The following is a 57,671-nucleotide window of genomic DNA, read 5'->3' as shown; positions in this document are numbered from 1 at the left end:
TCATTTTTGAAAGTGCCGCTTCAGCCTTAGGGGAACTATCTGAGGTTGCGCCTGATCTTATTTTAATGGATCTTTCGATGCCAGAGATGGACGGCTTTAGTATGATCCACGCCTTAGCGGCGCGTGATTTTCTGCTGCCTATTGCGGTGGTTTCGGCTTCTGAAGATATTTCACAGATCTCTGATGCGCTTGATGCAGGTGCGATGGGATTTATTCCTAAATCTTATCCACCTGACGCTCTTGTTCGTGCTATTGAATCTATTATTGATGGCCATATTCACGTTCCCGAGTCTATTGCACTGGGCATTAAGCAATATAAGGAATCTTTAGCGCAGTCACCCGAGTACTCCTTATCTCCGCGGCAGATGGATGTGCTTAAACTTCTTGCAAAGGGCTATCCCAATAAAAAAGTGGCCGATATTTTGAATATTTCAGAAGACACAGTGAAGTTTCATTTACGTGGTTTGTTTAAGATACTTGGGGTATCTAATCGCACAGAGTCCGTTACTCGCGCTAATGAGTTAGGTTTGCTATCACAAAGACGGGCATAACTTTCTGATTGCCATTCTTAGTTGTGCGCCTTTCACTGGTTTATGCAGTAATAAATAACCGTACTGCTGAGTGGAGTGGCAAGGGGTTAAGTTAATATCACCCGTAAGAATAATGGCTGGTAAAGTAGTTTGATATTGTTGGTTGAGCTTGTTGAGCAAAGTTGGCCCATTATATCCACCGGGTAAGTTGTAGTCGGTGATCACTAGTTGAACAGTATGTTCCATGGCGAGAGCCATCGCTTGGTTGCCATTAGCTGCTTGAAACACTTGGTAGCCCCAGCTCTCTAACATCACCGTCATGGCCTCTAAAACCATCTCATCGTCATCAACGAGCAATACTGCTTGGTTGGCTTGCTCTGTTTTTTCGCCTTCATCCCTTTGCAACAGAATCTGCTTACTGGCGTCACCTTTTGGCAACTCAAAGCTAAAAACACAGCAATGGTTAGGTGTTGAGGTGACGGTCAAATTGAGCGCTAACAAATTGCTTACTTTTTTAGCGAGGGCTAAGCCAAGGCCTAAGCCTTTGTTACGATTGCGTTCTGGGTTATCCAGCTGTTTAAATTCATCAAAAATATTGTCTATTTGATCGGCTGGTATACCTTGGCCTTGGTCCCAAACTTGTACTAGTCCCTTACCATTTTGTCGACGAATGCCAATTAGTACTTTGTCACTTCTGCTGTGTATCAGTGCATTTTTAACCAGTTGCTCCAATACTTTTCTTACTAATATAGGGTCGCTATAGGCGATAAAATGGGTATTAACGAGTGCTAGCTTAACTTGGTTTTTTTGGGCTAATGCTTGCAGCTCGTCAACCACGCTTTTTAATACACTTTGCAATTGAAAGTGAACCTTTTCAGAAGGCGTATTACCGGCATCTAATCGGGAAATATCAATCAGGGCTTCAAAATATTGGCTTAAAGAATCGATGGCAAGGCGAGATTTTTCGAGTAAGTTGATACTTGGAGTTGCTTTTAACTGTTGCGTTAATAGCTCGTTGTAAATATTTAAACTGTGTAGGGGTTGGCGTAAATCGTGGCTGGTCGCAGCAATAAAGCGTGATTTATCTTGGCTTACTTTAATTGCCAGTGACAAGGCGTTTTGTTGTTGCGCTTCATAAAGTAGCAATTGGCGTTGATCGCGGTGGCGGGTGCGCATTAAGTGATATGAGTAATAAACAAAAAATAGGCAGGTAACTAGTTCGGTAATGTGATGTTCCAGTCGTGTCTCAGGGATCATGTTGATAATAAAGATATACATCAACACGGCCAGCAAACTATGCCACAGAGAAATCCACAAACGACTGGGAAATACATAACAAGCTAGGAGGGGGTAGCTTATGAACAACACCGTATAAAAGGTTTCTGAAATACTAGGTAAGGGGTTGAGAAACCAACGATCATAAAAAATCGCAAAGAAAAAGCACAATATATAAAGTTGGAAGACGCCTACCAGCGCATTAAAGTGGCGTGGCTTACTGGCTTTAGTTGATTGCCAATAAATACTGCCTGCTAATCCCGCTAATAGTAAGCGTAAACTTAAAAATACAAAGTAGTGTGGTTCGAACTGATATTGAACATAATCGAGATAGCTAGCACAGACAATTAGGACACTAAAAATAATCAGAGGAACGCGTATGGTTTGGGCTTGGCTTGGCCACAGCTGTTGTTGCGCTTGGGCCTCTTTTGCTTCATCGGCAAAATAACCGCTAAAAGGACAAATGCGATCACGTTTATTCGGTTGCGGCGACATCAATAATTTGAGTTCTGAAATACTGGGAAGCGTTAGCATATCATAAGGCTACTAGTAAAAAAAAAGCCCGACATAGTCGGGCAATCGCCAATTAGCTCTCTCGTGTCAATGGCGTAAAAAACGGATTACACAACCGCTCTCACACTGTTGTGTAAATGTAGACCGTAAGCACGAGGTAGATAATGACAACTTTTTGATGTTAATGTAACTACCCATATGGGTAGTTTTACACAATTGTTAATTACTCTGCCGTTTTTAGTTTATTGGCGACTGCTCTTAAAGCCAATTCATAACCTTGAGTACCAAAGCCGCAAATCACGCCGGTAGCCTTATCACTTAAGTAAGAGTGGTGGCGGAAACTTTCCCGAGCGTGGACGTTAGATATATGCACTTCAAAGAAGGGAATGTTAACGCCTAGTAGCGCATCACGAAGTGCAACGCTGGTGTGGGTGAAAGCGGCAGGGTTGATAATAATATAGTCAACATGGCCCATAGCTTGGTGGATCTTTTCGATTAACTCGTATTCACGGTTTGATTGCAGGTGATCAAGATCCAGTTCGAACGTCTCAGCTAAGCGAGTGAGATCTTCAACTACATCGGCAAGGGTCTGCGCACCATAGATTTCTGGTTCACGCATGCCGAGTAAATTAAGGTTGGGGCCGTTTAATAATAGAACTTTGCAATTTTTTGACATTGATCCATTTCTCTTTACAAGATCTTTGCAGATATGTTGCCAAATTAAGCGGTAATTAGACAAAGATCAAGACATGTTTGAATTGATGAAACAAAACTTGAAAGCATCGGTTTTATGATGTTAAAGCTAGTTAAATCAGTTTATTACACTGCTTTCTATACTTTTTAGTTAAAAAAAAGCCGGCTAAAAAGCCGGCAAGCGAGTGTAGAATGGAATTTTTTCTTATGCTTTCAATAACCCTTTTATACTACCTTGGATTTTTCTTCAATCAGTTTATCAACCACAGAAGGATCCGCCAGTGTTGAAGTATCACCTAATGTACCGGTGTCGCCCGTTGCGATCTTACGTAGGATCCGGCGCATAATCTTGCCTGAACGGGTTTTTGGTAGCGCTTCTGCCCAATGTAAAACATCAGGTGTAGCGATTGGACCTATCTCTTTACGTACCCATTGCTTCACTTCAGCGTGTAGCTCAGGCGTTGGCTCTTCGCCTGCGTTTAGGGTGACATAGGCATAGATACCTTGACCTTTAATTTCGTGTGGTACACCCACTACGGCCGCTTCAGCTATCATTGGGTGCGCAACTAGTGCACTTTCAATTTCAGCGGTACCCATGCGGTGGCCAGACACGTTTAATACGTCATCAACGCGACCTGTGATCCAGTAGTAACCATCTTCATCACGGCGTGCGCCATCACCGGTAAAGTACATGCCTTTAAATGTTGAGAAGTAAGTTTGTTCAAAGCGTTCATGATCGCCATAAACGGTGCGCATTTGGCCCGGCCAGCTATCTAGCATTACCAAGTTACCTTCGGTTGCGCCATCTAAGATCAAGCCTTCATTATCTACTAGCGCAGGTTGCACGCCAAAGAACGGACGTGTGGCTGAGCCGGGTTTAAGTGCAGTGGCGCCAGGCAGTGGCGTGATTAAAATGCCACCCGTTTCTGTTTGCCACCAAGTATCCATAATTGGACAGCTTGCATTACCAATAGCACGGTAGTACCACTCCCATGCTTCAGGGTTGATTGGCTCACCCACAGAGCCCATCACACGTAGTGAAGTACGTTTAGTACCAGCGGTTGCTTCATCACCTTTCGCCATTAATGCGCGGATTGCAGTTGGCGCAGTGTAAAGAATAGTTACTTGATGTTTATCAACTACTTCACTCATACGAGCCGTTGAAGGGTAGTTAGGCACACCTTCAAATAAAATGGTGGTTGCGCCATTTGCCAATGGGCCGTAAACCAAATAAGTGTGGCCAGTGATCCAACCTACATCAGCTGTACACCAGTAAACATCACCAGGTTGGTAATCAAAAATGTATTTGAAGGTCATGGCCGCGTACACTAGGTAACCACCTGTAGTGTGCAGCACGCCCTTTGGTTGACCCGTTGAACCAGAAGTGTAAAGAATGAATAATGGGTCTTCCGCATTCATTGCTTCAGGCTCACATTCTAGCGATTGATTTTCAGTAATTTCATGCCACCACACATCGCGGCTATCATTCCAAGCAACATCACCGCCGGTACGTTTAAGTACAATCACTTTTTCAATGCAAGTAACAGCAGGGTTTGCGAGGGCTTCATCAACGTTTTTCTTCAACGGTACCGCACGGCCGCCACGTAGACCTTCATCAGAAGTAATGACTATCTTAGAGTTAGAGTCAACAATACGACCTGCTAATGCATCCGGTGAGAAACCACCAAATACAATAGAGTGAACCGCGCCGATGCGGGTACAAGCTAACATGGCAATAGCCGCTTCAGGCACCATTGGCATGTATAAGCACACCACGTCGCCTTTTTTCACGCCCTGCGCTTTTAATGCGTTAGCAAATTGACACACTTCTTGGTGCAATTCTTTGAAGGTTAATTTTTTGTCTTCGGCAGGGTTGTCACCTTCCCAAATGATAGCTACATCATCGCCACGAGTTGCTAAGTGACGGTCAATACAGTTGGCTGAAACGTTTAGTTCACCATCTTCAAACCATTTGATGTTGACATGGCCTGGGTCGTAAGAAGTATTTTTTACCTTGGTATAAGGGGTGATCCAATCAACAATGTTACCTTGTTCACGCCAGAAACCTTCTGGGTTAACAACCGATTGTTGGTACATCTTTTGGTAGCCCGCATCATCAATTAATGCATTCTTTGCGATGTTTTCTTGTACTGGATAAACCTTTATATCACTCATTATCACTCCTTGAAGGGAATCACTATCAGTTTTGCTATGCCACTGTTGCAGGCTGGCGCTAGCCTGAAATATATAATTAAACTCGAATAAAACATGAGTTTTAACAATTAGACCTTTGGCTAACACTATATAAAACTGAGACTTAATATTTTGGTGAACATCATAGACGGGTAAAGGTTAAAGTAATGTGAACCGCTTCACCTAAATATTAATTTTTGTAACATGTGGTGTATCTGACTAACCCGTGAATAATGGGGAGGTGGCGAAAAAATTATTTTTAGTTTTTGATATAAAAGTATTTTTTATTACTTCTTACATTAGTTTCGGGCGTTTACCTTGTTGTAACTGTAAATACATTAACGCGACGGTGATCGCATCCCCAAGGGCGCTGTGACGACCAATAATGGGAACACCTAGGGTGTCAGCTAAGGTTTCAAATTTGTGATCAAGCCATGCGTCTGGGTAATAAGTGTTTACCTTTTTATAGTACACATGGCATAGCTCGATGGGTTTATTCGGTAAATGAAAGCCGTAATACAGCTCGGTATAACGGTTAATTAAGGTGATATCAAATTTCACAAAGTAACCCAAAATGGGGCGGTTACCAATGAAGGTGAGTAATATTGGCAAAGCTTGCTCTAGGCTCATGGCGCCAGCTATATCTTGATTTCTTATGTGATGAACTGGAATTGAGTCTTGATTAATAGGTTTAGGAGGCTGGATTTTTAAACTCAGTTTTTGTGAGGTAAGCACTTGGTTACCACGAATTTTAACTGCACCTATGGTTAAAATGTCTGCGCTTTGTGGATCTAAACTGGTGGTTTCGCAATCAATTGAAACGACTTCATCTACGCTACATGGCGTAAATAACCCTGCAAATGGTCCCTTTGCTGCACGCATCTTATCAAATGGTCTTAGTAACCGTTGAAAAAGCATGGTTAATAATCTCGAATCATAAAGTGGTGGGCTAAAAAGCTTTTAAATTTTTTCACTACATGTAGACCGTGGCGTAATAGATCGCGTTCGTTGGGAGTAAGTTGAGTAATATCGAGTAAGTTCATACCTTGCTGGTGAGGTGTTAAATGTTGCTCTAATCGTAGCCAAAAAAACAGTTGCAGCGTTTCTTGCAGATCTTGTGACTGTTTTTGCTCTAACACCCGTAATTTGGCTAGCTCTCTAATGCGCGCCAAAGTATTGGTTGTAGCAATGCCTTGTTCAATCGCCAATGAGCGAATGCCATGAACAATAGTAAATATGCCGCCTTTTTTAATATCAAGCCCAGCATCATTAGATTTGATATGGCCAAAAAAATTCAAAGGTGAGCCAAACTGTAAGGCGATGCGGGCAAACTGTGACAGCATGACTTCTTTACCTTTACAGCCATCTATTATTTGTTGTTTTAACGGGGGCAAAAGCGTTTTATCACCTGCGACGGCATGGGCATCATTAATAATGGCTAATTGCATCAAGCTTTCGCTGTCACCCGATTGTCCGTGTAATAACCACTGTTCAATTTGCTCATGCCATTGATTGCTGGTTTTTACCCAAAACGGGTTGTTAACCATCACTTGACCGGGGCAGGGCGGATAACCAAAGCTAAGTAAGTGCTGACTAAACGCTGCTAATGTAGCTTGTTGCTCAGGCCAAATAAGATGTTCGCCTAAAATTAAACCGTTATCTTGGTCGGTTTTTAATATTTGTTCGCCACGTCCTTCACTGCCCATGACTATCAAACAAACTTGGTTTTGCACCGACTCTGGGACTAATAGTTCAAACAGCTTCTTCATTATCTGACCATTCATGGTGGCTAGTAGCTCCATAATGAACACAATTTTAATGCCATTGTTGGTGAGGTTTTCGACCAGATTATTTAAAGTTTGCGCGGCTTTTTTTAGCTCTTCAATATTCTTCGCACGTGCAATACGTAGCGCAATCACATGGGAGTGGGTGGAAAATAAACTCAGCACATGAGCCATTTCCATAATACCAACGATGCTGTCGCCGTTTTTAACCACTACCCGTTCTATTTGATGCTGGGTCATGGCCAACATGGCGTTAAACAAAAAGTCACCTTGCTCAATACTAATTAAACGGTAATTGGCGTAGTGGGCGACGGCGGAATCTAACGTTTGCTCGTCTAATACTGCCGCGCGCAACAAATCGGTACCAGTGAGCATGCCGTAAAGCCCGTCTTGCTCAACAATTAAGGTTTCCAACTTTTGTTCTAGCATCATTTTAGTGGCGGTTTTTAAGCTCACATCGCTGCCAATAACTATGGCAGGTTGCACGTTAGAGTCATCAATACGGGTCAGAATAAACTCAGCTAAGTTTTTATTACCTTCACGCGCTTCAAGTTGTGCATATTTTTGTGCTAAATCCCGTTGAAAATAATCGGCAAAGGCAGCGTTGCTGTTGAGCAAATCACGAAATACATCGCTTGGCAGAGTATGGCAAATGGTTTCTTCTATTGTTCGATAATCGTGTTTGCATGGGCTGCCAAATTGGCTGCGAATATCAAAGAAGTCGTTATTAGTGTAGTGAGCGAAAATGGATTGGTTTGCCTCGCTGAACTCTTCCACCAATCCTTTTAGCACTATGTAAAGCAAGCTAGCGGTTTCACCTTGCTTTATGAAGTGAGCTTGCTCGGGGAAATAGACAATATCCAAATGATCCAAAAATAGTTTTTGCTGGCTCTTGGTCAACAAATCAAATGGTGCATGAGTAAAGCTAAAGTGCTCCGCCACAATTAACTCCTCTAACGGTTTGAAATTGTTCAGCGCTTCTTTTGAGCTTAGCGAACTAGCAAAGATTAACTAGCCAGACTTTAGTCTGATCACACTATTAATAAAAATATCACTTAACTGCTTCTAAGTGATAAATCTATCGTTTAGTTGACTAAACTGTGATCTGAGTATCGAGGTTATTTTTTGTTCATGTTAAAATGCCAGCGGCTAAGAAGGGAATATGTTAAAAAAGGTGAACGTGGTTAGTTGCGGATTTAACCGCCTATTTACCCAAGGATTTACCTTAATAGAGTTAATGATAGCATTAGTGGTAATGGGGGTTATCCTCGGCATTGGTTTGCCTTCCTATCAAAGCTTAACGCAAGATCAAAACTTAAAAGGTATTGCAGAATCTACCTATAGCCGGTTAATGCATGCCAAGAGCGAAGCGCTAAAGCGTAATCAAAACATCTACCTTCATTTTTGCCAACAAGGTAACAAATGGAAAACGGGTTTAACTGACTTAGCGAGTTGCGATTGTTTTACGGCTAACTCCTGTACATTAGATGGCCTAGACACCAGTGCAGATTGGGTTGACGGTGAGAAGATCACTTTAGCAACAGTAGAACCAGTTACCTTTAGTGATAATAAAGTACAATTTTCATCCGTGCGTTTAACTGCAAATGGCGGTACAATTCGGCTAGAAAATGCGCAGCATAAACAATTAAATGTGATCACTAGCCTACGCGGCAGGGTCAGAATCTGCCAGGTAGGCGATGTAGGATTAGGTTACAAGGAATGTATCTAAAAAAACAACACGGCTTCTCACTTGTCGAATTAATGATATCCCTAGTACTAGGCACCTTAGTGATCGCCATGATCTCTAGCCTATACGTCAGTGGTGTGGTTAATAACATCAACAGTATCAAATACTCCCGTATGAAAACCGACCTTCAGGCAGTGATGCACCTGATGGAATCTGATATTCGCCGTGCGGGGTATAGAGGGGATACTATTTCCTATGCGCTAGGGACTGTTTCTGGTGCTAATAAGTTTATGTGGTTAGAGACATTTACGCCTGCACCGCCTATAGCGGGTGTGAGTTTTGCGGAAAAATCAGCCCAGATTTATACCCATGCTACGGGCGCGGGCGCTGATAATTGTATTTTATTTATGTATGACAAAGATAAGTCGGGGGGCGATCCTGCGTTAAATGAAGGCTTTGGCTTTCGTTTAAACAGCCAGAAAATTGAAATAGGCGCTCTCATTCCTAAAAGTAGTACTGATTGTTCTGGTGGTACGTGGCAAGCTATAACCGATGATAATTTCATTAAAGTCACCGAACTTAAATTTACCCCTGAAGTTGTTAGGCCTGATAAGTCTCGTGTGCGGTTCATTAAAGTTGAACTGAAAGCTGGGACTTCAATAGCGCAAAAAACGGCGACTGAAGAAATGTCTTCATTGATTCAAATTCGCAATATGGAAATGCTGAGATGATGAAGTTAAAGCACAGACAAAATAAACAAGCTGGTTTAGCCATGCTAACGGTAACTCTTTTATTATTGATTTCAGCCACGAGTTTTACTTTTTTCTCGGTAAAGTCTCGGCTGATGGAAGCCAAAATTAGCAGCAATGATTATCGCTATCGTGAAACCTTTGTTAACGCCGAAGCGGGTTTAGAGCATGCTATTAGTTTTTTAAGTAGTAAAGGATGGAAAACGTCAACCCCTGGTCTAGCGGGGACACTAAACGCATCGGGTAATAATGTATACAATCTAAGCAAGGTTGATGTTTATGATGTTGAAATTATTGAAGAGTGTGCTGATTGTGGTTTAGTAACGGTTAATTCAACAGGTAAGGGCGATAGTGGTTTACTAACTAGAACTATTTCTCGAATTGCTGTTTACCCTCCTGAAAGAAGAGCGATTGTTTCACCGTTGATTGCGGCGGGGGCAAGTTCCTTATATGGCTCTGTTAATATAAATGCAGCGCTTCCGGGAAAAGAAGCTGCGCCTTCAGCTGTTCAAGTCGGGGGAGCTGATTTTGGGACTGACGGAAGCTTGAATACGAACTTAAAAGATGTTGTAAAAAATCCAGCCTTACGTGGTGATAATCTTTATGCTTATTTAGGAGTTCCCGAGACAGATTGGAAGGAATTACGAGATAATTCAGAGATTACAGTTCATATAACAGGTTGTACTAATTTACCTCAAGCCATTTCAGACGCTGGCTCAACGAAAATAATTTGGGTTACTGGTGAATGTAATGTACCCACAGGTTTTGGCACTATTGGTACTGAAAGTAACCCTATAATGCTTGTTGTACAAGATGGAAATGTAAATGGTAATTTTAGCTTGAATGGATTGTTGTATGCTTTTAATTCTGATTCGACCAATCCATCAAGGAAATTAGCACGATTCGGTGCAGAGGTTACAGGTAATATCTATGGTGCATTTATTGTTGATTATAAATACGCTTTTCGTTATACCGCCTCCCTAGTTGTTAATTATAGACGAGACTTGCTTGATGGTTTACCCGATCCGGGTGAACTTTTAGGAAAAAAAGCATATTGGGTACCTGGTGGCTGGAGTGATATAGATGCGTAATAATTTAGGTTTTGGACTTTTAGAAGTACTTATTTCATTATTAGTGATTTCTATTGGTGTAACTGGGATCGTAGCTTTACAGAAAGAAATGCGCCATAAAAGTGCTGAAGCAGAAGAGTATTTAATTTCAGTAAGACTAGCTCAACAATCGTTTGAAGACGCTAAAGTGTTTCAGGACTCGACTTTCACGAATATTGTGTCTATGGGGAAGCTTAACAAACTAAAGGATGATACTTCACAGGCTATAGGTGGAATTACATTTACTCGTGCAGTTAGCCCAACCCCTGTTTCGCTTGTTACATCAGGTGGACTAACAACATCAACACAGTTAGTTAATCTTCAAGTAAAATATGATTGGACATCGCTAGATGGTGAACTGAAATCTCAAAAGCTTATTATGCCTATTAGTCCAGTAAGCCCTTTTAGTGTTGATAGTTACTTTAGCCTTTCTCAAAGCGGAACAGGTGTTGGTGGTGGAACAGGGTCAAATGGATTGAACCCTTCTAATAACCCTTATGATCCAGCACACACACCTCCCGCCTATGATCCTACGTTTAAATATTTTGAATATGATCAAATGACATATAATGGTAAAAAATACTCTTGTAAGACCATGTCAAAATGCAGGGATTCTATTAACCATGGACCAACGGCAAGTGCTCTGAACTTTGAAGATGCTTGGGCTGAGTGCACTGCGGGTTGTACTCATCCTCCTTCAGATCTAACCTCTCAAACTCCGTGAGAATTTTGGAATCGGTTTTAAATTTTGATCTAATGTTCAAACTGGTATCATAAGGCACTTATTCTCCAAGGAGTTCACTAAGTGCCTTTTTTATCTTCTCCCCTTTGGCTTGCCAGCTTTTTCTCCTTATTTTTCTTTGCTTGGGGTATTTTCCTGCCTTTTTGGGCGTTATGGCTGGAAGGTGAGGGGTTAACCGCAGGGCAAATCGGTTTAGTGCTGGGCTCGGGGCTATTTTTACGCTGTATTGCTAGCTTATTGATCGTGCCGCGGGTAAAAAAAGAAAGCCAGCTGCTACCCGTCATCCGCTATTTGTGTTTCCTTACATTAGCTTGTTTTGCACTATTTCTATTTCTACAAGGCTTTGTGTTACTGGCGCTGGGCACCTTACTCGCCAACTTTATTATCTCGCCGTTAATGCCATTGGGTGACGCCCTTGCATCAAAATGGGTTAGTCAAATTCGCCTTGATTATGGCAAGGTGCGCTTATGGGGCTCGGTGAGCTTTATCGTATCATCCAGTATTATGGGCGGGCTGATCACCCGTTTTGACCACAACATTATTCTCTATGCCATGTTGGCTAGTCTATTGGCATTAGTACTAATGAGCTTAATCAAGCCCGCTACCCTGCCTAAAGATACTCAAGTACAAAACACCGTTCGCACGCCGCTTTGGCAAGTGCTAAAAAAACCAAGTGTGATCCGTTTTATTATTATCACCAGCTGTATTCAAGGTAGTCACGCGGCGTATTATAGTTTTAGCTCTATCTATTGGAAAAGCGTGGGCTATAGCGAAACCAGTATCGGTTATCTATGGGGCTTTTCGGTATTGGCCGAGGTTTGCTTTATGGCTTTTGCCAGTAAATGGTTTGGCCAATGGCGTGCTAGCCAACTGTTTTTATTAGCGGCAGTGGGGGTTGCGGTGCGCTGGAGTTTACTGGCAAGTACCTCCGAAATTAGCGTTATTGTGATGGCGCAAGCCATGCACGCAATTACCTTTGCCGCTGCGCAAATTGCCGCCATTCGTTACATTTCAGAAGAAGCCTCTGCGGAATATGCCATTCAACTACAAGCCCTGTATGCCGCGATTGCTCTAGGTTTAACTACCGCGGTACTTACCTTAATGTCAGGCTATTTTTACCCGACTTGGCAAGCCAATATATTTTGGCTGATGGCGGTGCTGGCTTTACCTGTGTTTTACTTGGCACGGCAGCGCCAGATCTAACTCTGCGATGTTTTTGCTTGTGTTGATTTAACGCTTTAATAACAATAGCGAAAATGTCTTAATCTGGGTTTGCCATGGATCTTGGCTGGTTAGTCGCGCCGGTATCGGTTGTTTATCTTAGTGTATTGTTTTTGATTGCTTGGTTGGGCGATCGAATCAAAGCTAAGCGTTTAAAATGGCAGCCTTTGGTGTACAGCCTTTCTATTGGCGTGTACTGCACTTCCTGGTCATTTTTTGGCACCGTGGGGCAGGCCAGCACCGACTTTTGGTCGTTCATTCCCATCTATCTTGGCCCTATTCTCGTATTTACCCTTGGCTGGAAGTTACTTGGCCGGATCATCCTCATTTCCAAGCGTGAGCATATTACCTCCATTGCCGACTTTATTGCCGCGCGCTATGGTAAATCACAAAAGCTGGCGATGGTGATCACTCTTATCGCCATTATTGGTATTTTGCCTTACATCGCGCTGCAGCTGCGCGCCATTGTAATGGGGCTTGAGTTACTCGGCACCCCGACTGTGGCGGCGGTGCAAAATGCAGATAATGCAGGCTTGATGGCGCTGTTGGTGAGTCTTGCTCTTGCCATGTTCACTATCTTGTTTGGTACTCGTAAAATTGATATTACCGAACATCATCGCGGCATGATGATCGCCGTGGCGTTTGAATCCTTACTTAAGTTGATAGCCTTTGTTGCGGTGGGGGTGTTTGCTCTATACGTTTTTTATACTGCACCTGATGCTATCACCGCGCCCATTGCAGATAAATTCAGTGCCAGAGCGGGGGCGTTTAATTGGGCACAAGGGCTAGAGATGTTAGTGCTTACTTTGCTTTCGGCCTGTGCGATGATTTGTCTGCCGCGCCAATTTCATGTCACTGTGGTAGAGAATAATCAAGGCCAAGATTTGCACTGGGCGCGCTGGTTGTTTCCGTTTTACCTATTAGCCATGGGCGTGTTTGTATTGCCTCTGGCGATGGCTGGAGACTTATGGCTAGGCGAACACGTGAGTCCCGATCACTATGTGATCAGTTTGCCAATGGCTTTTGACCACTCTTATCTTGCCATTGCCGCTTACCTTGGTGGTATGTCAGCGGCCAGTGGCATGGTGATAGTTTCCACTATAGCTTTGTCTATTATGATCAGTAACGACATTGTCTTACCCTTGTTGCTACGCCGACAAAATTTTGAAAAGAACAGCTTTGTTGAGTTTAAAGATCTGCTGATCAAGGTTCGTCGCACCGCGATCATCATTATTTTATTGCTGGCGTGGGGCGCGCACTTACTGTTTAGTCAGCTCGAGTCGTTAGCGGCAATTGGCGTGTTGTCATTTGCCGCCATTGCCCTGTTTGCGCCAGCGTTAATTTTAGGGCTGTTTTGGCGCAGCGGTAATCGCAAGGGGGTTTACATAGGGTTAACCTTAGGGTTTGGTTTTTGGCTGTTAACCTTATGCCATGAACTAAATTGGTTACCCGGTGATATAAATAGCAACTCGTTGATTTGGTTAATCACGCCGCCACAGTTTGGTTTATTTACCGACCTCAGCCCAGCTTATTGGGGTATTTTACTCAGTATTGTGTCTAATTTACTGGGCTACTTAATTGGCTCAAGCTTAACCTCATCAGCCCTAAGTGAGCGTATGCAAGCATCAGGCTTTGTTGGCAATATAGATAAAGATCCGGTGGCATTTTACCAAGCGAAAGTGCGGGTAGAAGAGTTAGAAATGCTAGCTACACGGTTTTTAGGCCGTCGCCGCGTCAAGTTACATTACACCCGTTATTCACGCATTAATGATTTAGAGTTGAAGCCTGAGATGCAAGCGCCGGGGTCACTGATAGAGCTGACCGAGCGCCTATTGGCTGGGGTGTTTGGCGCATCTTCAGCGCGGTTGGTGTTGTCTTCTGCCTTGCAAGGCCGCGATATGCAGCTGGACGAATTGGCCACCATAGTGGATGAAGCCTCCGAGCTATTTCAATTTAACCGCGGCCTACTACAAGGGGCGATTGAGCACATCAACCAAGGGATTTCGGTGGTCGACAGCCAGTTACAATTAGTGGCATGGAATCGCCGTTATATTGAGTTATTTTCTTTTCCCAAAGAGCTGATCCAAGTGGGGCGGCCGATAGAAGATATTATGCGCTACAATGCTGAGCAAGGCTTATTAGGATTGGGTGATATTGAGTCACAGATCCAGCGGCGTCTTGAACATATGCGCAATGGTACGCCCCATGAATCATCGCGTACTCGGCTCGATGGGCGAGAAATTCAAATGCAGGGTAACCCGATGCCGGGCGGTGGCTTTGTCATGACCTTTTATGACATTACGCCCTTTCGTGAAGCCGAAAAAGCCCTTAAAGAAGCAAATGAAAACCTTGAAGCGCGAGTCGCAGAGCGCACCGAAGCCTTATCTCATTTAAATGCGCAATTAATGTATGCCACTGAACTTTCAGAAATGGCGAATCACTCTAAAACCCGTTTTTTAGCGGCGGTCAGCCACGACTTAATGCAGCCATTAAATGCAGCTAAGCTGTTTACCTCATCATTAAGAGAAATGGCGAACACGCCAGAAACATCCACTCTGGCTAAGCACATTGATGATTCACTGACCTCGGCAGAAGAATTAATTGGCGATTTACTGGATATGTCGCGTCTAGAAGCTGGTAAGTTGACGCCGAAACTTAAGCATTTTTATATTACCGACGTGCTCAATCAACTCGATGCTGAGTTTAGTGTGCTCGGTAAAGAATATGGGGTTAGCTTTCATACCTTACTCGCCAATATTCCGGTGTATTCCGACCCTAAGTTACTGCGCCGGATCTTACAGAACTTTCTTACTAATGCCTTTCGCTATAATCCAAAAGGCAAGGTGTTATTGGGTGTGCGCCGCACGAAGAGACATGTTGAAATTCAAGTTTGGGATAATGGGCCGGGCATTCCAGAGCATAAACTGGCTGACATTTTTGAAGAGTTTTTGCGTTTAGACCATTCTAAAACCGCGCAAGAGCAAGGCTTAGGTTTAGGGCTTGCCATTGCTAAAGGACTCGCCAAATTGTTAGGGCATCAGTTGTTAGTGCGATCTTGGCCCAATAAAGGCACGGTATTTAGTGTGTTGATTGAGCGCTCAGCACCGCAGCAAGTGCAGGTGGTTAACCCAGTGACTCAGCCAAGTGTTGGCGTGGCGGGCACACGAATTTTATGTATCGATAATGAAGTGGATATTCTCTCAGGCATGAGTGATTTGCTAAGCCGCTGGGGCTGTGAAGTGGTAGTGGCTGAAAGTCTTGATATTGCGATAGAAAAACTGTCAAAAGGCTGGTTGCCACAAATTATATTAAGTGACTACCATCTTGGTGGCGGCAAAACCGGTCTGCAAGCCCTGCACATGTTACGTTTGCAATATGGCGATATTCCCGGCGTGGTGATCAGCGCCGATCGCCAAGATGAGATGATGCAAAAAATCAAACAGCACGGTTACCATTATTTGAGCAAGCCAGTGAAACCGTTAAAACTCAAAGCTTTGATCCGTTCTTTATTGGATAATTAGAGTGAGCTAAACGCAAGGGAGGCTCACGGCTGAATACCGTGAGCGGTTTTCTTTACCTCACGAGACTGACGGCGCAGCCTTGTGCGGCAGTTACTTCATTGGCTAATACTTGCGCTGCAGCAGTTGCACTCTCTGGCCGTGCCGAATGGGCGCATAAGTAGTGTTTAAGATCTGGATATTGGCATAAATCGTAAGGACTACGCAGTGCCACCACCACTAAATTGTCAAAATCGCGACTGCATTGTTGCACTAGCTGCTGCGCAGCTTGTTGTTCAAAATCTTCTCCGGGAAGGGGGTGGTTCTCTGTAACCAGCACAATATAGCCTTGCTTTGCCTGCTCAGAAAGTTGTTCTAAGCTGGTTTCTTGCCAATTCAGCTGAGTGTGTTTCAGCGCGTTGATAAAGTGCGAGTATGCGGATTGTGCTTGATTGGGGCCAATCCCTCTTGGGTTGATTAAATTGCTGTAACTGGATGCTGGCGTTGCATTGATTACGTAGAGGGGTTGCTCTTGTCCATTGATGCCTCCTCGGATCCAAGTTACCCCCCCTTGCGCTGCTTGCTTGGCGACCAATGATCCTTGCGAAAAATCCGCTTCTTGATATAGCGCCATTGGCATTAGCTTCTCCAGTTTTAAGCGCACCACGCGGCGTAGTGCTTGTTCAATAATACTTTCTGCAAGCTCGCCAGACTCCACCGCTTCAACTAGGCCGTGGATCATTGCTAACTGTTTATCCAAGTAGGCATGGCTATGATCGTAATGCTCTTCAGATAGCATGATCATAGTGATCCCGGCTTGCATGGCCTTAATGGCCGCTTCGACCGGATGATAGTGATGAACAATGGCTCCCATATTCATACTGTCTGAAATGATAATGCCATCAAAGCCCATATCATGACGCAACACCTGCTGCAGTATGGAGGGTGACAACGTAGCTGGATGTTGAGCATCTAGCTTGGGATAAAGGATATGGCTGGTCATCACCACATCAACGCCTGCGTTGATCGCGGCTTGAAATGGAGCCAAATCGTTAGCTTTTAACTCGTCATATGACTTATTAACCTGTGGAATATCTCGGTGGGTATCACCTTGGGTGTCACCGTGGCCTGGAAAATGTTTGGCACAAGCAATAATGTTGCCTTGATGTAAGCCTCTTACGGCTCCAGCCGCATGGGCACTCACTTTATGAACTTGATCGCCAAACGAGCGAGTATCAATAATAGGAGAAGCTAAGTTAAAGTTCACATCACAGCACGGCCCCAATATGCAGTTAAAACCGGCATAGCGCATTTCGTCGCCAAATATATGATACATTTGCTCGGTGTTTTTTACCGAGTCGGCCACGCCAAGGGCTAAGTTACCTGGGCCTGTGCTTGATTCTCCCACCAGCACGCCCCAGGCACCTTCTTGGTCTACACCCAGTAACAGAGGCAGGCGCTGATGTTGATGTAATATTCCCTCTAGCCCTTTATTAAGCTGATGAGCTTCGGCAAACGTCGTCGCGTTGTCTTGACTTAAATAGCAGCCACCTAAGTTGTATTCGGCAATCATGTTTCTGGCTTGCTCTGCGTCTTTACCGGGAAACGCTAAGATAAAGAGCTGACCTATTTTTTCTTTTAACGACCATTGCTTGATGATGGCGCTGATTTGGCTATCGGCAATCATGATTTTCTCCTAAGTTAATATATTTAATTATTTTTTGCGTAATTGGCGTAGCTGACCCATGGTAAAAGTCACAGCGACAATGACGATGATGCCGCGTAATATCAGCTGTTGGTCTACATTCAGCCCCATTAAAATCAAGCCGTTATTAACCATGCCCATAATCAATGCGCCGATCACAGAGCCGACAACAGTGCCTTTACCACCGAATAAGCTAGTGCCGCCAATGATTACCGCTGCAATCACTAACATCAGGTCGTTTTCGCCCAAGGTGTAGCGTGCGCTGTAGAGGCGGCCTGAATATAAAATGCCTGCTAATGCCGCGAGAAAGCCATTAATCATCAATACATAAAGCTTTATGCGATTAATATTGATCCCAGAATACATGGCCGAGACTTTATTACCGCCCGTGGCTAAAACATGCTTACCAAAGGTGGTATTACGCAGTACAAATGCGCCAATCACAGTCACCACTAAAATCCATACAAATAAGATAGAAAAGGGGCCGATATCGCCAGAGCCAAAAATAAACGCATAAGTGTCGTTATCAATGGGAATCGACTGCAAAGACGTAGACCAACGTGCGATCCCCGTGATAATGCCTGTGGTGCCTAAGGTCACGAGAAAGGAGGGAATGCCAACCATAGTGACAAAAATACCATTGATAAAACCAATCATGGTGCCTACTAATAACGCCGCAGACACCGCAAGGAAAATACTGTCGGTTTCTTGCAATGTCAGCGCGGCCACTATTGCGGCCAGTGCTAAAGTGGCGCCGAAGGAAAGATCTATTTCGGCTGCGCTTAACACAAAGGTCATGCCCACCGCCATGATTGCGATGGTGGCGGTTTGGCGGGCGATATTCATTAAGTTAGTGGATGATAAAAAGCCTTTATCGTGGAGTGCTACCGAGAAAAAGACAAAAATACCAATAAAAACAAAGTAAATAATATAATCACGCCAGGCGATGTTGAACTTAGGTTGGCTGCTTGCCACCAGTGTTTTTTCATTCATGCTTAATATCCTTTTTATTTGTTCGGCTATTGCACTGCCGCCAGTAACTGCTCTTCGCTCATGGGCTGTTCACTAAATTGCCGCACAATACGTCCTTTATTAACCACATAAATGACATCGCAAAAACTACCAACTTCAGCGTACTCACTCGACACAAAAATAACCCCGTTACCTTGCGCGACATATTGATTTACAATTTTCATAATTTCGTATTTGGCATTGATATCAATACCAAAAGTGGGATCGTCCAGCAGTAACACTTTGGCATCAGTAGAAAGGCACTTACCAATCACCACTTTTTGTTGATTACCGCCGGATAAGAAACGAACCGATTGATCCATTCCCGTGGTTTTGACGCCTAACTTTTTAATCGTATCGTTAACAATAGACGCACCTTTGGATTTATTTAAAAACAATGAGTTAGATATCCTTTCAAACGAAGCCATTAACACGTTATCTGACACAGAAAAATCCAGCACGAGTCCTTGTGAGCGTCGTTCTTCGGGTACCATATTGATGCCCTTCTCGATGGCAGACCGAGGAGAAGCGATGGAGACTGGTTTTCCGTTAACGAAAATTTCACCGCCTGTCAGCGGCGTAAGCCCATATATGGCTTCCAGAATTTCGGTGCGCCCGCTACCGAGTAATCCGGCTAAACCTATTACTTGGCCAGGCATCACTTTAAGTGAAACATGGCTAAGCATCGCGGTGCTCACGTCGCGCAACTCCAACAAAGGGACTGACGCGGAGTTATCGGGCACAACTTGGCGAGCCCATGTCAGTTGAGTGTTTGCTTTTTGACCAAGCATCGCCTCAACTAATACATCAATGGACGTATCGGCTGTGGCTGTTTCGAGTACGGTATAACCATCACGCAGCACCGTTACTGCATCACAAATTCTCATGATGTCACTGAGATAGTGGGTGATATAAATAATGGCAATACCTTGTGACTTGAGTTTATTGACCACCTTAAACAGCTCGTTAATTTCATTGTTTGATAGCGAAGCCGTTGGCTCATCAAGCACGAGTATTTTGGCTTTCATGGCCAAGGCCTTAGCGATTTCAACAAATTGTTGTTCGCCAACACTGAGACTTTCGACCTTTTGCCTTGGGTCGATGTTTACGCCTAAAGCAGCCAAAAAAGGAGCGGCTTGGCGTTCACGCTCTCGATTTGAAATTAACGGTGTAGTCTGCTCGTTTTGGGTTAAAAAAATATTATCAGCAATACTTAAACTAGGGATCAGGCTGAGATCTTGGTATACCATCGCGATGCCTTTTGCTTGGGCTTCGCGAGGGCTAGAAAAATGACAAGGCTCGCCAAATAAGTGAACCGTGCCGCCATCGCGTTGATGATAACCGTTGAGCAGCTTGACTAAGGTTGACTTCCCCGCACCGTTTTGACCGACAAGCGCATGCACTTCGCCCGCTTTTAGGGTGAAATTAACCCCTTTTAATACCGGGTTGTTATCAAACCCTTTTTGTAAATTACGTGCTTCAATGACGTGCTGAGCCATATTACCTCCTTGCCTAATTGCAGCTCGTTTAATTATTAAGGGCTTTACTGACCGCTTTTGGTAGCTCTCTACGCAGCGCATGTTGCCAAGCTTGAGCTAAATTTTCGCGGGTAACGCCACTGGCGCTGACAGTCACAAACGGTGGTGTTGGCTCACCTAACTTAGCAAGGGCGCCCATATGAGCCAGAGTTTGGCCTAGGTCATAGGGTAAATCCGTCACAATGCCGGCAACATTACGCTGCTTCGCCATGTCTAAGGCATTCGCTGCGCCGAGATCCATGGTCACCACCTTGATATCACTGCGTCCTGCTGCGCGAGTGGCCGACACCACGCCTTCTGCAATGCTGTCCCATGGTGCATAAATGGCTTTAATGTCGTTAAACTGGGTGATTAATGCTGATGCGATCACCTCACCATCGTTGGCGTTTGCAATGCCTCGTTTCGCGACTATCTCAATATCAGGATAATTTTTGGCTAGGTGAGTCAGTACCGCTTGGTCTCTTTGGTTGGTGACGTAGTAGTTAGCCTCGTGGTAAATAAAGCCTATTTTTCCTTTCCCTCCTACGGATTTAGCAATCAGGTCGGCGGCAATTTTGCCCATTTGAAATAAGTCATCAGTGACGATGCCTGCGTAGTCTTTACCATGTACAAAGCCTTTTGGTAGATTACTGATCAGCACTAACTTGCTGCCTTGCTCTACCGCGGGTTTAAAGGCTGCGGCACCGGAAACAGGATCAACAACTAAAGCAATTAATATATCGGGCTTCATGGCCATAATCGTTTCAACATCGGTTCGCTGTTTGTTGGCATCAAACTCGGCATCGGTAACAGCGACGACTTCTATATTAAGTTGCCCAAAGCTATCTTTTGCGCCTGCAATTAATGCACTGGACCAGTCTGAGGTGCTATGCATCAAGATTGCAGCGGTATAAGCTTTCGTTTTTAGGCTCTCTTGTTGTTCAGTGGTTAGCTTGATATCGGTAAAGGGAGTGGCTGTTTCACCATTTGGCCCCAGCGTCGCACTCGATTCTGCTTGTGTAAATGCACTCAGTGTTAGCAATGCGGTTAAGCTTAAAGATTGGCAAATAGATCGTATTGTTTTCATCATGCATACCTTCTGTCTTAATAGTGAGGTGTATTTCTCTCGGTGCAAGAAACGCCCTGTTGTAAAATTTGTTTCACGTTAGCCATGGGTTGAGTATTTAATAGGTATTTATTCTAGGTGTTTTATAGGTGTTTTGTGCGATCGGGATCGCATCCCACCATTTTAACAAGGTGATAACAATCACAGTTTGACTTTTAAATGAGCAATATTTTGATGAGATAGTGGCGCTATGATGTAAAACCATCACGTTGTCATTTTACCTAAGTGCGAAGTTCACCACCGTTTGTAACGGGGGATAAAGTGATAAACAGGTAAAATATAGGTATTATACAGTCTGAGTGTTGGTTTATTGATAGCAAACACAGCGAGGAGATAAAGAGGTTAATGAGTCATCATCAACACCCGATAGTTACGGCGCAAATGTATCAGCAGTTATTGGCCAATAATGACATTTATTTTGTTGCTTTTGATCAAGCAGAGCAAATATTAGCGTCTAATTATCCGGTTTCTTCGCTACAGCTTAACTGCTTGGATGATTTGGTTTTTTTAATTGGTCACACCAACATTGAAGGGCTTCGTGCGTATATTTTAAATCCCACCAGTGCGTTATCCTTTACCGTGGCTAATTTAGTGTTTGAGGTAATAAGGCTGAGTGATCCGCAGGAGCCTGCTGTGTTTGCACTGCAAATTCAGTCACGCGATGCGTTAGCGGATGAGCCGAAACTTTCAGTGATTGAGCAGGATTATAAAATTATTAATGAACTGGCGAGTTCGTTGAGCATGCTAACGTCCGCTCCGCAAAGTCAAATGCCAGAGTCGCTGCAACAAGAGGTGCGTAATAAACACTTGCCTGAGGTAGAAAAGCGGTTGCAACAACTGCAAGATCCGATGCTGAGAATGTGCTTAGAAATTGTCAAATCGAGCATGACATCATTAATTAACGATGCGCCGAGTATGAACGCTCAGTTGCTGCAAGTGCTTACCCCATCAGAGTTGCAAGTGGCTGAGTTCATTCGTGGAGGTATGTCGAGTAAGGATATTGCTAGCACCTTGAATGTGGCGCGAAAAACAGTTGAAAACCATCGCAATAGTTTACGCAATAAACTCGGTATTACTAATCGTGGTGTTAATCTCAAGAACTATCTACTGGGATTGCAGCAAAAGTAATTGAGCTCGTTGATTCGTGCTTTTTGTCGGACTTGAGCTTGCTCAGGGAATTTGTGATATTCGCAGAGCAAGCTCTGCTCCTACGGGTCAAGAAATGTCATCTGTAGGAGCGATCTTTATATCGCGAAATTCCAACTGAAACTCCCCTAACTTGCCATATTGAAAATGGATAATTTTGTCGAATGGTAAGCTGATGACACCCGCATATGAGCCGGTGATCACTTGTTGGCCTTTGCTTAGGCCTATGCCTCGCTGCGATAAAAAATTCACCAGCCAATATAAACCGGCACGAGCGTGGCCATCTTGATGTTTACCCACTAGTACTTGATTGGGCTCACCTTGTACTGCAATAGTGAGTTCAAACTCGCTGTAACTTAGATCGGTGGCAGCTTTGATCTCAGGCCCTAACCATACTCCTTGATTTAATAAGCCATCGGCTAAGGCGTCAAAAAAGCTCGCTTGCTTAGGCGCCTCATAGCGACTTTGAATTAACTCAAGAGCTAGGCGAGTACTGCCAATTGCATCATCAATTTCGGTTTGGCTATAGGCGCCAGCGCGCGGCGGTAAATCGCTTTTGAGGGTAAAACATAACTCGGGTTCAATCAGCGCCTTGCCGTCTGTGCTTGCTAATGGGCAGATGGTTGTTTGGTGTTGTATTTCACTTTCAAACAAGGCGCCAATAATGGTTTTATCGCCATTGGGTTGCGCGCATTTCCAGCCAATTTGTGCCGTGCTCGCTAGTTGGCTGTAATGTTTGGCGCAGGCTTGTTGAATGGAAAATGCTTGATTAAAGTTGTTTGGCCGTTGCGCTTGAGGGAGAAAAGGGCCAACTTGCTGGTGAAAACGACGTGATGCGAGTACTTGAGCGGCTTGCTCAATATCTGGATTTAGCATAGAAGACCTTAAAAACGAGTGACAATAGTTGAGAAAATGCCGAGCCCTTGGGCAGGGCTCTGTGATTAATCAACTTCCATTTGTTGCAGTGCGATCACCGCCTGAGTGCGGTTGCTGACTTCTAATTTACGAAATATTGCAGTAACGTGAGCTTTTACTGTGGCTTCAGAAACACCGAGTTCGTAAGCAATTTGTTTATTCAGCAGGCCCTCATTAAGCATCACTAATACTCGATATTGCTGCGGGGTGAGTAATGCGAGTTTATCGGCAAAGTCAGATTGCTCAGGGTCGACATAGTTTAAGTCGATGCCTTCAGGTAACCAAGGATCCCCTGCTAAGGTTTGATTTAAGGCGCTGACCAGTTGCTTCATCGGTGACGATTTTGGAATAAATCCCATCGCACCTAATTTTATCGCCTTGCGGATCACAGCTTCATCTTCACTGGCTGATACCACCACTATGGGCAAATCAGGGTATAAACCTCGTAAATGGGTTAAGCCAGAAAAGCCATTAGCGCCAGGCATTTTTAAATCGAGTAACAGTAAATCGACGTCTTCGGTTTGTTCTAGTAAAGCCAATAAGCCATCAATGGTATCGGCTTCAAGTAAATTTGCGTTGTTCACCGCCATATGTACCGCTTGGTATAAAGCGTTTCTAAATAGGGGGTGATCATCGGCTATAACAATAGTGTAGGGCGTGTCCATGGGATCATATCCATGTTAATAGATGGGGCTAATTTTTTACCTCAAGCTAACACCAACATGACTTTCGGTCAATTGATGCCCCCTTAGTAAGACTTTAGTATAGATCCCAGCTCACACAAATGGGCGGATGTTATTGTGAAAATTCGATCCCCGTTGCCAGTGCAACGGGGTTTTCAGGATATCTTTTGAATCGGTTAAGACATTTGAATGCCAATGATGCTGCCCAAACCGACTAAAATAACACCTGAGAGTTTGTTAATACGTTGTTGGTTTTTTTGGAGCCAGGTATTAAGCCAGCCCGAATAGATAAAGCGGACTAGCAGTGCCCAAACCACAATGGCTTCAATGGCGATGGTTGCGGCAAAAAAGAGTTTATTGCTGGTGGAGGTTTCTGGCGACACAATTTGCGTAAAAGTGGCAACTAAGAACATTAACACTTTAGGGTTAAGCAAATTACAAAGTAGTCCCTCTAAGTAAGCATAACGTGCTTTGATCGGGCCCTTACAGGTAGACTCAAGGCTTTTTTTATTACTGCGCCATGCTTTTATGCCCAAATAAACTAGATAAGCCGCGCCGAGGTATTTCACCGTGGTAAACACCATGGGGGCTTGAGCTATCAGCATTGATACGCCAAAAATAGCCAATAACAAATGAGCACAAAATCCGGTCATGATGCCAAGAATACAACATAATGTGGTGCGTTTAGCGCCTGTGCTGCCATAGCGGATCACCATGATCATATCGGGACCTGGGCTTAACATCCCCAGTAAATTAATCACCAGTAACGTAAACAAGACTTCAGTCATAACGGTAAGAATCTAAACAAATATTAATATTTGTTTAGTGTAGTGCTGAATCGATTATTACTTTAGTGACTTTTAAGAATTTACAGTATTCCAAAATGGAATGTGTATTTAAAAGATTAAATCGGATCCAGCTCTTGGGCTTGGATCAGTTCCGCCAAACGCGTTCTAAACCAGCGATGGGCCGGATCTTGATGGTTGCGATGATGCCACTGTAAGGTGCAATCAAATTCGTCGATTTCGATGGGTAAGGGTTTAATGGTTACAGGGTGATCTTCTGACAAGCGCTTGGCGATATGCGACGGCAAAGTCAGTAATAAATTAGATTGCGCCACCATATTAACAGCCGATGGATAAGAGCTGACTCGTAACCGTACCTTTCGCGTCACGCCTTTGTCGGCAAGGGCTCGGTCGATAGCGGTGGTTTTGTCTGTGCCAACGGTGATCACGGCATGATGATAGTCAGCAAAATCTTGCAGTGACAAACTGGTTTTTGCGCTTAAAGGATGCTCTTGGCGCATGATACAAACAAAATAGTCACGATTGATTAAGCTGGCGTGCATGTCTTTGGCGTTGGGATCTTGGATCGTAGTACCTAAATCGACCTTACCTTCTTTTAACAGTTGATAGGTTTGCTTGTCCCAGTTTTGGACGTTGATACTAATATGTGGCGCCGCGCGATAAATGTCAGCCAGCGCCTTGGGAAGAATGTATTCACTGACATAATCCGTTGAGGCGATGGTGAACTCTTTGCGACATTCCATCGGGTCAAACTCTTGCGAGCTAAATAGCCCATCCATGGCTTGCACTAATTTGGCGACTTCAGGTGCCAGTTGCATGGCTTTATTGGTCGGGGTTAACTCAGGGCCCGCTTTAATTAACAGCGGATCATTAAACAACTCGCGCAGCTTCGCTAAGTTTTTACTCATGGCCGACTGACTAATAAATTGTCGCTGAGCGGCTTTGGTTACGCTCAGCTCTTGCAGCAGCAAATGTAAACTCACAATCAGGTTTAAATTGATCCGACTGATTTTTTCAATCATCTAGACGCTCTCACTCATTGGATTTCATGGCGCTGCAAGTGTTGTAAAAATTGCTCGCCAGCCATAAAGCCTGTGACACGTGCTTGGGTTAAACGCTCACCTTGCTGGTTATAAAACAAAATGCTGGGCAGGCCCAAAATATTTAGTTCACTGAGCATGCCTTGATCATCGGCATTGTTTTTAGTGACATCGGCTTGGATCAAGACCACATTCTCAAGCTGATCAATGACACCATTATGAGTAAAAGTGGCTTTTTCAAAATCCTTACAGGCCACGCACCAATCCGCATAAAAATCGACCATCACGGCCTGATTATTTTGTTTAGCAATAGCCAATTGATTTTGTAACTCAGATAAATCAGTGACATAAATAAAGCGAGACTTTAAACCTTGATTAGTATTTTGTTGCTCGCTGATCTGTGCAGCGGTTGAACCAATCACGGCTGTGCCCGCTAATGCAATACAAACCAGCCCCAATGTTTTTAAATGATGTGCGCTGCGCCAGAGTGCATGGGCTAAATATGCCAGTAAAGCTAAACCTAGAAGAGCAAATAACACGCTGCTTATTGTAGCGCTAATAAAGCGCTCTAACATCACCACGGCAACACTCAATAATAAAAAGCCAAATATCACTTTAATGTGCACCATCCACATGCCTGCTTTCGGTAAAAATTTACCGCCAGAGGTGCCTAGAACAAGTAAAGGTAAGCCCATGCCAAGGCTAAGGGCATAAAGTACCGCGCCGCCAAGTACTAAATCGCCGGTGCCTGCTACGTACAATAAAGCGCCTGATAAAGGTGCAGTGGTGCAAGGTGAGCAAACTAAGCCTGAGATCAGACCCATTAAAAACACGCCTTTGACGCTGCCACCTTGCTGCTGATTGCTGACCTTATTTAAACGCTCACTGATAAAGCTGGGTAATTGCAGGTTAAACAAGCCAAACATCGACAAAGAGAGCACCGTAAAAAGCACCGCCAATGAAATCAGGATCACCGGATGTTGCAACGCAGCTTGGTATTTCAGTCCTGCCATCGCCACCACGAGACCAAGTAAGGTGTAAGTTAGCGCCATGCCTTGCACATAAGTAAACGACAGTAAAAAGCTACGTTTTGTGCTTAAGGATTGTTGCCCAACAATAATGCCGGACAAAATCGGGTACATTGGAAACACACACGGAGTAAAGGCAAGGCCAATACCAAGGAGAAAAAATAACCCCAAACTAATGAGTAAGCTTTGCTCGGACAATATATCGGCTAGACCGCTGGAGCTTTGCTGATCTAATTTTTGCTGTACGATACCATTGCTCTGTGCTGGCGTGTCGCTTTGACTTGCTGTACTCGTTTGCCCCTCTAGCGGGCTAAGATAAATCACTTTGGTTTCAGGTGGGTAGCATAAACCCGCATCGGCGCAGCCTTGATAAGTCACGCTGATTTGCGCATCGTTGGCGATGTTTTTCACATTTAATACAATTTCTGTGTCTTGGCGATAAATCACCACATCACCAAAGTAGTCATCGTGATAAGCAATGCCCTCAGGCAAGATAGGGGGCAATATCTCAACGCCTTGCGCCTGAAAGCTAAATTGATGCTGATAGAGGTAATATTCAGGTGTAACCGCCCAGTTTAAATAGACTTCATCGTCTTGCTGTTGGTAAGCAAACTGAAAAGCCCGGTCGACTGGTAAAAAACTCGGCTGCTGGCTAAATGGGCTACTTGAATTAACGCTAGTTTGACTAAAAGGTGGATCGCCTGCTGCTATCGTAGTGCTAATCAAGAATAAACTAAGAATACATGCCAAAAAACGAGTCATTTTACTACCTTGAAAATGCGTTAAGTAAAGCTACTGGGCGCATGAAAGTTGCCCAGCGATTAAATGGTTAACGTGGTTTTCTATTGTGTTACTTGATCGATCCAGTTTAAGTATCGTGGTTCACCTTGTGTTATCGGCAGCGCAATAATCTCCGGCGTATCATAGCTGTGCAGATTTTTAATAGCTTCAGACAGCTTATCAAACAAGCTGGCCGTGGTTTTTATCATCATTAGCACTTCACGATCTTGCTGTATCTCACCTTGCCAATGATACAAGGAATACACGTTAGGTTGCATGGTAATACAAGCCGCAAGTTTTTCACGTAAAATTTCACCTGCAATTTTATCGGCTTCCGTGCTATCGGGTGCAGAGCACAGCACCATAATGTATGTTTGTTGCATCAATACACACTCCTTGGATTAGACTTAAGGTTCAATGATAAGGGTATCTCGATATATAAACGAATAGATATTTTTTGTAGTGTGGACTGCGCCAGTAAACTCGCATTAGTTCTCAACCAATCATGCTAATGATTGAGTACGGATTTATAACGAAACTCGATAGGAACAAGATCATGATAGTAGTAGAACTCTTGGTTGTATTAAGCGCCATTTTTCTAGGTGCTCGGCTAGGTAGTATAGGTATCGGCTTTGCTGGTGGCCTAGGTGTATTGATACTGACGTTAGGTTTTGGCATGACACCGGGCACGATTCCTATTGATGTTATCCTTATTATTATGTCGGTGATCGCCGCGATAGCAGCAATGCAAGTTGCAGGCGGGTTAGATTATTTGGTTTCGTTAGCTGAGCGTGTACTGCGTAAAAATCCGAAACAGGTCACTTTTTTAGCCCCGATAGTAACCTACGTGATGACCTTGTTTGCAGGCACCGGCCACACCGCTTTTTCTACTTTACCTGTGATTGCCGAAGTGGCCAAGGAGCAGGGCATTAGGCCTTCGCGTCCTTTAAGCATTGCCGTGGTCGCCTCGCAAATTGCGATTACGGCGTCACCTATTTCTGCGGCGTTAGTGTTAATGAGCGGCATGCTAGAAAAATACAACGTGAGCTACTTACAAATTCTACTTATTTGCATTCCAACCACGTTTATTGCCTGCATGATAGGGGCATTTGTGGCGCAGTTTATGGGGAAAGATTTAGCGGATGATGAGGTTTATCAAGATCGCTTAGCCAAAGGCTTGGTTTCGTTGCATCAAGGACAAGCGAGAGAGCTTAAGTCTGGGGCTAAGCTGTCAGTCATGATTTTCTTGTTCGCTATTATTGCTGTGGTTACTTATGCCACCGCCATTAGTGATACGGTTGCTTGGATAGATGCCCCTGTATTGCCCCGCAACGAAGCCATTATGGTGTTTATGCTAACAGCAGCCACCCTTATTGCATTCATCACTAAAATAGATACCTCAGAAGTGCTCAATGCTGCCACTTTTAAATCGGGCATGAGCGCGTGTATTTGTGTGCTAGGTGTTGCATGGTTGGGGGATACTTTTGTATCAAACCACATTGAAGGCATTAAAGAAATCTCAGGAGTGGTGCTAACGGATCACCCATGGATGCTGTCAGTGGTGTTGTTTTTTGCCAGCATGCTGTTGTATTCGCAAGCGGCAACGACTGCCGCGTTGATCCCATCGGCACTGATGCTTGGAGTGAGCCCAGCAGCGGCGATAGCCTCTTTTGCAGCCGTGAGCGCTTTATTTGTGCTGCCCACTTATCCTACTTTACTTGCCGCAGTCGAAATGGATGACACAGGTTCAACCCGCATTGGTAAGGCCGTATTCAATCATCCGTTTGTCATTCCAGGCGTGGTAACCATTTCGTCTTCTGTGGCGCTGGGCTTTGTGGTGGCAAATTTGGTTTTGTAAGTGATTAAGGCTTATAAATTTTATCTCGAGTTCGGTAATACTTGGCTATGAGTTCGGTATATACAGCGAATGCTGTTTTTGTGGCGAAGTAAGAGTTCAGGTAAGCTAGGCAGACTTTTTCGCAAAAACATTTTTTCGCGGAATAAATTCCGCTCCTTGTATGTTAAATTTGTTGATTCGTGTTTTTTTGTAGGACCTGAGCTTGCTCAGGGAATTTGCAATGTTTGCTGAGCAAGCTTAGCTCCTATAGTTGGCGATACAGGCTTTGGTAGGAGATATTTATATCGCGAAATAGCATTGTTAACCCTAAGCCCGATAAAGGCATTTAGGTATAGTGATTTACTGCATGCTTGTTATGCTTATGAAATGGAACTCAAGGCTGAGGTTATTATGTTTGCCAGACTGTTTTTATTGTTTACTGCCACATCGTTATTAGAAATATTCATTCTTGTTAAAGTCGGTGGATTCTTAGGAGCTTGGCCAACCGTTGGCTTAGTGGTCGTTACTGCATTCGTCGGCTCTGCGTTAGTGCGTAGCCAAGGCATACAAACCATGTTCAAAGTGCAAGCGCGTGTAAACCAAGGTGAAATGCCAGGCCAACAACTGATTGAGGGCATGATGCTAGTTATCGCCGGGGTATTATTAGTGACCCCTGGTTTTGTTACTGATTTTTGCGGCTTAATGTTGTTGCAACCAGGCATTAGAGCCAAGTTAGCGAAAGCGGCGATGAATAAATTTCAGCTGCAAATGGTGGCAGGTAGCCATGGCGGTTTTCATGGTGGATTTACCGGTGGTCAGCCTTTTACACCGCCACCTCAAGGGCCAAACCAACAAGGGTCAGCCGACAACAAAGTGAACGACGGCAACACCATTGAAGGTGAATACGAGCGCAAAGAATAATTGCCAATATCACGCACCCAACACTCTACTCATCAAAACAGCACGATAACACGTGCTGTTTTTGTTTCTGCTATTGATTACTTTTTTTAGCAAACCGCCAGTTATCACACTATTTTATGATTCATTCTGATGTGTCTTGAAAAGCAAAAAATAACCCTGTATTTTACTTCGCGTCGAAATTCAAACAAAAAAATATGAACTTTGGTGAACCAAATGCGTCTAACCAGAGTAAAACTCGACACAATAATTAATTTTCACCAGCTTGGTGGGCCTTATTGAAGTATGGGTTAAACCCAAGGATAGGTTTAATTCTAAATAAAGCATTGGTGGCATGGAGCTTGCGATTTAGCTGAACAATCAGCTAGTTTGGTCCTCTTCATTACTTTGAACTGTAATGTTAGGGGCATCATCAAGGGAGATTTTCCAAATGAATGTTGCTGTATCTTTAAAAACGTTTAAAAAGTACCATCCTCGTCAAGTCGCTAAACATATAAAAGCCTTTTTCAATGGCCGAATCTATATTGTCGGAGTCGGTCGCTTTCGTGTAGTTAATGGCAAATTAGTGGCCTATAAAGATGCTGACAGAAAAGCGCTTTCAGTCATGAGTGAAGTCAATCGCATCATCAAAGAGATGCAAATACAGCAAAGTGTTGCAGCTTAGCATCCAGTTTTGACGACGTAAAAAAGGAGCATTTAGCTCCTTTTTTTGTATCTGAGTGTAAGAAAGCCCACAACCCTGTAAAAAACACAGAAATTTTCTGATTTTTTTTATCTTTCCCCTTGAGAAAATCTGTAGCAACCCCATCTAGTGAGCATGGATTTGACCAAAAGCATTTTGCTCAAGGTCTTTTATAGCAACAACATAAACTTAAACTCTCAGGAGAACTTCAATGAATATTCGTCCTTTACACGATCGCGTTATCGTTAGACGTCAAGAACAAGAATCTAAGTCTGCTGGCGGTATCGTTTTAACTGGCTCAGCTGCAACCAAGTCAACTCGCGGTGAGATTATCGCAGTGGGTAATGGCCGCATTCTAGAAAATGGCGACGTTAAAGCATTGGATGTAAAAGTAGGCGACACAATCATTTTTAGTGAAGGTTACGGCGTTAAAACAGAAAAACTAAACGGCGAAGAAGTATTGATCATGAGCGAAGGTGACATCCTTGCCGTGGTTGAAGCTTAATTAACGCATTGAATGTAATTTAACTTTCTCAATTATTTAAAGAATTTAAGGAAACAACAATGGCTGCAAAAGACGTATTGTTTGGTAGTGACGCTCGCGAAAAAATGTTAGCGGGTGTAAATATTTTAGCTGACGCAGTAAAGGTAACGTTAGGCCCTAAAGGTCGTAATGTCGTACTAGACAAAAGCTTTGGCGCTCCAACCATCACCAAAGATGGCGTATCAGTTGCTAAAGAAATCGAACTAGAAGATAAGTTCGAGAACATGGGCGCGCAAATGGTGAAAGAAGTTGCTTCTCAAGCCAACGATGCAGCGGGTGACGGTACAACAACTGCAACCGTACTGGCACAATCAATTATCACCGAAGGTCTAAAAGCTGTTGCTGCGGGTATGAACCCAATGGACCTTAAGCGTGGTATCGACAAAGCAGTCATCGCTGCGGTTGAAGAGCTGAAAGCTTTATCTGTACCTTGTGCCGACGCGAATGCTATTGCACAAGTGGGTACGATTTCTGCTAACTCTGACAGCGCAGTAGGCGACATCATTGCTGAAGCCATGGGCAAAGTAGGTAAAGAAGGCGTTATCACTGTTGAAGAAGGTCAAGGCCTACAAAACGAATTAGATGTAGTAGAAGGTATGCAGTTTGACCGCGGTTACCTATCTCCTTACTTCATTAACAACCAAGAAGCGGGCACAGTTGAGCTAGAAAGCCCATACATTCTATTGGTTGATAAGAAAATCTCTAACATCCGTGAATTACTTCCTACCCTTGAAGGTGTAGCGAAAGCGGGTAAGCCACTGCTTATCATTGCTGAAGATGTTGAAGGTGAAGCACTAGCGACATTAGTTGTTAACAACATGCGCGGTATTGTTAAAGTTGCAGCGGTTAAAGCGCCTGGGTTTGGTGACCGTCGTAAAGCCATGCTACAAGACATTGCTATCCTAACTGCAGGTACTGTGATTTCTGAAGAAGTGGGTTTAGATCTTGAAAAAGTACAACTTGAAGATCTCGGTCAAGCGAAACGCATCATCATCAATAAAGATGAAACAACTATTATCGATGGTATTGGTGAGCAAGCACAAATTGAAGGGCGCGTAGCGCAAATTCGTGGCCAAATTGAAGAGTCTTCTTCTGACTACGATAAAGAAAAACTGCAAGAGCGCGTAGCTAAACTAGCAGGCGGTGTAGCGGTAATCAAAGTTGGCGCTGCAACTGAAGTTGAAATGAAAGAGAAAAAAGCACGCGTTGAAGATGCATTACATGCAACACGTGCCGCTGTTGAAGAAGGTGTAGTTGCGGGTGGTGGTGTTGCACTAGTACGCGTTGCTGCAAAACTTGCTGATTTAACTGGCGACAACGAAGACCAAAATGTTGGTATTCGCGTAGCACTACGTGCGATGGAAGCGCCACTGCGTCAAATCGTAACGAATGCGGGTGAAGAAGCGTCAGTGGTTGCTAATAACGTTCGCGCAGGTGAAGGTAGCTACGGTTACAACGCTGCAACTGAAGAGTACGGCGATATGATTGCAATGGGTATCCTAGATCCAACTAAAGTAACACGTAGTGCGATTCAGTTTGCATCGTCTGTTGCGGGTCTAATGATCACCACTGAAGCGATGATCACAGACAAGCCACAAAAAGACGCACCAGCTATGCCAGACATGGGCGGCATGGGTGGAATGGGCGGCATGATGTAATGCAGTTCCAGTCTAATAGCTGAGATAAATCATGATGTTATGATTTTATTTTTGCACATAGAAAGGCCAGCACTGCTGGCCTTTTTTGTATCTATTTTATAGTGAACTTGTAAAACTTAGCTCGAACCTAGATCTATAGATATTGATGTTTAGGTTGTTTTATTAGCGGCTTGGCAGTTTTTAAATCAGCTGGCGATGTGTTTAATACTTTAATATTAAATTTTAATTTGTACTAAGTGTGGTTTTTTTAAACAGTTAATTTAGTGTGATCTGCGTTGTTATTTTTTCTTGATGTATGTTTTATGTTTTTAGCTCGACTTAGGAAAAGTCGAATCATAATACATTCGCTCGTTTAAGGATAAACGCAATGAACAAATCGACTAAGGCCTCACTGGCCAAGGGCGCTTTTGCGCTCAGTACTATTACATCCGCCTGTTTATTGGCTTTTAATACTCAAGCTGCCTCGTTATATGATTGTGCTGATATCCCTGTTTGGGATGCTTCAAGCACCTACGCCACAAAAGGAACAATGGTTCAACACCAAGGATCGGTATTTGAAAATAAATGGTATGCGGGCAGCTGGGATCAACCCGCTGTTGGTGCTTCTGATTGGGCTAACTGGCAATTTAAAGGTGAATGTGGCGACACTGTAATTAATGTGCCACCAACGGTCACTCTTGATACTGTTACTCCCCTTGTTGCTGGTACTTTAACTACATTTAATGCCAGTGCTGTAGATGAAGATGGTCAAGTGAAAAAGGTCGAATTTTTCATTGATGGTCAACCCATAGGTGTAGCAATGAGCGCTCCGTTCCAAGCAAGCTGGATAGCACTTGCTGGCACTCATGTATTAACTGCAATTGCTTATGATGACCAAGATGCAACCAGTAATGTTGCGAGCCAAACCATTCAAGTTGAAACTGGCACCATTGATAATATAGCCCCGACGATGTCGGTTGCGGGTGTGGCCGATGGCGCCGAAATTATGATTGGTGAACAAGTGCAGTTGCAAGTTACGGCTGAAGATAAAGATGGTCAAGTTGCTGCCGTTGAAGTCATGGTTAACGGTCAAGTCATCGACCTTATTCCAGGTCCCAATAATGGCACAAGTAACAAGGTGACTTACCTTGCCAATTTCGTCGTTGAAACAGGCGTTAATAATATCGTTGTAACAGCCACGGATGATAAAGGGGCTGTGGTTGAGCAGAGTTTAACTGTAAACGGTAAAGAAGTGCTAAATATGCCGCCAGAAGTTAGCGTTAGCTTGAGTGTTACACAGGCTAAATTGGGAGATACCGTTACCATCAATGCAACAGCTAGTGATGCTGACGATGGCTTAAAACAAGTTGAATTTTTGAGTGATGGGATAACGATCGCTAGATTCACGCCTGACACGGTTTCAGACTTTTTCAGTGGCAAGTATGCCTTTGATTTTGTAGTGACTAAAGACGTTAAGATCACTGTAGTAGCAACAGATATGAAAGGTTTGAGCATGCAGCAACATGCTTTTTTAACGGTTAACGATGGCGTGGTGAGCAATGATTGTCGCCCAGATGGTTTATATCAAACACCGGGTGTAAAAGTTCCATACTGTAGTGTTTACGATGATCAAGGTCGCGAAAAAATGGGGGCCGATCACCCTCGACGCGTGATTGGTTACTTTACCAGTTGGCGTAATAAAGGAAATGTTGATCAAGACTACTTGGTTGATGATATTCCCTGGGAAAACTTAACCCACATTAACTATGCCTTTGCCCATGTTGGTAAAGATCAAGGCGTAGGTTTAGGCCAAGCGCAACAAGAGCAGTTAGCTCGTTTAGTTGAGCGTAAAATGCAACATGATGTGAAAGTACTGATTTCTGTTGGTGGTTGGGCTGAAACGGGTGGCATTAATGGCCCTGATGGCCGTGAGCAAACGGGTGGTTTCTACAAGCTAACCACTAATATGGACGGCTCAATTAATCATGCTGGCATTGCCAAGTTTGCTAAATCGTCAGTTGAGTTTATTCGCAAGCACAAAATTGATGGTATCGACATCGACTACGAATACGCCTCTACGATGAAAGGAGCGGGCCATCCTGAAGACTTTTGGATCTCTGATAAATTACGCCCACATTTAATGGCTTCCTATGTTGAATTGATGAAGGTCATGCGCGAAGAGTTAGATAAAGCCTCGGTTGAAGATGGTCAGCACTATCTATTAACTGTTGCGGCGCCTGCTTCTGGCTGGCTCTTACGTGGTATGGAGCGTTATGAAGCCAACGCTTACCTCGATTACATCAACATTATGTCTTACGACTTACATGGTGCATGGAATGAGTATGTCGGTCACAATGCTGCACTTTACGATACAGGTAAAGACGGCGAGTTAGCGCAAGTATACGCGGCGCAGCAATACGGCAAACTGGGCTACTTGAATACGGACTGGGCCGCTCATTATTACCGCGGCGGTATGCCAGCAGGGCGTATCAATATAGGTGTTCCATATTACACCCGTGGTTGGGAAAAAGTATCAGGTGGTGAAGCGGGCCTATGGGGCAAATCAAAAGGCAGCAATTGTCCAGCAGGTACTCACGGTAAGTGCGGCGCGGGGGCGAAAGGTTTAGATAACCTATGGCATGACTTGGAAAAAGATCAAGAAGTACCAGCGGGTTCAAACCCAATGTGGCACGCGAAAAACTTGCAAAACAACATGCTTGGCTCTTACCTAACCACATACGTTAACTCACCGGATTACACCGGCGATAAAACAGCTTACGACCAGATCCAAGGTCAGTATGAGTATCATTACGATGAGCAAGCCGTCGCGCCTTGGTTATGGAACTCAACGACACAAACTTTCTTGTCGATGGAAGATAAGAAGTCAATCTTGACTAAAGCTGCTTACGTCAAAGATCAAGGTATCGGCGGTATCATGTTTTGGGAGCTAGCAGGCGACTACTCATGTTACCCATATGATGCACAAGGCAAACGTTCAAATGTGGCCGATAAATCGGAAGCGGCATGTGCTTCGGGTAATGGTGAATATCACATGGGTAATACCATGACGGAGACCATTTACGAAGAGTTCAAGTCTGCGGCGCCTTACGGCAACAAGATCATTGAAGGCAATATACCCGCACAAGCTGTTGACCTGAAGATTACTTTAGACAAACAGCGTGCTGACTACCCGATTACGACGGATCTTATCATTGAAAATAACGCGGGTGTGACCATTGATGACCTCGTTGAAATTTCATTTGATTACCCAACATCGGCTCCGGCTAATGCGGTTGCAGGTAATGCTAATACAGTCAGTATTGTGTCGGGTCATGATGGTGACAATATCGGCGGTCTGAAAGGAGATTTCCATCGCATTAGCTTTAGCGTATCTAAGTACCAAGCGATTGCTGATGGTGAAACGGGTAAGATCAAATTTACTTATAACTTACCGATTACAGGGCCGGTTAATTACACAGTGAAAATCGATGGAGTGGAATATGCTCTTGCTCAAGAGCATCCAGACCTACCATTAGCGGATCTTTGCCGTCCAGAAGGTTTACCTGTTTATCCTGATTTCGTACATCAAGATGGCTGGAAACCATATAACGCAAAAGGCGAGAAAATGGTTCATAACGGCGCGATTTGGGTACCAAGTTGGGGGCAAGCCAATACTGAGCTTTCTGCCAGTGATTCGTCATGGACTAAGGTGTGTACGTTAAAATAATGAATGGACTATAACCATGGGTTCACGTCGTTTGATTGAAAGCGGCGTGAGCTCTCTTTTAAAAGCGATTAAAAAGCTATAGCCATATCTATTCTGTGGTTAAAAGGCAGAAGGTTAGTGAAATCGGCTTCAAAAAGTGTTTTTAAAAGTAAATTAATTATCAATGAGGGCTAGCGATGTAACAATTTCGACTGAAATAAGTGCGATTTGATCACGTTTTGTTTAATTCCATTTCTCCAAATCAATTTTTAAACGTATATTGACTGTACTAGTTAGGATAGCTAGCACAGGAAGCAGGACGCGTCCTGCAATAAGATTGATTAGTTTAAGGAAGAACAAGATGAGCATTTCTCCTCTTGCGAAGCGTGGTTTTACGCTTAGCACCCTTTCCGCTGCATGTTTAATGGCGTTTAACGCTCAAGCAGCCGATTGTTCAAACCTAGAAGAGTGGACCGCACAAGGTGTTTTCACTGGCGGAACGCAAGTTCAATTTGAAGGTTCTGCTTACCAAGCTAACTGGTGGACACAAAACAACAACCCTGCAGAGCGCTCTGGTTCTTGGCAAGAATGGAAACTTCTTGGTCAATGTGAAGGCGTAATTCCAACGGTTGAACCGACCGCTGAGCCAACGCCAGTGCCAACAGCTGAGCCGACTCCAGTACCAACAGCTGAGCCGACTCCAGTACCAACCGCTGAGCCGACTCCAGTACCAACAGCTGAGCCGACTCCAGTACCAACAGCTGAGCCGACTCCAGTACCAACAGCTGAGCCGACTCCAGTACCAACTGCTGAGCCGACTCCAGTACCAACAGCTGAGCCGACTCCAGTACCAACAGCTGAGCCAACGCCAGTACCAACTACTGAGCCGACACTGCCACCAACAGCAGACAACTGTAAGCCAGCAGGTCTATACCAAACTCCAGGTGTTAACACACCTTACTGTACTGTATATGATGCAGACGGTCGCGAAGACATGGGCGCAGATCACCCTCGTCGTATCATCGGTTACTTCACTTCATGGCGTAACGGCGCGAATGGTCAACCATCATTCCTAGCTTCTGACGTGCCATGGGATAGCCTAACGCACATTAACTACGCATTTGCTCACATCAATGCAAATGGCGAAGTATCAATCGGTGACGTTAACGATCCAAACAACCCTGCGACGGGCATGACATGGGAAGGCGCTGAAAATGCGATGGACCCATCTCTACCATACAAAGGTCACTTCAACCTACTAAACCAATACGCGAAGAAGCATGACGTTAAGTTACTGCTATCCGTTGGTGGTTGGGCTGAAACAGGTGGTTACTTCGGTGATGCTGGTCGTGTAATGGATGGCGGTTTCTACAGCCTAACTATCAAGCCAGACGGTTCGATCAACCATGAAGCAATTGCTAAATTTGCTAAATCTGCTGCTAAATTCGTAGACACTTACGACTTTGACGGTATCGATATCGATTACGAATACCCATCATCTATGTCAGATGCCGGTCACCCAGACGATTGGGCTATCTCTAACAAGCACCGTGGTAAGCTATGGGGCGGTTACATGGCGCTAATGGAAGCGTTACGTGCTGAACTAGACAAGCAAGGTGAAAAAGACGCACAACACTACTTGTTGACTATTGCATCGCCATCTTCTGGTTACCTACTACGTGGTTTTGAGGGCTTCCAAGCACTTAAATACCTAGATTACGTAAACATCATGTCTTACGACTTGCACGGCGCATGGAACCACTTTGTTGGTCACAACGCGGCACTTTACGATAACGGCGTAGACGCTGAGATCGCAGATGCAGGTATCTACTCTGGCGGCGACGCTAAGTACTACAACAGCCAAGGTTACTTAAACATTGACTGGTCTTACAAATACTTCCGTACTGCACTAGCAGGCGGCCGTATTAACATCGGTCTACCATACTACACACGTGGTTGGCAGCAAGTTCAAGGCGGTACTAACGGTTACAACGGCCTTGCAGCACTACCTAACCAAAAAGAATGTTACTTAGGTACGGGTGGTAACTTAGGTCCTGACGCACTAAGCCCGAAAGCAGGTGCTCCATGTGGTTACGGTGCTCAAGGTATCGACAACCTATGGTTTGACCTAGGTTCAGACGGTAAAGAAATGTTTGCCGGTGCGGGTCCTCTATGGCACGTAAACAACCTACGTGACGGTCTACCTACACCATACGTAGCTATCTACGGTCACGATACAAGCAAGCCTGAAGGCCAAGCAATTGGTAACTACGTTGAGCATTACGACGAAGTAGCACAAGCTTCTTGGTTGTGGAACGAAGAGAAGAGCGTATTCCTATCAACTGAAAACATGAAGTCTTACCAAGCTAAGGTTCAATACGCAATTGACCAAGGTGCGGGCGGTATCATGTTCTGGGAAATGGCGGGTGACTACTCAACGCCAGAGCAAAACGGTCTAGGTCACTACTACTTCGGTAGCACCCTAACTGATAAAGCTTACGAAATGATCAAAACTGCTGCGCCTTACGGCATCGAAGCAGGTGATGAGAACTTCCCAGCAGCAACTGAAACAGTAGACGTAGATGTGGATCTAGTTGGCTTCCTACCAAAAGGTGAAGATAACTACCCAATCCAAATCGCACTGAAACTAACTAACAACTCGAACGTTGACCTATCTGGTGCGAAAATTGCGTTTAACGCATCACCAGCGGTACCAATGAACGAAGCGATTAGCGATACACTTAAGCCTTACGCTGTACCAGCAGGCCCAGGTATCACTAACCTAGTTGACATGTACTCAGGTGCTAAATGGTCGGTTGAGAAGATTGCTACTTCAGGTCTAACTTCAGGCAACGCTGGCGGTCTATCTGACGACTTCCACCGTTTCGCTGTACAGCTGAAAGCTGACGGTTGGGGCTCTGTAGAATGGAAACCAGGTCAAACAATTGACGTGGCACTACGTATCTACATGCCAATGCCAGTACCAACTAACTTCACATTTGAAGTGGGCGGTAAAACATATGGTCGTACAGCTGAGCAACCAAATGTTCCTGTAGCAGGCGGTGACAACGGTACTACACCAACGCCATCTGGTGAGCCTACTCCAGCACCATCTGGTGAGCCAACTGTACCAAGCGATGTAACACCATTCGTTCCTGGTACTGCAGTACAAAACGGCGCAGTAGTAAGCTACAACGGTGCTTGTTACAAAGCTAAAAACAACCCAGGTGCATGGGAAACACCAGCAGCCGGTGGTAACTGGTTCTGGGACGTGGTTACTTGTCCTTAATTGGCAACTAAACACAAATGACATAGCATGCTAATTAATGCATGAAACAAAAAGGCCAACGTAAGTTGGCCTTTTTTTGTGGTATAAAAATGGATCGAAGGAGCAGCATTTATACTGCGAAAGCCTACCCGCCATAACCAAAGCATTCACAGTATTCACCACACCCGAAGCTGAGCTTGCTCAGGGAATAACCGTTGGGAATGAAAAAAATCGATAACAATTGCTGTAAATCAGGCAAAAACATCAGCCAAAAGGCTAGGATACTTGCAACTCAGATTGTAATTATGAACACTAGAGATATTTAGTTATAAAGACAGATGAGCATATCGCTTAACTGTGTAACTTACAGAGCAATAATATGAAAATTACCGTTTTTGGCATTGGTTATGTTGGTTTAGTTCAAGCGGCTGTATTGGCGGATGCTGGTCACAGTGTTTGCTGTGTGGATATAGATGAAAATAAAATAGAAGCGCTTAAGAAAGGCATAATCCCTATCTACGAGCCAGGTTTAACACCATTAGTCGAATTTAACTACCAAGCAGGTCGGTTGAACTTTACTACTGATGCTAAAGCAGGTGTTGAATTTGGTCAGCTGCAATTTATCGCAGTTGGCACACCGCCCGATGAAGATGGTTCGGCCGATTTAAAATACGTTCTCGCTGTTGCAGAAACTATCGCAACACACATGCAAAGCCCTAAAGTCATTATTAATAAATCGACAGTGCCGGTTGGCACCGCCGATAAGGTAAAAGCTAAAGTTGAAAGTGTTCTTTCAGCAAGAAACCAGGATGTTAATTTTTCAGTAGTCTCTAATCCTGAGTTTTTAAAAGAAGGAGCGGCAGTTAACGATTGTAAAAAACCTGACCGCATTATTATTGGCACCGCTGATAAAGAGGCCGAAGAGTTGATGCGCGAGCTATATGCCCCATTTAACCGTAGCCATGATCGCATCATAGTAATGGATGTACGCAGCGCCGAGCTAACCAAATATGCGGCTAACTGTATGCTAGCAACCAAAATTAGCTTTATGAATGAAATCGCCAACTTATCAGAAAGGTTAGGAGCAGATATTGAGATGGTGCGTAAGGGCATTGGCTCAGATGAACGCATTGGCTACCATTTTATTTACCCCGGCTGTGGCTATGGCGGCTCTTGTTTCCCGAAAGATGTACAAGCTTTAATCAAAACCGCAGAGAACATTGGCTATGACCCGCAAGTTTTAAAGTCTGTTGAGTCTGTAAATGCGCGTCAAAAACAAAAGTTATTTGAATATATCTCTCAGCACTTTAATGGAGATGTTAAGGGGAAAACTATCGCGCTATGGGGCCTTTCATTTAAGCCGAATACAGATGATATGCGTGAAGCTGCGAGCCGAGTGTTAATAGAAGCGTTATGGCAAGCAGGTGCCAGCGTGCAAGCTTACGATCCTGAAGCGATGGAAGAAGCGCAGCGCATTTATGGCACACGTGATGATTTCACCTTAATGGGGACAAAAGAAGCAGCTCTTAGAAGAGCTGATGCGCTGGTTATCTGTACTGAGTGGCAAAGCTTTAGAGCGCCTGATTACGACCTGATTAAAGAAGAGTTGTCTACTCCCGTTATTTTCGACGGACGTAACCTTTATTTACCAGAAAATATGCGCAAGAGAGGAATAACGTATTACTCGATTGGCCGTCAGGTAAAGAGGTAAATATTTTCTCAGGCAAAAGGGTGAGCTTGAGTATCAGTCTTTTGCCTAGAAATAAAATTTGATCCAAAAATGTAAATAGACTATCACTTGTAAATCATTGTTTTAACATCAAACCCTCTGATACCCTGTCATTAAAGTGTCTTTGAACACTTGATAAACTAATTGTAATGCATACAATGTGCGAGCAATTAATTAGATCAAGCTCTCACTTTTTATTATTTATTTAATGATCAAAATAGTCTCACGCATGGATGTGTGGAATACAACGAAGGGAATCAGCCTTTAATATCCACATCACCCAGCTAAGAGTCATCGAGGTTTAACCAGCATTTGTAACATGATGCTGAGCCTTTTAACGCCATCAATTTATAGTTAGGGATGTTTTAGTATGATCAAGGTTTTATCTGTATTTGGTACGCGCCCGGAAGCCATTAAAATGGCGCCATTAGTACATGCATTATCTAAAGCTGAAGGTATCGAGGCTAAAGTCTGTGTAACGGCACAGCATCGTGAAATGCTTGACCAAGTGCTTAACTTATTTGAAATTGAGCCAGAATATGACCTGAATATAATGAAGCCAGGTCAATCATTATATGACGTTACATCAAACATACTAATGGGCTTAAAGCCAGTTTTAGAAGAATTCAAACCTCATATTGTGCTTGTCCATGGTGACACGGCGACAACGCTTTCAACTAGCTTAGCTGCTTACTATCAACAAATTGCTGTGGGTCATGTTGAAGCTGGTTTACGTACTGGCAACATATATTCGCCTTGGCCAGAAGAAGGTAACCGAAAGCTAACTGGTGCAATAGCCACGTTACACTTTGCACCTACCAGTACTTCTGAGCAAAACTTACTTCAAGAAGGTATTGCTGCAAGCGGTATTGCTACCACGGGTAATACCGTTATTGATGCATTATTTTTAATAAAAGAGAAGCTAGCACAAGATACAGACTTAAATGCAACCCTAGCGGCAAAATTCCCTGAACTAGACCCAACTAAAAAGTTGATCTTAGTTACTGGTCATCGCCGTGAAAGTTTCGGTGGTGGGTTTGAGCGTATCTGTGAAGCGTTAGTTGAAATTGCCCAAAAATACCCTGAAAGCCAAGTGCTATACCCCGTGCATTTGAACCCAAATGTTCGTGAGCCAGTCAACCGCATCCTTAAAGATGTAAATAATGTTCACCTAATTGAGCCACAAGATTATCTGCCGTTTGTTTACCTGATGAACCAGGCGAACATCATCTTAACAGACTCAGGCGGTATTCAAGAAGAAGCGCCATCACTAGGCAAGCCTGTATTAGTTATGCGTGACACCACTGAACGCCCTGAAGCGGTAGAAGCGGGGACGGTGAAATTAGTCGGCACCGACAAGCAAGCTATTATCAGCGCAGTTGAAAGTTTATTAACTAATGAAGCGGAATATGAAGCCATGAGCCGAGCCCATAACCCATACGGTGACGGCAAAGCATGTGAACGCATCATCAACAAAATTAAACAGCACTTCGCTAAATAGTATCGAATGTCGCTCTGTAGTAGCTGCATTTACGCGCGATAGCATGTGAAAAGAAAATCAGTAGGAGCGGTATTGATACCGCAAAAAACAAAAATTTAAATTCGTCTAAAGACACCAAAATTGTAAAGGAATAACCATGTCATTTAAGAAAGTCTCCGTAATCGGCCTAGGGTACATTGGCTTACCAACTGCAGCTGTTGTTGCTTCTCGTGGTATTGAAGTAGTTGGCGTTGACGTCAACCAAGCTGCAGTCGATACCATTAATCAAGGTAATATCCACATTGTTGAGCCTGACTTAGACATTGTTGTTCGTGGTGTTGTTACAACGGGTAACTTACGCGCAACAACGACTCCAGAGCCAGCTGAAGCGTTTATGATCGCTGTGCCAACACCTTTTAAAGAAGGCAATGCACCTGATCTTAAATATATTGAAGCAGCGGCTAAGGCCATTGCTCCAGTATTAGAAAAGGGCAACCTTGTTATCCTTGAATCAACCTCTCCGGTTGGCGCTACAGAAAAACTAGCTGGTTGGTTAAAAGAAGCGCGTCCGGATTTAAGTTTCCCACAAGACGCAGGTGATATTGCCGACATTAAAGTTGCTCATTGCCCTGAGCGAGTTCTACCTGGCTATGTACTGCAAGAGCTAGTTGCAAATGACCGTGTTATTGGCGGTATGTCTAAAGCTTGTAGTGAGCGAGCGGTAGATCTATACAAAACTTTTGTACGTGGTGAATGTATTATCACCAACGCTCGTACTGCTGAAATGGCCAAACTAACGGAAAACTCATTCCGTGATGTCAACATTGCTTTTGCCAACGAGCTTTCTGTTATTAGTGACAAGCTAAAAATTAATGTGTGGGAGTTGATTAAGCTTGCCAATCGCCACCCACGTGTAAATATCTTAAGCCCTGGCCCAGGTGTTGGTGGTCATTGTATCGCAGTCGACCCATGGTTTATTGTCGATAGCTGCCCAGAAGAAGCAAAAATTATTCGTCAGGCGCGTTTAACTAATGATGAAAAACCTTACTATGTGATCTCGCAAATTGAAAAAGCAGCTGATGAATTTAAGCGACCAGTTATTGCTTGCCTTGGTTTAGCTTTTAAAGCTGACATTGATGATTTACGTGAAAGTCCAGCACTACAAATTGTTGAAGAGCTAGCAGCAAAAAATGTTGGGCAACTACTTGCAGTTGAGCCAAACGTGCATAGTTTACCAGAAAAGCTAATTAAGGCTGGTGTTGAGCAGGTAACGCTAGAAACAGCTTTAGAGAAAGCTAATATAATCGTTGTACTGGTTGACCATAAACAGTTTAAAGCAGCAGATAAAACGCAGTTCGCTACCAAGGTGGTTATTGATACTCGCGGAATTATGGGATAAGTGTTTGGCCCTGCAATACTACGCAGGGCCTTTTTTATTTTATAAATCTAAGGTTTGTGTGAATGGCTGTAATGAAACGTTTAAAAATTGATAATCTTGGCGCGTATCTTACGACTGGAGGGGGAGTTGCTGCTGCACAGCTAATTTCATTTGCTAGCGTCCCTCTTATTGCAAGGCTATCTGGTCCTGACGTTTTTGGTGAGTATACATATTATTTTTCTTTGTTAACTGTGTTGTGTGTTTTCTGTACATTAAAACTGGAGTTTTCAGTTTTTAATATTGAAGATAAACAAATCGAAATTCTGGAAAAAATTTTTAATCGCTATCTGCTAATCTCTTCTTCAATTACTGCAGTGGGGTTGCTCTTTATTTATGGTTCAAATGAACTATCTTGGTGGGTGACGACTCTTGTATTTTTCTTATCACTTTATAGTATGTGTTGCTTTGAATTTAGGGTTCAAAAAAATATTCGCTTTGGCAATTTTATGAACAACGCTAAAGCCAGAGTCAGTCGTGCTGCTATTTTTCCAATTTTATTTTTAGCTCTATACTATTTTGGCTACGTTAGCTTTACGTCTATTTTTGCATCTTTTGCTTGTGCCAACCTGCTTTCTGATATTTTATTTATGCGCAATACTCAAGTTCAGAGCCAAGAAGATAATGTAGTCAATAAAAAATCGATACAGCAACTTTGGCCCAAAGTTAGAAGAACTGTCCTTTACTTAACGCCAGCGCATTTTTTAAGGGGCTATACTAGTGGGGCGATTATTCTACTTTCAGGATTGCTGATAAGCGATAATGCAGCTCAAATCGGCATGTATGCCATCGCTATAAAGTTTCTTATTGCGCCTGCAAATATTATAACCAGTGCTACATCTGATGTTATTAAGCGGGAAGTACTGGTTAACCCTATTGCCGCTTTAAAAAACTTTAAAAGAATATCAATATTCACTTGTCTGATCGGTATTGCTATTTCAGTAGTAGTTGTTTTTTTCTCCGGCTATTTATCTAGCTTCTTTCTTGGGGATGAATGGTTGCCTGTATCAGATTATGCAATAGCTTTGCTGCCAAATTTTTTAGCTATTTTAATTTTGAGCCCATTAACACATTCATACTTAGTGCTGGGTAGGCAAGATATTGATTTTTATTGGCAGATTTCTAATTCAGTCGCAATTACTATTGGTGTTTTTTTTAGTATTAATTTCGGTTTTTTATTTGCGGTACAAGTTTATTCAATTATTTCTATGATAATGATGATTATTTCATTCTGTATTTGCTATCGATTAATTAAAAATTCTAAGGCTATTGCATGCTAAGTAGAAACTCTCTAAATGTGCTGTTTAATGGTTTTGGCGAAAATATGTTTTTGTCATTAGTTGTTACATTAAATCTTGTTTTTATCGGTGTTTTTGCCAGTTATTTAGGGGTTCCAGAGCTTTATTGGTTGGGGAATATAGCTTTTTTGGCATTAGCTTTCTGGTTGTTTCTATTTGCGTTAAATCAGGGCATAAAGCATACATTATCTTCTTCTATTTTATTGGTTTGGTTGTTTTATTTGTTTGTTAGTTTTTTGTTTTTAACTGAAGTGTTTGAGCTGCAAAAAGTTGCCTTTAAAGACTATCTCATTCCAACAGTTCTTTTGTATTGTCTTTCTTATGTACGTTTTAATGAAGTAAGTCTAGAGCTATTTTATAAGCAGATTAGATGGATATCAATTATACAAATTCCATTTGTTGTTCACCAATTCCTATTTGTTGCCCATAACTCTCTTTCTGGTCGTGAGATGGATTGGGATTTAATAGTTGGTACCTTTGGCTTTAACCCAGAAGGCGCTGGGGGAAATAGTGCTGGCTTTCTACTGTTTCAATGTTATTTCATTACTCTTTGTATTGCTAGGATGAGAAAAAATATAGCTGGGATGTTTGATTATATAGCACTATTCTTATCTGCTGGAACAATATTTTTTATCGAAGTTAAAATCGTTCTCGCTTTAGTGTTTTTTATTATGATCTCAGTTTTGGAATTAAAAGACATAAAAAGGCCTAAAGTTATCTTTTCATCTCTTTTCTTGGTTTTTGGTTTTTTGTTTCTCGTATTATATAACTATAACCAAAATTATAGTACAGGAGCAAGAGAAGGAAGGGGGATGGATGAATATGTGGTTAACATTTATGAGGAGTATTTTGTAGAACAAGAGGGGGGTGATTTCGATAGCACAGAAGTTAGTAGGGGCCTTGCAATTCAAATGTGGTTTGAAAAACAAACTAAATATTGGCCAGCTGAGGCTTATATCGGATATGGGCTAACCTCTTCTAAAGGTTCTAATGATACTGTTCCCGAAGCAGTTGTGTTTGGGTCACCTTTGCTTTTTGCTAGTACTCAGTTTACTGCTTATTTATGGGATGTAGGGATCATAGGGGTAATGATACTGCTAGCTTTTCTGGTTAGTTTATTAAGAGATTCGTTGATAGAGAGGCGAAATGAAAATGTATACGTATCTATATTCTCATCTGGTTCTGTATTTATTTTTTTAACTATGTTTTTATATCCTGTATACTCTTTGGTTATGCAGGTTAATGTAGTTTCTTTTACTTTGCTAGCTTTTGCTATCTGCATCAGTTTAAGCTTTAGAATGCATAAAAATTAGGTCTATTTTATGAAAAAAAAGTTATACATTATTTGCCCCAATCAGTTTGGTTATCTAATTGATACTTATCAATATGCTAAAAATTTAAAAAATGATTATGACGTCGTATATATCTCTTTCTATTATGGAATGGAGGCCATATCAGAAAGTGGTGTAGAGGTTATAGAGTATAAATGTAATGATAAAGGTTTTAAGCGATGGTTTGGATTTGCTAGGTTTTGTGCATCAGTGGTTAAAGATAAAAATGCAACAGTATTTGTGAAATACTTTAGGCTATGTAGCTTGGTCAAACTGTTTGGTGGTAAAAATGATTATATTATGGATATAAGAACGGTAGCTATAGATAATAGTTATTTATATCGTTTAGTATTCAATGAAACGCTTAAGCTTGAATCTTTGTTTTTTAAAAAAATAACCGTAATATCAAAATCTGTTGCTGATTTTTTAAATATTTCAAAATATAGCATTATTCCACTTGGTTGCCCCGAATTTCAATTAGAGGATAAAGCTTTTAATTCTTTATCTTTGCTTTACGTAGGTACTTTATCTTGTAGGGATATCCATAAAACAGTAACAGGTCTAGCTACATATTTGAAAAGTTCATCCGACGGCTCCATTGTTTCTTACGACATTATCGGCGATGGCTACGCAAATGAAGTTGACGAGCTTAAAGCATTGGTGAAAAGTCTTGGTTTGGAAGCTATTGTAAACGTTCATGGGAGGATCCCATTTAACAAGTTAAACCCTTATTATGAAAAAGCGAATGTTGGTATTTCATTCGTACCTATGACGGAACATTTTGATGTACAGCCTGTGACAAAAACACTGGAATATCTTGCTGCGGGCATGGCTGTTATAGGAACAAGAACATCCGCGCAGATGAAAATATTAACAGATGATCTAGGTGTATTAGTTAATGATAGTGAAGATGACTTTGCGCGCGGTATAGCTAAACTGGTTGATAGAAAAGGAAGTTTTAATTCTTCTCATCAGACTATGGCTGTAAAGGATATGAGTTGGAGTTCTATTTCAAAAAAATTAGACAGTGATGTTTTATCATAGGACAATTATATAGATGTTCAGGTCGTTGTTTTATAAAAATCAACCTCATTATTTGCAAAGCTTATTGCTTTCTTCTCGTTCCGTTTTTCGCTCATTTATTCGTGAAGGACGTGCTATGAGGCTGGTTCAGGATGAGATTGAACAGCTAGAATATGATAAAAATCGCGCCAATGACTTTATTCATAAGCAGTTACGCTTGCAAGTAACAAATGCATTTGAAAATACACCTTATTATTCTAGGTTAGATTTTAGCATTGATAATGTCGATAATTATGTTGACGTGCTAAAACTGCTACCATTGATGGAAAAGTCGACCTATTTAACAAGAGGCGATTTATTCTTAAATCAAAACTATAAAGGTTTCACTATTAAGGGGGCTAGCAGTGGTACAACAGGTGTCCCTTTATCTGTTCCCCAATCGCTAGAGTCGGTAATTAGGGAGAGTGCTTTCGTTTGGCGCCAGCTGAAGTGGGCAGGCTATCAGCCCGGTGATAAAAGAGCTTGGTTGCGAGGTGACATGATTGTGCCAGTCGATAGCTTAACAGCGCCATTTTGGCGATATTCATATTTTGAAAATATGCTACTTTTCTCATCGTTTCACCTCGAAGAAAAAACTATATCATTGTATATAAAAGCAATGGTTGATTTCGGCACAAATATTATACAGGCGTATCCTTCGTCTATTGTTGCAATTGCAAAATATTTGCGACATAGGAAGATGAATTACCCTGGAAAGATAAAAGCGATCATTACATCATCGGAAACATTGAGTATATGGGATAGAAAGTTGTTGGAAAGCACATTTCAATGTGCCGTTTTTGATTGGTATGGACTATTTGAACGAGTGGCTGCTATTGGGACTTGTGAATATGGGCGTTACCATCAATTAACTGACTATAGCTATGTTGAATTCCATGAGAGAGATGGTGGTTTACATGAGATAGTTGGAACTAATTTTAACAATAACTTGTTTCCCTTTCTAAGATATAAAACAAATGATTTTGTAACCTTATCTAATAAGCAATGTCCCTGTGGTCGACATTATCCTGTGGTTGATAATGTTGAGGGGCGTAGTCGAGATTATTTAATTACAGATAGAGGAAAAAGGCTAACAATGGTTAGCCAATTGTATAAGAACATTAATGGGATTTATGCAGCCCAATTTATTCAAGAAAGTATTAGAAAGCTTGACGTTTTACTAGTTGTTGATGCTAGTGAATATAATGCTTTTAGCCGTTCTTTACTAATATCCAATATTAAAAGAAAGCTGGGTAATAGCATAGATGTTGTTACATTTATTGTCGATAGCATTCCAAGAACGCAGAACGGAAAAGTTAAGCATGCCATATGCAATATAGAAGAGTTTTGACTTTTAGGATTGATAATGAAAAGAATTTAACTTAGTTGTAACGGGTGGCTTAAACGATATTGGAGTTATAGTTAAAGTTTTAAATTTTAATAGTTCAAGTTTTTTAAAATAAAATGTAAAGTTTTTAAGGTGTATGAAGAAAAAGGTGTGATTTTGATTGAATAAACTTACATTTATTGACGAAGTTTTAAAGTTTTTCTACTATTTGGAATTTAATTTTTTGGGTTTTGTCACACATATGTTACTGCAAGGTAATGCTCTACTCGTAAGCACTAATTATTAAAATTGTTAAAAATTTTAATCCACAGACATTGCTTCATCTCCATGGGGTTGGGGTTGAAAAATATTAAAATGTTTTGGTGAATAGAGTAAAGTTGACGTTTAGTAATAATTTTATGACGAAATAGCTATTCCTACTTTCTCCAATATAAATCATGAATTTAGATTCTCGTGAATATCTTTGTTATGTGAGATAACAGGTGGAATTTTTAGGTAGAAGATATGCAATTAATAAAAGAAGAAATGACATTACAAGATAGAGTTAACGCTATTTCGAAAGATATTTTATCTTCATCCCAGAAGAATGAATACAAAGGAGCAGATCCATTTGATGGCCTTAATAGTAAATTTTTTAATCTCTTTCCTAGTTTGAAAAAAGGCTACTTCGGCCTTGCTTGGATTCAATTTCATAAACGTTCGGTTGTCAATTTTAGAGATTTGTTTTTTATTCCAAAAGGCCGTAACCCAAAAGGCATCGGGCTTTTTATTCTTGGTTTGATAGAGCAGTATAAAAAAACGAATTCAAGTGACTATTTAAATGAAGCTATTGAGTTAGCTGATTGGTTGTTAACTGTGAAAAGCGATGTGAAGGAATGGGGGCATGCTTGCTGGGGTTATCATTTTGACTGGAATGCAAGGGCGTTTTTTGTTCCTAAAGGAAAGCCAAACGTAATTACTACTATATATGTTAGTCAGGCACTTTTGGCTTTAAGTGAATTAACAAATAACAATGAATATAAAAATGCAGCCATCGATGCCGCATATTTTATAAAGAAAAGTTTACTCTCAGAAGTTGATGGCAAACCATTTATTGCGTATATCCCTGGCGAGAAAGCATTTGTTCATAATGCCAGTCTATGGGGGGCGGCATGGCTAGCAAAAGTTTCAACAATAAATCAAGATTCTGAGCTTGCTACCATTGCCTTAGATGTCGCTAAACTGTCCGTTGATGAGCAAGGAGAGGATGGTTCTTGGGTTTATGGTCATAGGGAGCATCATCAATTTATTGATGGTTTTCATTCTGGTTATAACTTAGAAGCGCTTCATTTGATAAAGGAATCGCTAAACACAGATATTTTCGATGAAAGCATTGCTAAAGGCCTTGATTATTATCGTAAATCATTCTTTTCTGAGGAGGGGGCCGCAAAATATTATAATAATAATCAATACCCTTTAGATATGCACTCAGTTTCACAAGCTATTTTTACTTTATTAAAAGTGGGCGGAACTGCTGAAGATATCAAGCAAGTTGAAAAAACAATAAACTGGTCAATTGATAAATTATATTTGAATAACAAGAAAAAATTTATTTATCAGAAAACACCACTCTTCACAAATAGCACAAACTATATCAGATGGACTCAGGCTTGGGTTTTTTATTCATTTTCTTACTTTAGTAATCAAAGGAACGCAATAAATGAAAACAATTAATATGTTGGGCGTTAAAATGCATGCGTCAACTATGTCTGAAACGGTTTCACATATTAGGGATAAGATATTAGCCGGTGGCTTCACTCAACATGTTGTAGTTAACGTTGCTAAATTGGTTAATATGAAAAAGGATCTGCAATTAGCGGAGTCTGTTGAACAGTGCGATATTATTAACATAGACGGGATGGGGGTTGTTTGGGGAGGTCGTTTATTAGGTTTAGATATACCTGAACGCGTTGCTGGTGTCGATTTGTTTCATAATTTACTCAATATGAGCCAAGAAAATGAATTTCCGGTTTTTTTACTTGGAGCCACAGATGAGGTTGTTCAGAAAACAGCTGATAAAGTTCAGCAATTATATCCTAATCTAAAAGTGGCTGGTTACCATAATGGATATTTTTGGGACAATGAGGAAGCTGTTGTTGATAAAATTTCTAAGTCAGGCGCTAGATTATTGTTTGTTGCAATTACCTCACCAAAAAAAGAAAACTTCATTAATAAATGGAAAGATAAATTAGGTGTCGATTTTGTGATGGGCGTAGGTGGTACATTTGATGTAGTAGCTGGGAAAGTAAATCGAGCGCCATTGTGGATGCAAAAATACGGCCTAGAGTGGTTTTATCGTGTATTACAAGAGCCAGGAAGAATGTGGAAACGCTACTTAGTGACGAATAGTAAGTTTTTTTGGTTGTTGATGAAAGCAAAATTTTCTTAAGCCTTTTTATAAGTGAAAGTAATGAAATTTATCAATAGAAAAGACCTGATCGCTTACACGCAAAGAAATATTATTAGCTTTTTCTTTTTGTTGTTTGCTTGTAGTTTTGTTTTTTTATTAACTTTTAGCAAAAGTTCAGGTGTGGGGGTTAGGTTTTTTTACTACTTTCAATGGATTATTGGCGGAGATAAATCGTTGCATATGCTATCTTCCGGATTGATTACCTTCTCATTTCATTGGTTTTTGTATAATGCATACCAGAGTAGGACTCACTTCTTAATTTGCTTGCTTTTTATTTTGTCAGTTTTTTCCCTAGAAGAAATAGCGCAAATTTTTTTTCCATCACGTCAGTTTGATTTAGCTGATTTATCGGCAAGCGCCTTAGGTGTAGTTCTAGTTAGCATACCTTTTTATTTTTCTTTCAGGAAGCGAGAGTAAAATGGCATTATTCAGTATTACGAATTATGACATTACTCATCATGCATATACCCATTTTAGCAATAGAAGATAGATTCAATATTTTTTTTAAGTGAGTGGGGTTTTTATGAAAATTTGTCGGCAATTGATAATGTTGATTTTGGTTATAATGAGCTCTCACTCGTTGGCAGTTAGCCATTGTGAAAACTTAACCGAACATCAAAATAAGTTCAATAATTTAACTACGTCAGCAGGGTTGTTGGGTCTTTTGTATACCTCTATAAAATCGGAAAAAATTTTATATATAGACCAAAAATATTTCTCTTGTTTAGGGTGTACCAATATAGCATTTGGCAGTTTTATGTATGAAAACTTTGAGCAGAACCCCAATGTTCAATCGGCTACATTACTTTATACAGAAGGTGCAATGAGTCCTGAGCTAGGTAAGGCCTCGTTACGCAAACCGTATAACCGTATTGTTCCCACTGATGCCTATATGCTGTTGAATTTGCTAGTGCAAGGTAAACAACAAAAACTTAATAAAGGCTATCTTGTTGAAACTTATCCTATTCAAGTTCCCCTTGAATATCGAGATTGTTTAGAGCAGGGGTCAATCGAGCAGCAGGCTTATTGTGCTGGGCAAAAAAAGTTACGCACAGATATTGGTTTTGAAGAAAACCAAGCAGAAAGAGTTTTTACTCGACATCATTTTCCTAATTTGCTGTTTATTGATAGCAGTAAGATAAGCTTACCTCATTTAGAGCAATTATGTCGTTTAGTGGATGACGGTGGACTCGAGTTAAGCAATGATCTTGAAGCTGGATTATATCGTGCCAGTTCTCATTTTTTACCTAAAGATGAGCTAAGTAGCATTTTTACATCTGTTTTCGATAACTCTTCTTCTATCTTGATACAATTGTTGAATTATAATCTTTACCGCTCTGGTTCAGAGACAGCTGAAGACCTAAATGTTCAAGACACAAAAGACACATTAGCAATTCTGCTTGACGTTTACGACCAGAACAAGACCAGTAATATTAAGGTTTTTGTTCGGGATGGATATCAAAGTACCGCTTTGGATAGATGAGCTGGTACTTGGATTTTGTTAAAACTTTTCTCGTTAAATGAATTGACTGAGAGGATTAAATGCTTAGAATTCCCCTTTTTTGCTTACTATCTATTGCATTATTAGCAGGCTGTAATAATGAGTCGCAGGTACAAAGCTCCAATCCCGATATCGCTATCAGTAAATCTGTTGATCTACAAGTTGAAGAATTAACACCCGTTAGTCTCGAGTTAGATGATGCTCAAGCGACAGATATAAAATGGCAGCAAACACAAGGGCAAAAAGTTCACTTTGTTGAGAAACGTAGTCGCTTAATGTTCTTAGCTCCCTCAACCAATGTTCCTCTTGGCTTTAGCGCTACATCCAAAAATTCTAATGGTAGAGTAGAAAAGCAAGTATTTAATGTAAAAGTCAGTGCTACAATTAGTGGTTTTGTTGTTGACGACCCGATCGTTGGTGCAACAGTCAGGTTATTATCAGCAAATGGAGATGAAGAATTCGCGAATACAAAAACAGATAATCAAGGGAAATACCAATTTACTAATTCTCTAGAATTAGATACCTATAGAGTTAAAATTGACGCGCTCTCTGGGTCGTTTTCTGATGGACGAGTTTTTCAAGCGAATATGACGGCTGTTTGTGACAATCTAACAGAGCGCCATCGTTGCCATGTCACCCCTCTTTCAACTTTGATTGTGAAGTATATTGATAGTAGCGATGGCGTTTTATCGAAAGCTGATGCCGTTTCAAAAATCGAAACAGCACTCCAAATATCTTTGAAAGATGATCCATTTATTGATTCTGTACCAAATACAAATTTTCAAAATAAATTCAATACTCGCAATGCTAGAGCATACATTGGTGATGGTGAAAATTTAGAACCTTGGCTGGACACTTTATTTCAGTATGTTCAAAATTATTCCGCGGATCCTTCTATTCAACCAGTGTTAACTTATCCGATTAACGAGTGGATTGAGCCTAGCCAAGACTATACTGGCCCAACTGTTACCCCAACAGCAATACCCACAGCGGTTCCGACTGTTTTACCAACATCTGTGCCATCTGTCGTACCTACTACGGCACCAACACCAGTCCCACCTGTTGTGCCTACAGTGGTACCAACACCTGTGCCTACAGTGATACCAACACCTGTGCCTACGGTGGTACCAACACCTATACCAACAGAGCCACCAATTTTACCCACTACAGCCCCTACTTTAGAGCCAACTATAGCTCCAACAGGTGCACCTGATTTCAAATACACTAAGAATGTTTTAGATTACGGCTTCATTAGTGATGACTTAACCGACGATAGTGGCGCAATGATAAGATTGCTAGAATCAGCTGAAACTAATGATATTATCTATTTCCCATCCGGAGAATACCATTTTGAGTCGGAAATTATTTTTCCGGATAACTTTCCTAAGAATGTGACTTTTGTTGGTACTGATTCTACTTTTGTCACGAAACTAATCTCTCCGAACAAAGGGAAATTTAGTGGCAACGCATTATGGAACTTAGAAGCAATAGAGCAATTTACGATAGATAATATAAATTTTAAAGGGATTTACACGACTAACAGTGAGATTATAGATAAAAATGATGGGCTCCTGATCAGTTCATCTAACGGGACCATCATAAAAAACAGCTCTTTCCATGGCTTTGGCGATGCATGCATTAGAGTTACATCTTCAACCAATCTCCCACCACCTGGTAGAGCTTCAATTAACACAAGAATAGACAGTAATAATTTTTCCGAGTGCGTTGGCGTTTCAACCGCCAATTATTTAAAAGGATATACTTCAACTGACTCAATATCGATTACGAATAATAATTTTTATGATGTCATTTATGGATTGAAGTTAGTATCAGATGAACCATCAACAGATGTAACAGTATTGAGTAACAAATTTATTGACTCGAAATCTGATGCAATTCTATTTAATACTTATCGCTCTATCACTGTGAAAAACAATGGCTTTTCAGGCATAAGAGGCTTTTCGGTAAATGTAACGCCAGCAAAATATTTCGATGAAAAAGTTATAGATAGCATTTTTATAGTTAATAATTTTATTAAAAATAGTCGCTATGGTATTAGACTAAAACCATTTGACCAAAACTTAGTTAACAATCCTATAAATGTACCAGTAGGCGAAGTTAATATTCGCGATAATTACTTTGAAGGCATTTACCACGACACGCTAATGGGAGGTAATAATACACCAAAATATTACCAAGTGATTCGTTTAAACCCATACACGGAGGGGATGATTGATAACTTTGTACTAGAAAATAACCGTTATTTTGATATTTCTGAACCTGATGGTGGAGAGCTATACAACGAAGAATTTTTAAGGTTAACAACGCTCAATCAATTTATTAAAGGAAACATTAATATAAAAACAGCACCTTTTTTATTCAAAGGTGATGAGCTTAACAATAATTATCAGCCTCCATTGCCAGTAGTAACTAAAGTTGTAAATTGGGATCATTTCTTCCCGTCGCAGCATGAGTATGAAGTCGCATACCCTGACAATATAGGCTATTCCATCGAAAAAATAACTGCTCCCTCATATGTGAGGCGAGGACTTGCCGCGGCCAAATTTAAACTTAATAGTATTTCAGACCCTCTTGTACATGGCTCACATAGGGCCGAAATAGTGGGAGACTTGATCTCTGAAGAGTATGCTGAGCGATGGTTTTCGTTTTCTACAATGCTGAGTGGAGATTATGATTATAGTAAAGGGGCTGAAAGTATTTTTCAGGTCCACACATCACCTTCTGACGGTAATTGGGAAAGAGATATATCTACCCCGTACGCTTTGATTACAGCTGAGGGCAAGTATCGCTTTAAAGTTGCGGGTTCTGATAAAGTACCCATTCCATTAGTGAAGAAGACTCTTTTTATTATTTCTGATTACGAGAGGTTGGTCTGGGTTGATTGGGTATTTAATGTTTATCACCACCCAGTAAATGGATTTGTTAAAATATGGCAAAACGGAAATTTAGTTGTTAATTATTCTGGACCTGTTGGTTATTCGGTAGACTCTTATAACCATAATACTTATCCTAAGTGGGGATTATATCGATGGGATTGGGAGTTGAATCCAGAGATTAAATCGAGAACACTATTTATTGATGAAATAAAAGTGGGAGGTAAAGAGGCTTCATATGAAATAATGACTTCAAGCTTTAATAATTAGTATATCTATTATTGGTAGAACTATTTTTTTTAAAGCTTAGCCAGATTGGTAACCTTATTTATTGTAGCAAGACTTGTTCGATTTTTATGCTACAAATAAGTCATTTTATCTACAGTTTTCGACAGGAAAAGTGTTATCGTCTGGCTAACTAATCGCGAATTTTCCGTCTATTTTCACTGCACGTGATATAACATCAATGTGCTTCAACATGTAAGTATCTGATGTTGGAAAATATTGTCGCTCCAAACTGACTTACCTCTTGTATCCATGATACGTATTTTGTGCGTTGTGGGAATGAGGTGAATCACCCTTGCTCTGCTACAAAGCAAATTTAATTTCTTCGTAACACCAGACAGTCGCTCCTTAGAAATAAGTACTATGGAAAATGTGGGGCGTATTGTGTGGTTAATTGAACGCTTACGCCAGACGGGGGCGTTGGCGAGGAAGGTTTAGGTTGTTCTGGTCTAATCCCATCGGACACTTAATTTTGAGACAATAACGTCAATAGATTAAGGAAATGATATGAGCCTGA

Annotated in this window: 42 protein-coding genes (1 of these 42 running past the window's edge); 27 read left to right on the top strand and 15 right to left on the bottom strand. The window is 42.1% G+C overall.

Features of this window, described 5'->3' with window-relative positions; translation table 11 throughout:
• Positions 1-551, top strand: partial view of a response regulator transcription factor gene (locus tag Q4519_RS13385; RefSeq protein WP_232799806.1) — the 3' portion only. The gene continues 88 nt to the left of window position 1, outside the view; only the last 551 of its 639 coding nucleotides appear in the window; its start codon lies off the left edge, out of view; the stop codon is at positions 549-551.
• Here the strand turns inward: Q4519_RS13385 and Q4519_RS13380 are convergent.
• The 5 genes from Q4519_RS13380 to Q4519_RS13360 form a co-directional block, all read right to left on the bottom strand.
• A complete protein-coding gene (locus tag Q4519_RS13380; protein WP_303513008.1) occupies positions 534-2,339 on the bottom strand; it encodes a hybrid sensor histidine kinase/response regulator in 1,806 nt (601 codons plus the stop codon). The two genes, Q4519_RS13385 and Q4519_RS13380, sit on opposite strands and share 18 nt — an antisense overlap.
• 202 nt (positions 2,340-2,541) lie before the next feature.
• A complete protein-coding gene (aroQ, locus tag Q4519_RS13375) occupies positions 2,542-2,994 on the bottom strand; it encodes a type II 3-dehydroquinate dehydratase (RefSeq protein WP_232799804.1) in 453 nt (150 codons plus the stop codon).
• A 242-nt stretch (positions 2,995-3,236) separates the two neighbouring features.
• Positions 3,237-5,186, bottom strand: a complete 1,950-nt coding sequence (gene acs, locus Q4519_RS13370) for an acetate--CoA ligase (RefSeq protein ID WP_232799803.1) — start codon at positions 5,184-5,186, stop codon at positions 3,237-3,239.
• 312 nt (positions 5,187-5,498) lie between these two features.
• Complete coding sequence (locus tag Q4519_RS13365; protein ID WP_232799802.1) at positions 5,499-6,122, bottom strand: 3'-5' exonuclease; 624 nt, start codon at positions 6,120-6,122, stop codon at positions 5,499-5,501.
• 2 nt (positions 6,123-6,124) lie between these two features.
• A complete protein-coding gene (locus Q4519_RS13360; protein ID WP_303513005.1) occupies positions 6,125-7,930 on the bottom strand; it encodes a DUF294 nucleotidyltransferase-like domain-containing protein in 1,806 nt (601 codons plus the stop codon).
• Positions 7,931-8,150: 220 nt separating this feature from the next.
• Between Q4519_RS13360 and Q4519_RS13355 the strand changes: the two genes are divergently transcribed.
• The 6 genes from Q4519_RS13355 (at position 8,151) to Q4519_RS13330 (ending at position 16,017) form a co-directional block, all read left to right on the top strand.
• Entirely contained in the window at positions 8,151-8,717 is a 567-nt protein-coding gene (locus Q4519_RS13355; protein ID WP_303513003.1) for a GspH/FimT family pseudopilin, read from the top strand.
• Entirely contained in the window at positions 8,708-9,406 is a 699-nt protein-coding gene (locus Q4519_RS13350) for a prepilin-type N-terminal cleavage/methylation domain-containing protein (RefSeq protein ID WP_303513001.1), read from the top strand. Before Q4519_RS13355 ends, Q4519_RS13350 begins: the two co-directional genes overlap by 10 nt.
• A complete protein-coding gene (locus Q4519_RS13345; protein ID WP_303512998.1) occupies positions 9,403-10,515 on the top strand; it encodes a pilus assembly PilX N-terminal domain-containing protein in 1,113 nt (370 codons plus the stop codon). The genes Q4519_RS13350 and Q4519_RS13345 overlap by 4 nt, the downstream gene beginning before the upstream one ends.
• The gene (locus tag Q4519_RS13340) at positions 10,508-11,257 is read left to right on the top strand and encodes a prepilin-type N-terminal cleavage/methylation domain-containing protein (RefSeq protein WP_303512996.1); all 750 of its coding nucleotides are present in this window, start codon (positions 10,508-10,510) and stop codon (positions 11,255-11,257) included. Before Q4519_RS13345 ends, Q4519_RS13340 begins: the two co-directional genes overlap by 8 nt.
• A gap of 81 nt (positions 11,258-11,338) precedes the next feature.
• Positions 11,339-12,478, top strand: a complete 1,140-nt coding sequence (locus tag Q4519_RS13335; RefSeq protein ID WP_303512993.1) for a 3-phenylpropionate MFS transporter — start codon at positions 11,339-11,341, stop codon at positions 12,476-12,478.
• Between the two features lie 74 nt (positions 12,479-12,552).
• Positions 12,553-16,017, top strand: a complete 3,465-nt coding sequence (locus Q4519_RS13330) for a hybrid sensor histidine kinase/response regulator (RefSeq protein WP_303512992.1) — start codon at positions 12,553-12,555, stop codon at positions 16,015-16,017.
• 52 nt (positions 16,018-16,069) lie between these two features.
• Here Q4519_RS13330 and Q4519_RS13325 read toward each other — a convergent pair whose 3' ends face one another.
• The 4 genes from Q4519_RS13325 to Q4519_RS13310 are packed head-to-tail and all read right to left on the bottom strand — an operon-like array spanning position 16,070 to position 21,313.
• Positions 16,070-17,680 carry a glycoside hydrolase family 3 N-terminal domain-containing protein gene (locus Q4519_RS13325; RefSeq protein WP_303512990.1) on the bottom strand — a complete coding sequence of 537 codons (1,611 nt, stop codon included), beginning with the start codon at positions 17,678-17,680 and terminating at the stop codon, positions 16,070-16,072.
• 27 nt (positions 17,681-17,707) lie between these two features.
• Positions 17,708-18,691 (bottom strand): ABC transporter permease, encoded by a 984-nt coding sequence (locus Q4519_RS13320; protein ID WP_232799794.1) that lies wholly within the window; start codon positions 18,689-18,691, stop codon positions 17,708-17,710.
• Between the two features lie 26 nt (positions 18,692-18,717).
• Positions 18,718-20,208 carry a sugar ABC transporter ATP-binding protein gene (locus tag Q4519_RS13315; protein WP_303512988.1) on the bottom strand — a complete coding sequence of 497 codons (1,491 nt, stop codon included), beginning with the start codon at positions 20,206-20,208 and terminating at the stop codon, positions 18,718-18,720.
• Positions 20,209-20,236: 28 nt separating this feature from the next.
• Positions 20,237-21,313, bottom strand: coding sequence for a substrate-binding domain-containing protein (locus tag Q4519_RS13310; protein WP_232799792.1), 1,077 nt, complete (start codon positions 21,311-21,313; stop codon positions 20,237-20,239).
• Between the two features lie 384 nt (positions 21,314-21,697).
• On the opposite strand from Q4519_RS13310, the gene Q4519_RS13305 reads away from it, so the two are divergent.
• Complete coding sequence (locus Q4519_RS13305) at positions 21,698-22,480, top strand: helix-turn-helix transcriptional regulator (RefSeq protein ID WP_303512986.1); 783 nt, start codon at positions 21,698-21,700, stop codon at positions 22,478-22,480.
• Positions 22,481-22,567: 87 nt separating this feature from the next.
• Here the strand turns inward: Q4519_RS13305 and Q4519_RS13300 are convergent, their stop codons facing one another.
• The 6 genes from Q4519_RS13300 to cutA form a co-directional block, all read right to left on the bottom strand.
• Entirely contained in the window at positions 22,568-23,374 is an 807-nt protein-coding gene (locus Q4519_RS13300; protein WP_303512984.1) for a hydratase, read from the bottom strand.
• A 65-nt stretch (positions 23,375-23,439) separates the two neighbouring features.
• A complete protein-coding gene (locus Q4519_RS13295; RefSeq protein WP_303512982.1) occupies positions 23,440-24,078 on the bottom strand; it encodes a response regulator transcription factor in 639 nt (212 codons plus the stop codon).
• 194 nt (positions 24,079-24,272) lie between these two features.
• On the bottom strand, positions 24,273-24,884 hold the full coding sequence (locus tag Q4519_RS13290) for a LysE family translocator (RefSeq protein WP_232799788.1): 612 nt from the start codon (positions 24,882-24,884) through the stop codon (positions 24,273-24,275).
• 116 nt (positions 24,885-25,000) lie between these two features.
• Positions 25,001-25,924, bottom strand: coding sequence for a LysR family transcriptional regulator (locus Q4519_RS13285; protein WP_303512979.1), 924 nt, complete (start codon positions 25,922-25,924; stop codon positions 25,001-25,003).
• 14 nt (positions 25,925-25,938) lie between these two features.
• Positions 25,939-27,732: a protein-disulfide reductase DsbD gene (locus tag Q4519_RS13280; protein ID WP_303512977.1), complete on the bottom strand. Its 1,794-nt coding sequence runs from the start codon at positions 27,730-27,732 to the stop codon at positions 25,939-25,941.
• 80 nt (positions 27,733-27,812) lie between these two features.
• Complete coding sequence (cutA, locus tag Q4519_RS13275; RefSeq protein WP_232800036.1) at positions 27,813-28,133, bottom strand: divalent-cation tolerance protein CutA; 321 nt, start codon at positions 28,131-28,133, stop codon at positions 27,813-27,815.
• 173 nt (positions 28,134-28,306) lie between these two features.
• Between cutA and Q4519_RS13270 the strand changes: the two genes are divergently transcribed.
• The 19 genes from Q4519_RS13270 to Q4519_RS13180 all read left to right on the top strand — a co-directional run bounded on the left by Q4519_RS13270 (position 28,307) and on the right by Q4519_RS13180 (position 57,139).
• A complete protein-coding gene (locus Q4519_RS13270) occupies positions 28,307-29,608 on the top strand; it encodes an anaerobic C4-dicarboxylate transporter (RefSeq protein WP_303512974.1) in 1,302 nt (433 codons plus the stop codon).
• Between the two features lie 390 nt (positions 29,609-29,998).
• Entirely contained in the window at positions 29,999-30,508 is a 510-nt protein-coding gene (locus tag Q4519_RS13265; RefSeq protein ID WP_232799784.1) for an FxsA family protein, read from the top strand.
• Positions 30,509-30,935: 427 nt separating this feature from the next.
• A complete protein-coding gene (locus Q4519_RS13260) occupies positions 30,936-31,169 on the top strand; it encodes a DUF1107 domain-containing protein (RefSeq protein ID WP_232799783.1) in 234 nt (77 codons plus the stop codon).
• 229 nt (positions 31,170-31,398) lie between these two features.
• Positions 31,399-31,692 (top strand): co-chaperone GroES, encoded by a 294-nt coding sequence (locus Q4519_RS13255; RefSeq protein WP_232799782.1) that lies wholly within the window; start codon positions 31,399-31,401, stop codon positions 31,690-31,692.
• Between the two features lie 59 nt (positions 31,693-31,751).
• Positions 31,752-33,389 (top strand): chaperonin GroEL, encoded by a 1,638-nt coding sequence (gene groL, locus Q4519_RS13250; RefSeq protein ID WP_232799781.1) that lies wholly within the window; start codon positions 31,752-31,754, stop codon positions 33,387-33,389.
• 367 nt (positions 33,390-33,756) lie between these two features.
• The gene (locus tag Q4519_RS13245; RefSeq protein ID WP_303512969.1) at positions 33,757-37,095 is read left to right on the top strand and encodes a glycosyl hydrolase family 18 protein; all 3,339 of its coding nucleotides are present in this window, start codon (positions 33,757-33,759) and stop codon (positions 37,093-37,095) included.
• 340 nt (positions 37,096-37,435) lie between these two features.
• Entirely contained in the window at positions 37,436-40,363 is a 2,928-nt protein-coding gene (locus tag Q4519_RS13240; RefSeq protein ID WP_303512968.1) for a glycosyl hydrolase family 18 protein, read from the top strand.
• A gap of 358 nt (positions 40,364-40,721) precedes the next feature.
• Positions 40,722-42,053: a UDP-glucose/GDP-mannose dehydrogenase family protein gene (locus Q4519_RS13235; RefSeq protein ID WP_303512966.1), complete on the top strand. Its 1,332-nt coding sequence runs from the start codon at positions 40,722-40,724 to the stop codon at positions 42,051-42,053.
• 388 nt (positions 42,054-42,441) lie between these two features.
• The gene (gene wecB / locus Q4519_RS13230) at positions 42,442-43,572 is read left to right on the top strand and encodes a non-hydrolyzing UDP-N-acetylglucosamine 2-epimerase (RefSeq protein ID WP_303512964.1); all 1,131 of its coding nucleotides are present in this window, start codon (positions 42,442-42,444) and stop codon (positions 43,570-43,572) included.
• A gap of 136 nt (positions 43,573-43,708) precedes the next feature.
• Positions 43,709-44,950: a UDP-N-acetyl-D-mannosamine dehydrogenase gene (gene wecC, locus Q4519_RS13225; protein ID WP_232799776.1), complete on the top strand. Its 1,242-nt coding sequence runs from the start codon at positions 43,709-43,711 to the stop codon at positions 44,948-44,950.
• A gap of 62 nt (positions 44,951-45,012) precedes the next feature.
• A complete protein-coding gene (locus Q4519_RS13220) occupies positions 45,013-46,266 on the top strand; it encodes a lipopolysaccharide biosynthesis protein (RefSeq protein WP_303512962.1) in 1,254 nt (417 codons plus the stop codon).
• Entirely contained in the window at positions 46,260-47,597 is a 1,338-nt protein-coding gene (locus Q4519_RS13215) for a hypothetical protein (RefSeq protein ID WP_232799774.1), read from the top strand. Before Q4519_RS13220 ends, Q4519_RS13215 begins: the two co-directional genes overlap by 7 nt.
• Positions 47,598-47,606: 9 nt before the next feature.
• Positions 47,607-48,659 (top strand): glycosyltransferase, encoded by a 1,053-nt coding sequence (locus tag Q4519_RS13210; RefSeq protein WP_303512959.1) that lies wholly within the window; start codon positions 47,607-47,609, stop codon positions 48,657-48,659.
• 25 nt (positions 48,660-48,684) lie between these two features.
• A complete protein-coding gene (locus Q4519_RS13205) occupies positions 48,685-50,028 on the top strand; it encodes a phenylacetate--CoA ligase family protein (protein ID WP_232799772.1) in 1,344 nt (447 codons plus the stop codon).
• Between the two features lie 501 nt (positions 50,029-50,529).
• Positions 50,530-51,738, top strand: coding sequence for an aspartate-semialdehyde dehydrogenase (locus Q4519_RS13200; RefSeq protein ID WP_303512954.1), 1,209 nt, complete (start codon positions 50,530-50,532; stop codon positions 51,736-51,738).
• Entirely contained in the window at positions 51,725-52,453 is a 729-nt protein-coding gene (locus Q4519_RS13195) for a WecB/TagA/CpsF family glycosyltransferase (RefSeq protein ID WP_303512952.1), read from the top strand. The genes Q4519_RS13200 and Q4519_RS13195 overlap by 14 nt, the downstream gene beginning before the upstream one ends.
• Before the next feature lie 21 nt (positions 52,454-52,474).
• Complete coding sequence (locus Q4519_RS13190) at positions 52,475-52,891, top strand: VanZ family protein (RefSeq protein ID WP_303512949.1); 417 nt, start codon at positions 52,475-52,477, stop codon at positions 52,889-52,891.
• 106 nt (positions 52,892-52,997) lie between these two features.
• On the top strand, positions 52,998-53,957 hold the full coding sequence (locus tag Q4519_RS13185) for a hypothetical protein (RefSeq protein ID WP_303512947.1): 960 nt from the start codon (positions 52,998-53,000) through the stop codon (positions 53,955-53,957).
• A gap of 59 nt (positions 53,958-54,016) precedes the next feature.
• Positions 54,017-57,139, top strand: a complete 3,123-nt coding sequence (locus Q4519_RS13180) for a heparin lyase I family protein (RefSeq protein WP_303512944.1) — start codon at positions 54,017-54,019, stop codon at positions 57,137-57,139.
• Positions 57,140-57,671 lie beyond the last annotated feature (532 nt).

This window comes from Motilimonas sp. 1_MG-2023 (assembly GCF_030547455.1).
Taxonomy (GTDB): domain Bacteria; phylum Pseudomonadota; class Gammaproteobacteria; order Enterobacterales; family CBDFNC01; genus Motilimonas.
The sequence above is the reverse complement of the archived record's forward strand: the minus strand, read 5'-3'. Positions and strand labels throughout refer to the sequence as shown.

Excerpts from the sequence above, each read along its gene's own strand:
- Q4519_RS13380 (WP_303513008.1), bottom strand. The coding sequence starts at position 2,339 with ATGCTAACGCTTCCCAGTATTTCAGAACTCAAATTATTGATGTCGCCG.
- aroQ (WP_232799804.1), bottom strand. The coding sequence starts at position 2,994 with ATGTCAAAAAATTGCAAAGTTCTATTATTAAACGGCCCCAACCTTAAT.
- acs (WP_232799803.1), bottom strand. The coding sequence starts at position 5,186 with ATGAGTGATATAAAGGTTTATCCAGTACAAGAAAACATCGCAAAGAAT.
- Q4519_RS13365 (WP_232799802.1), bottom strand. The coding sequence starts at position 6,122 with ATGCTTTTTCAACGGTTACTAAGACCATTTGATAAGATGCGTGCAGCA.
- Q4519_RS13355 (WP_303513003.1), top strand. The coding sequence starts at position 8,151 with ATGTTAAAAAAGGTGAACGTGGTTAGTTGCGGATTTAACCGCCTATTT.
- Q4519_RS13350 (WP_303513001.1), top strand. The coding sequence starts at position 8,708 with ATGTATCTAAAAAAACAACACGGCTTCTCACTTGTCGAATTAATGATA.
- Q4519_RS13345 (WP_303512998.1), top strand. The coding sequence starts at position 9,403 with ATGATGAAGTTAAAGCACAGACAAAATAAACAAGCTGGTTTAGCCATG.
- Q4519_RS13340 (WP_303512996.1), top strand. The coding sequence starts at position 10,508 with ATGCGTAATAATTTAGGTTTTGGACTTTTAGAAGTACTTATTTCATTA.
- Q4519_RS13330 (WP_303512992.1), top strand. The coding sequence starts at position 12,553 with ATGGATCTTGGCTGGTTAGTCGCGCCGGTATCGGTTGTTTATCTTAGT.
- Q4519_RS13325 (WP_303512990.1), bottom strand. The coding sequence starts at position 17,680 with ATGATTGCCGATAGCCAAATCAGCGCCATCATCAAGCAATGGTCGTTA.
- Q4519_RS13320 (WP_232799794.1), bottom strand. The coding sequence starts at position 18,691 with ATGAATGAAAAAACACTGGTGGCAAGCAGCCAACCTAAGTTCAACATC.
- Q4519_RS13315 (WP_303512988.1), bottom strand. The coding sequence starts at position 20,208 with ATGGCTCAGCACGTCATTGAAGCACGTAATTTACAAAAAGGGTTTGAT.
- Q4519_RS13310 (WP_232799792.1), bottom strand. The coding sequence starts at position 21,313 with ATGAAAACAATACGATCTATTTGCCAATCTTTAAGCTTAACCGCATTG.
- Q4519_RS13305 (WP_303512986.1), top strand. The coding sequence starts at position 21,698 with ATGAGTCATCATCAACACCCGATAGTTACGGCGCAAATGTATCAGCAG.
- Q4519_RS13300 (WP_303512984.1), bottom strand. The coding sequence starts at position 23,374 with ATGCTAAATCCAGATATTGAGCAAGCCGCTCAAGTACTCGCATCACGT.
- Q4519_RS13295 (WP_303512982.1), bottom strand. The coding sequence starts at position 24,078 with ATGGACACGCCCTACACTATTGTTATAGCCGATGATCACCCCCTATTT.
- Q4519_RS13290 (WP_232799788.1), bottom strand. The coding sequence starts at position 24,884 with ATGACTGAAGTCTTGTTTACGTTACTGGTGATTAATTTACTGGGGATG.
- Q4519_RS13285 (WP_303512979.1), bottom strand. The coding sequence starts at position 25,924 with ATGATTGAAAAAATCAGTCGGATCAATTTAAACCTGATTGTGAGTTTA.
- Q4519_RS13280 (WP_303512977.1), bottom strand. The coding sequence starts at position 27,732 with ATGACTCGTTTTTTGGCATGTATTCTTAGTTTATTCTTGATTAGCACT.
- cutA (WP_232800036.1), bottom strand. The coding sequence starts at position 28,133 with ATGCAACAAACATACATTATGGTGCTGTGCTCTGCACCCGATAGCACG.
- Q4519_RS13270 (WP_303512974.1), top strand. The coding sequence starts at position 28,307 with ATGATAGTAGTAGAACTCTTGGTTGTATTAAGCGCCATTTTTCTAGGT.
- Q4519_RS13265 (WP_232799784.1), top strand. The coding sequence starts at position 29,999 with ATGTTTGCCAGACTGTTTTTATTGTTTACTGCCACATCGTTATTAGAA.
- Q4519_RS13260 (WP_232799783.1), top strand. The coding sequence starts at position 30,936 with ATGAATGTTGCTGTATCTTTAAAAACGTTTAAAAAGTACCATCCTCGT.
- Q4519_RS13255 (WP_232799782.1), top strand. The coding sequence starts at position 31,399 with ATGAATATTCGTCCTTTACACGATCGCGTTATCGTTAGACGTCAAGAA.
- groL (WP_232799781.1), top strand. The coding sequence starts at position 31,752 with ATGGCTGCAAAAGACGTATTGTTTGGTAGTGACGCTCGCGAAAAAATG.
- Q4519_RS13245 (WP_303512969.1), top strand. The coding sequence starts at position 33,757 with ATGAACAAATCGACTAAGGCCTCACTGGCCAAGGGCGCTTTTGCGCTC.
- Q4519_RS13240 (WP_303512968.1), top strand. The coding sequence starts at position 37,436 with ATGAGCATTTCTCCTCTTGCGAAGCGTGGTTTTACGCTTAGCACCCTT.
- Q4519_RS13235 (WP_303512966.1), top strand. The coding sequence starts at position 40,722 with ATGAAAATTACCGTTTTTGGCATTGGTTATGTTGGTTTAGTTCAAGCG.
- wecB (WP_303512964.1), top strand. The coding sequence starts at position 42,442 with ATGATCAAGGTTTTATCTGTATTTGGTACGCGCCCGGAAGCCATTAAA.
- wecC (WP_232799776.1), top strand. The coding sequence starts at position 43,709 with ATGTCATTTAAGAAAGTCTCCGTAATCGGCCTAGGGTACATTGGCTTA.
- Q4519_RS13220 (WP_303512962.1), top strand. The coding sequence starts at position 45,013 with ATGGCTGTAATGAAACGTTTAAAAATTGATAATCTTGGCGCGTATCTT.
- Q4519_RS13215 (WP_232799774.1), top strand. The coding sequence starts at position 46,260 with ATGCTAAGTAGAAACTCTCTAAATGTGCTGTTTAATGGTTTTGGCGAA.
- Q4519_RS13210 (WP_303512959.1), top strand. The coding sequence starts at position 47,607 with ATGAAAAAAAAGTTATACATTATTTGCCCCAATCAGTTTGGTTATCTA.
- Q4519_RS13200 (WP_303512954.1), top strand. The coding sequence starts at position 50,530 with ATGCAATTAATAAAAGAAGAAATGACATTACAAGATAGAGTTAACGCT.
- Q4519_RS13195 (WP_303512952.1), top strand. The coding sequence starts at position 51,725 with ATGAAAACAATTAATATGTTGGGCGTTAAAATGCATGCGTCAACTATG.
- Q4519_RS13190 (WP_303512949.1), top strand. The coding sequence starts at position 52,475 with ATGAAATTTATCAATAGAAAAGACCTGATCGCTTACACGCAAAGAAAT.
- Q4519_RS13185 (WP_303512947.1), top strand. The coding sequence starts at position 52,998 with ATGAAAATTTGTCGGCAATTGATAATGTTGATTTTGGTTATAATGAGC.
- Q4519_RS13180 (WP_303512944.1), top strand. The coding sequence starts at position 54,017 with ATGCTTAGAATTCCCCTTTTTTGCTTACTATCTATTGCATTATTAGCA.